The following is a 54,362-nucleotide window of genomic DNA, read 5'->3' as shown; positions in this document are numbered from 1 at the left end:
GAGGGCCTTCGAATATGGCTATCTGTTCAAGATGGTGGGGCAAGGCTACCGGCAGAAATACACCACCGCCGGCAATGATTCGCGCGGCATCGACGTCGCCGTGATGATGCGCAACGAGACCGCGCAGGGCCAGCCAATCGAATTCGTGCGCATGACTAGCTACGCCTATGTCACGTTCGAGCAATTCGGCCTGCACACGGCGGAATTGGCAGCGCTTGGTCACCAGGCCAATGAACGCATCTTCCGACGCGACTGCCTGGAAATCGATCTGACGGTCGCTGGCGCGCCGTTGACGCTGTATCTCGTGCATTTCAAGTCGATGGGCTCGCCCCGTAACGGCCTCGACGGCCGCGAGGCGACAATGCCGCTGCGCATCGCCGAGGCGCAAGCGGTGCGCCGGATCATCGAGGAGCGCTTCAGCAAGGATAATGCCGCCGACAAGCGCTGGGCAATCTGCGGCGACATGAACGACTACCGGCAGCGCGTGAAGATCACTGGCGATGTTTTCGACGGCCATCGCTTCGAGGTGATCGACGAGACCCGGTCCTGCATCGACGTGCTCACTGCCGGCGGTTTTTGCGAGAACGCGGTCGAGCGGCGGCCGGAAATGGACCGCTGGACTTTCTATCACACGCGCGGACCGGAAGAGCGGCATCTCTGCCAGCTCGACTACATCCTTTTATCGAGGGCGCTAGCCAGGCAGAACGCCACCGCCGTTCCCGATATCATCCGTAGCGGACAGCCTTGGCGCACCATATTTCCGGCGGGCCAGGAGGTCGAGCGCTTCCCACGCGCCGGGTGGGACCGGCCGAAGGCATCCGACCATTGCCCAGTAGCAATTGCCCTCGATGTGGTGTGAGACAGGCGTGAGTTTCGATTTGCCGCGCAACGTCATCCTGCCGGTCGATGCCATCGACGTCAGGCTCGATTCCGGCCCGCATCCGTTCGAGCGCGATCATGCCGACGCGATCGCGGCGAACTGGCGGCGTGAGACCGCGGCCAAGCCGGCGCTTTTCGACGGCACCGTGGTGCTGCTTTCCGCTCTCAGCTATCGCGACACTCGCCTAGTCGGCCGTTGCCATGCGGTGCGTTATTCGACCTTCATGCTTTGGCGCAGCAATCGACAGGTGCCTGGCGCCGAACATGCCTACGCGCACGCCATGCTGGTCGCCGGCGACAACGCGTTGGTGGCGATCCGTATGGCACCGCATACGGTCAATGCCGGGCGCGTCTACTTCGCCGCCGGTTCGTTCGAGCCAACCGATTTCCGCAACGGCATTGTTGACGTCGACTTCAACATGATCCGCGAGGTACTGGAGGAAACCGGGCTCGATCTATCAGGTGCGACACGCGGCAGGCGCCATTACGCCCTGTCGACGGCAACCGGCACGGTGATCTTTCGCCGCTACCGCGAGACGGCCTCCGCCGACGACCTGGCACAGCGGATCAGTGCATTCGTCGCCGCCGAATCAGAGCCTGAAATCGAAAGCCCTGTAATCATCCGCAATGCCGCCGATCTGCCGGACGGGCTGATGCCGCATATGAGACCGCTGATCGAATGGCACTTTGCGAGCGAGCAAGGTTTCCAACTCTAACGTCGTAGCCTACCTTCAATAGCCTTGCGGTCGTTGCGGGCGGCAACAAAATACAACAGCACGCCGAGACCCAGGAGCGCCCCCATCGCTGTTCCCATCGTCTGCCCAATTACCTGCTGGAAGTCAGCGGTGACGCGATCGGGATTCTCCATCCCATAAAGGATCAAATTCCACCAAAGCCCTGCCAAGGCGGCTTCGACGATCACAATCGCCAGAGCCAGTCGCGCTTTCTTGCTCATCCATTGTTCCCCCCTTAGTCCCCAACAGCATTGTTATCATTGCAGAATGTGCTGCGACAAGGGCAGGTTGCATAAAAAATTGGCAGCGTCTGGAGGCGACACTTGCTGCAATGCCTATTCATGCCTCAGCGCGTCGATCGGGTTAAGCCGCGCGCCGCGCAGCGCCGGGAAGAAGCCGAACACCATGCCGATCAGCGCGGAAAAGCCGACAGCAAGCAGGATGACCGCCGGGCTTGGCGCAAACGGGATCGTCAGCGTCAGCGAGGCGAGGCCGGCAAGGGCCAGGCCGATCAGGATGCCGATGATGCCGCCAAGCAGCGACAGCACGGTTGCCTCGACCAGGAACTGGATGAGGATGTGCTTTTCGTGGGCGCCGATGGCGAGCCTGATGCCGATCTCGCGCGTGCGCTCGGTTACCGACACCAGCATGATGTTCATAATGCCGATGCCGCCGACGAGCAGGCTGACGCCGGCGACGGCACCGAGCATGCCAGTCATGGTGGTGGTCGCGCTGGCCATGGCATCGGCGATCTGGGTCATGTCGCGGATCGAGAAATCATCGTCGCGGTCGGGCGTGATGCGGCGTGTGTCGCGCAAGATGTCCTCGACGCGCTGCTGCAGCACCGTGGTTGGCGTACGGTCGTCGGCGGCGACATAGATCGAATCGATGTCGCGATTGCCGGCAATGCGACGCTGATAGGCGGCGAGCGGCATCAGCACGACATTGTCCTGGTCCTGGCCGAAACCGGTATAGCCCTTCGGTTCGAGCAAGCCGATGATCTTGCAGGAAGTGCGGTTGACGCGGATGATCTCGCCTTCAGGGTCGCCGGCGCCGAAGAACTGCTGGCGCACCGTCTCGCCGATGAGGCAGACGCCGGTCCCCGAGCGGGTTTCCGAATCGCTGAACGGACGGCCCGAAACCAGCTTCCAGTCGCGGGCATCAAGATAGGCGCTTTCGGTGCCGGTGACGCCCGAGGTCAGGCTTTCGGTGCCGAAAATGACGCGCACCTGCTTTTGCGACGCCGGTGAGATGGCGCGCGCACCGTTCAGATGCGCGACAAGCGCTGCAAGATCTTTGTCGCCCAGCGGTCGGACGACCTGATCGAGCCCTCCAGGTCCGCCAGGCCCGGCCGGACGGCCGGAACGGATGACGAGCAGATTGCTGCCGAGCTTGGAAATGTCGGATTTGACCTTTTCGGTGGTGCCCGAGCCGATGGTCAGCATGGCGATGACGGCGGCGACGCCGATGACGATGCCGAGCAGCGTCAGGAACGAGCGCAGCACGTTGCGGCGGATGGAGCGGAGCGAGAGGCGAACGGTTTCCCAGATCATGGCTAGGCCATCTCGAGATTGGCTGTGTCGGAGGCGACATGGCCGTCGAGGAAACGGATCGTGCGCTGCGCATAGCCGGCAACATCGGCTTCGTGCGTGACCATGGCGATAGTCAGCCCGAGCTCGCTGTTCAGCTGCGTCAGGAGTTCCATGATCTCGTGCGTGCGTGCGGTGTCGAGATTGCCGGTCGGCTCGTCGGCAACGAGCAGCGTCGGCCTGGTGACGATGGCGCGGGCGATCGCCACGCGCTGCTGCTGGCCGCCGGAGAGCTCCGCCGGCGTATGATGCTCGCGGCCGACAAGGCCGACCTCGGCAAGCGCCTGCATGGCAAGGCCGCGACGCTCGCGGGCACCAACACCGCGGTAGATCAGCGGCAGTTCGACATTCTCCGCCGCCGTGGTGCGCGGCAAGAGGTTGTAGCCTTGGAAGACGAAGCCGACATAGAGGTTGCGCAGTACGGCGCGGCGATTGCGATCGAGACGGCCGGCGTCGATGCCTTCGAAGCTGTAGGTCCCAGCGGTCGGCGTGTCGAGGCAGCCAATGATGTTCATGGCCGTCGATTTGCCCGAACCGGACGGGCCCATAATGGCGATGAATTCGCCGCGCCTGATGGCGAGGTCGACGCCGGCCAGCGCATGCACCCGGGCTTCGCCCTGGCCATAGCTTTTCCAGACCTTGTCGAAGCCTATGAGGGTGGTCGCGCCCGATGCCACGATCAGCTCCGCTGCTGCGAGGCGGTAATGACTTGCGCGCCTTCCTCCAGGCCGGAGACGATCTCGGTCAGTTCTCCGTCTGTCGAGCCGACCCTGACGTTGACCGGATGCGGCCGCCCATTCTCCAGCACGTAGAGCGTGCGCGAGCCGTCGGTGGGCTTCGCCGCCGCCTGGTGCTGGCGGTTGCCGCCGGGGCGTCCCATGCGGCCGGTGAACAGGTCGGTGAGGCTCCAGCCGCGCTCCGCCGTCTGCGCCGGCCGGTAGCGGAAGGCGATCGATGGCACGGTGAGCACGTTCTTGGCCTGCTTGGTGACGACCGAGACGGTGGCTGTCATGCCGGGCCGCAACAGAAGCTCGCTATTGTCGACGTCGAGCCTTGCATCATAGGTAACGACACCGTCGGTGGTGACCGAGGCATAGGAAATGTCGCGGATTTCGGCGTCGAACGGCCGTTCCGGGAAGGCGTCGACGGTGAAGCGCGCATGTTGGCCGGGCCTGACGGCGCCGATATCGGCCTCGTCGACCGCCGCCTTCAACTCCATGTTCTTCAGATCGGCGGCGATGACGAACAGCACCGGCGCCTGCAGCGACGAGGCGACCGTCTGGCCGGGATCGACCGAGCGCGTCAGTATGATGCCGTCGATCGGAGCGAAGATGGTGCTCTTGGCAAGATCCGTCTGCTGCGCCTTGAGATCGGCACTGGCCGTGGCGAGGTTGGCTTTGGCAATATCGAGCGCCGCCTTCGAGCGGTCGCGCGTGGCGGTTGCCGCTTCGAGCGACTGGTCCGTCGCCATGCCGCGCTTGGTCAGTTGTGCCGCGCGCACCAGCGCCTTTTCGTTTTCGGCCAGGGTCACGGTGGCGTCCTCGACGCTCGCCGCCGCCGCCTTGGCCGAGGCCTGGGCGCGCTCGATCTGCACCTCCAGCTTGGCGGTGTCGAGCGCGGCCAGCACATCGCCCTTCTTCACCAGCTGGTTCTCGTTGATCGAAACCGAGCGGACGACGCCGGAGAGTTCGCTGGAAATATCGACCTGGGTGAGAGGCTGCAGCGTGCCGGTAGCCGAAACCGCGACGGTAAGGTCGGCCATGGTAGCCAGTGTCGTGGTATACTCGATCTTGGCGGGCGAGCCCGCATACCACTGGTAGCCGACGACACTCGCGGCGACGGCAAGCAGTGCGAACACTGCGTAACGCCAACCGCGACGGCGTTTTGTCTTCAGGCCCTGGTGGTCAAGCCCGAGCGCCGTCTCGATGGCGGAAGCGGATTCCGTCTTTGGCAGATTGACAATCTGGTCCACGCCGGACCCCTATGTTCAGTGATATCCCATCAGTGCACAAATCAGGCCTTATGGTTCAAAATTCAAATTAAATTTCGCTCATGTTGGGAATGAGGCAGAGGACTTACTGAGATGCAGCCGCGGAATTACTTGCTTTACGACGTATTCACCACCAACCGGCTGGCCGGCAATCCGCTGGCCGTCGTGCTCGACTGTGACGGGCTGGACGTTGCGGCGATGCAGGCGGTGGCGCGCGAGTTCAACCTGTCCGAAACCGTCTTCGTGCTGCCGCCGGACAACCCGAAGCACCGGGCCCGCGTCCGTATCTTCACGCCCGACTATGAAATGCCGTTCGCCGGCCACCCAACCGTCGGCTCGGCGATAGCGCTCGCCGAAATTGCGGGAGAGGCCGCCGGCATCTTCGTGCTCGAGGAGAATATTGGCCCGGTGCGCTGCGCTGTCAGCAAGCACGACGGTTCGACCTTTGCCGAGTTCGACCTGGCGAAACTGCCGGCGCAGCTGGCATTGTCGGCCGATCCCGAGGCGATCGGCGCCGCACTTGGCCTTGGGCCGCACGAGATCGGCTTCGAGAACCACCGCGTTTCGTTCTGGTCGGCGGGCGTGCCCTACGTGACCATCCCCGTCGCCAATCTGGAGGCGGCCGCCCGGATCAGGCTGGACAACCAGGCGTGGTCGGAGCTCGCACCACGCAAGAGCGAATGGGCCTTCGCCAGCCCCTATGTCTATTGCCGCGAGACGGTGCATCACGACAGCGCCTTCCATGTCCGCATGATGGTGCCCGGCAATCCGTCCTACGAAGACCCGGCGACCGGCTCAGCGGCGGCCGCGTTCGCTGGCGCGATCATGCATTTCGACGGCCCGACGGACGGCGTTTCACAACTGTGGATCGAGCAGGGGCTGGAGATGGGCCGGCCTTCGCGCATTCGCCTCGAACTGAATGTCGAAGGCGGCAAACTGGCGGCCGCCCGCATCGGCGGCCATGCGGTGAAGGTGGCTGAAGGCAGGCTTTTTGTTTGACGGGCGCGGCACTTCGGCGATTTGTCGGGAAATGAATCCCACGGGGCTGGACATGGCGGATGTCGGCGGCTATATGCCCGCCAACGCCGGTTTTTCCGGCCGAGTGGGTGCGTAGCTCAGTTGGTAGAGCAGCTGACTCTTAATCAGCGGGTCCACAGTTCAATCCTGTGCGCACCCACCACTCCCAAAGCCAAGCAGCATAAGGCTTTGCGGAGATTTGGTGGTCCTCCCTTTCAAGGCCCGTTTTGCAACTAGTAATGGTTTAGTAAGGGCCGTCTCCTGCTTGACTTCAGATCGATTCGAGCGATAATTCGATCAATTCTCCGGCCACCTAAAGGCTGGGCGCATCCCGTGCACGGATGCACTGCTGGAATAATGCGCGAGCATGCATGCGGCTCGTCGCGAAAGCGCCCTCGTCCAGAGGGCGCACAGCACGGAGAACAATACCATGAGTGCAGAGATCGCCGACAACATCGTCGCCTTTCCTACCCCAGTTCGGAAGCCATCGAAGACCGAGCAGATCTACGACATGCTGCGGAGGGGGCCATGTGAAGTGGGAAATCTCGCTTACGTATTCGACTGCAGCCAGGCGGCTATCAGGGCGATTGTGCAGGACCTTAGAATGAAGGGTGTCTTTGTCCTAAGTGCCAGGGGCCGTGGAAAGCAATACTACCACATCACCGGCAGCGCCCGCACCTATTCCAAGTTCCTACGGGACCACGGACATCGCCGCTAGGCCGGCCAAAGCCCTCGCCTGTAGCGCGACAACAATGCGCGTCGCCCCAAGTGTGCGGGCGGCGCGCTGCGCCATGCTAGGCCGCGCCAGTTTTCTCGGCCTCAAGCTGGGCGTTTCCCAGTTCGGTGATGTCATGGAACGTCTTCAGGATACGGTATCCAAGCAGCAATCCGGCTATTCCCACCAGCAGGCCCATCACACTGAACCCGGCGCTGAAAAGCTGGATCAGAGTCCAGATGCCAACGAAGCCCAAAACGTACAAGGAGTATGCGTAGGGGATCAGACCGCTGAACCCCGCCATTGCCTTACCCCAACTCCGACCAGGGCCGCTTTCGATGGCGCGCATATAGGCGAGAATGCAAATTGCGGACAGAATTCCACCCACCACAAGAATGGTGCCGCTCGGCCATCCCGCAGGCGCGATACCCTCTTGAACGACGCGGTAGACGCCGTAGATGACGACAAGCAGGATTGGAAAGACAGACTTGCCTACCATTTCTGCGTGCTTAGCAGCATCGACAGTCTGCATTTCAGATTACTCCCCCATTATAGAAATGCGAGTACCAACCACGCGATAAAAACGAACGGCGCCGCGCCGACACCGACGCCGACTGCAAAGTCGGTGTAACGCCCCTCACTGAGAGCATATTGATACCCCCGTGACTTGCTTCTAAAGCCCCGAAAGAGGGAAATGGCCACGCCAACTATCAGGGCAATCAAAAAACTCATCAACCATGCTTAGGCTGTTTTCGGACCAATGAATAGCGCCGCTTTCGGTTATCAAACGTCAGATGACAACTACCAGTCGCTCTACTCACATAGGAATTTTATCCTAGTCTGCTTTTCGTCCAACAAGGACGTGCCAGACAGGAGAACATCCCATGCCCAAGAGCAAAGACGTAGCGACCGACAAGCCGCAGACCAAGAAATCCCGCGTGCAGGAAATGCTGACTGCCGGTGCCGTTAGCGTGGCAGAGATCGCCGAGCAGCTATCAATCAGCAAGCAGGCCGCCTACAGTTTGATTGGCGACTTGAAGCGCGGCGGCGTTGAAATTGCCGGTGCCGTGAAAGACGGCGCGATGCGCTACAGCGTTACTGCGCCAAAGCGCGCCAAGGCCAAAGCAGCCGCCTTTGGTAAAGGAGCGACCGTCAGCGCTGCCCCATCGGAGGGCAAGGAATGACGATTCAGCAACTCATTGAAACGCTGACCGCCATTCGCGACGTGAACGGCGGCGACATTGAAGTCCGCATGGGAAGTAAGTGGCGGTCGCATTCCGTGGCTGGGGCCCAGGTTGTCTTTCAGGAAGCAAACGCCTTCGAACCCTATGTGCTGATCATCGCCGAAGCCAACTGACTCGGGTAACGATGGGGCGCTGGGCGACAGCTCCGCGCCCCCGTTGCTGATGTCAGTCTCGCAGCCTGTTGATCCTCTGGGTGAACTTGCCCGCCGTTGGCGCGCTGCGCTTCTGCCGGTAGCCCACCCCATCATCGGATTCCAGAAAGCTAGCGACGACCCTCTCCACCGGGAACCCACCGTAGGCTGACGTAGCTATCACGACCGCGCCGCTGCCGTCGTCTGACGCCTGCACCACAAACTTGTTCCGTTGCTGGAGCAGTGCTGCCACACCTTCCTGTAGCCCCGGCTTGATACCTGCTTTGGCAATTTCAGCGGCGAGCGAGCGCTCTACCGTCTCCCTATCCCGCTTGGCTTTCGCATGCCCGGTGGAAAGGCGTTCGATCTCGGTTGAAAGGCGATCCCTTTCCCCCTCATACCATGCCTTCAGCTCGCGCCCTTCGTCGTTCAGGATGAAGCGGTCTGGGTACTTGGGATGGACGCGATAAGCTTCCTTGAAGTCGTCGGGCACGTCGTCCATCGAGTTGACCAACACTGGCATGCTGAACTTGCCATATTCGTCCACGTACGGCTTTGCCATGGTCGTTCTCCCTTATGCCGCGTCCCGGTAGAGAGCTTGCAGTTCCTCACGCGCCTTCATCGCGGCTTCAGCAAGCGTAATGGCTGGCGAGTTCGCGACGCGTTCGACGAAGCCAACGAATGCATCGCCCTGCGCCTCAGCCAGTGCCAGCGCCTTTTTCAGGCGACGTGACCGCTCATATTGGGCAGCGAAGAACTGGCTCCGGTAGCGATGCCTCACAACTCCCATGTAGCCGGGCGTCAGGCCCGAGAGATAGGGCGGCCAGCGCAGAACGGCACCCAGCACTGTCTTGTTCTGCGTCTTGAATGCGTCGTTGATAGCCGCCTTGCGCTGGGCCTCCGTCATCGTCTTGAATGCGGCGCGGAACTCAGCCTCAACGGATGCAGTGGCCGGCGACAACGCAGGAGCCGCTGTGTCCTTCTCGAACTGTTCCAGTCCGCCAGCGATTCTCGCCCGGGCGGCATCGAGTTTCGTTGCCACGGCGGCGGACGACGACAGCGCGTGGTTTCGAACTTGCAGAAGCCCGACTTCAGGCACCTGCGTTCTGTCGCGCATTGTCACGTCAGCGAACTTCACGATCCGTTGCGCCGCCTCGCGAGCCGCTTTGATCGAGTTGGCGAGGTCATCCAGATCGCCGTCCTCGACCTTTTCGCGGCTGACTGGATCGACAGCGTGAAACTGTTCGATCAGCCTTTCATCGACTGACACAGGTGCGTTGACTGCCATGGATTTTCTCCTTCAAAGCTTCCGATTTTCAATGACGAGCAGACCGATGCTCATCCGTGCGACAGACGCGTCGAGGCCTATGAAAGCGCCGGATTTCGTCGTCACTCGGCGTTCGGCCAAGAGCACGCGGGCAACACCGTTTTCCGTTCCGAGGTAGCCGCCTTTCAGCCCGTTGACTGTCACAGGGTCGCCAGGTTGAAACGACGGGCTGTCGGTGACGATCAAGCCGCTCACGTCCTTGAGCAGCCCAGTGAAGCGAACGCCATCACATGGGCGGATTAGCCGAGCGTCTGTGCCGCCGTGCGCGTTGCCGATTAGTTCGAGGACGACCCATTTCAGGCCGCTTTGCGTCACGACGACATCGCCAACAGCTACGGTCATCAGATTTCCTCCGCGCGCGCTATGCGGCCCTGCGCTTGCGAAAAATCGATGGACGGCAAGCCGGCGCGGTCACGCTGCATCAGCAGCGCGAATTGCCACCGCCACAAAATGAGGTGGTCTGAGCCGCCGCTGTCGCTATCATATTGCACCGCGACGAACAGGTCGTTGAAGCCCGACGCTTTGACCAGCATCTTGCCGTCATGCGTCTCCGCGAAGGGGTGAACTTCTGCCGTAGCGGGCACCGCGAAATGGAGCGTGTCCTGCCGAACGAGGCTCACCGAACCTTTCAGGTACGCAGCTGACGTGTAACCCACTTCAAAGTCGTTCCGCTGCCAGCCCTTTCGGATGTCGGATTGGGGGCGCAATGTGAACAGCAGGTTGGGCGTGCCATTCCAGTCGATAGCGCGAATCAGAAAAAAGTGACGGCCCTTGCCGAGAGCGCGTTCGTAGGCGCCTTCCTCGACCGCATAGCCGATGATCCACCGGTGCCCGCGCCGTGATTTGATGATGTCGCCGCTACGCATTTTTCTGCCTCACACCGGAATTGCGGTTGTGGTGGTGACCATCTGACGCCGGTTGCGCGCGATGACAGCCAGGCATCCAGCGACGGCATTCGCCACGTCGTCATGCCCATTCGGGTTGTGGTCGATTGTCTCGCGGCCCCCGCTGGTGACTTTTCGCTGCATGCCAACGAGCTGCGAAACCAGCTTCCCGTGGTCCAGAAGTTGGATTGATCGGGAGTTCAACATCGGCAGGAAGTTCAGGAACAGCTCGCTCTTGTTGAGCGGCGACTTGATGTATCGGATGCCATACCGGTCGAAGGCGTCCACCACCCACTGGGCCGCGTAGTTGTCGCCGTAGACAGAATCGCAGCCATACGACGCTAGCGTCTGCGCAAACTTCATGACGACTTGCTCAGGTCGGAATGGCGGTTTCACCTCATCCACCAGATCCAGAATGATCACGTCTTTCCCAAGCTGCCGGTCGTCCAGCCCGTCATGCCCGATGCTAAGCGTGAACGAGTCGGTGCCACTGCCGCCTGCCGGGTCACAGAAGGCTGTGTAGGGTTGCCGCAGAGCGTTGGGCAAAATGGCAGCGAGGCCCGCAGCTACGCACGCTTGCACGACAGCCAAGTCCACAAAGGCCGCCAAGTCCTCGCGGAACTGCCCCATGTACTCGGCCTGCGCGGCGGCGGCATCGCGCTCCATAGCTCGGTCGACGACGCGCTGTGACAGGCTCGGATTGAAGTCGCGGCTGGCTCCGCGGGCAACGAGGATCAGGGGATCGCCGTTGGGACCGAAGTCTCGTTCGACGGCTTGGAACACTTCACCAGACTTTGCGAACGGCGAGCTAATCGCGATCAGGGGTCCAGATGTCGTCGCAAGCGAAGGGCGAACCGCCTTCAAAATTTCTCTGTCGGTGTTCGCGGAATATTCGTCACTTTGGAAGAACGCCAACTCATCGAAGATCGCGCCGATGGAGGTGACGCCGCGCAGCCCGCGCCATGTCGCCGCTCGCACTTCCAGTTCAATGCCGGTCTTGAGGGCGATGATGTCGGCACTTACGTTCTCCACCTGCTGCTGGAACAGGGGATGGTCGGCGAAGCTCGACTTCGCATAGTCGAATGCGATGCCGGCCTGCTTCTGGGTGTGAGCGAGATAAAACAGTTTGCCCGTTTCGCCCGGGACAAGCACGTCCGACCAGTCACAGAGGGCGGCTAAGTATACGCTGAGGACGCTCATGGCGCGGGTCTTGCCGCCACGGCGTCCGACGATGCCCCAGAACTCCTCGACAGGGCACAGCGGCTCGTGTTCGCGTTGCGTCAAGGCGGTGAAGATGACGCGCTCATCCAGCGTCAACGGCTCGCCCATCAGGGCGATGAGCATGACCCGCCACGGAAGCCAACTGTCACCGGCCAGAATCGTCCCGAACAGGTGCTCGTCCTCAAGTGCATGGCGCATGGTGACGAGGGGCTTCACGATGCCCCCTGCTTTTTCGCGGCGAGGTAGCCCTTGATGGTCATGGGCGGCTTGGCTTTGCGTTTCAGCCCAAGGCGATCCAACAGGCGCCCTAGGTTGCCGGCCGTCCGATTGTAGAGATCAAGGGTGCGCTCCCCGACTGTCTCGTCCTCCGCGAAGCGCGTTTCAAGCTTCTCAAGCTCTATGGTCAGCACGGCGACACGGCGGATCAGGGACTTCTCGGCGGCTGACATAGCGTCCAGTCCGCCTCGATCATCCACATGCTCCGCAATCACTTCCTTCATGCGGCGCACGTAGAGGGAGCGCTCGTCCCTCGCGCCTAACAGGGTGGCGCTGCCATTCGCAATCCGGGAGCGTTGCGGGGATTTCTGCCCCTCGGCTGAAGGCTGATCGGCTAAGGCATCCATGGGCGAGTTTCCGGGGTTGATCGCCGAGTAAAAGCGGCGGATGCAGTTGCTAAAAGCCTTGCTAGATTTGAACTAAGGCGCACGTTACGCTGCGCAAACGCTGTAAAACAAGGATTTTATTTGTGTATCTTTATCGGCGACTGAATAACTAACACTTATTCTGTCGGCAATATTGCTAGTGGCGCGGGAAAAGCGCCGCACTTTCGGATTTCTTCGTCACCAATTTGCAGCCGCCTAGAGGGCGTTTCATAGCGGGGGCAGGCACTACTCGGGCAAGGGGCTGTTCCACGCTGTAGCGCCCGCCTAGGCGGCAAGCCGCCGGCATTCCAGGGAAACACGCCGCTGCGCTATCGCCGCTCCCCATAATGCGCACACGGAAGCAGTTTTTCAGAAACCAATTCCGTACACGCTGGATGTGCAATCCACCCTGGAAAGTAGCAGGTAGCACCCTGTTCCTCAGGATTGCTACCACAGTGCTACCTGAACAATCCTGCAATTACAGCGCGTTAGCTGTGAGGTAGCCCCGTAGCCCCGGTTTTCCGGCAAAAGCAAAAAAAAAAATTGCTTTACGTGCGCGCACTGCTACCCGCTACAGGGCTACAACCACTTGCCCTCAGAATTCGGTCTGGCCAAAATTGTTCGGAGGATCAGGCTCCTTGCTCGATGCTGGTTCCTTGATCTTCCATATGCGTTTGTTCACGCCCTTGACATGCAGCTGGCTGTCTTCGGCTCCACAATCCCTCAGCCACTTGAAGATTTTCGTGGGGTCGTGCCTGAACCCCTGTCGGTCAAGATGCTTGACTAAACCCTCCACTCGGAACCAGACCTCACCATCCCCTGTAATGAATGGCGACAGGCTCTCGGCGAGTTGTTCCTTCGTCGTTGTCCGAGCCTGCCCAAGCAGATAGGTATCAAGCAGGTTGCGGAAGCGCCCAAGATCGAGCATTTCATCCGCCACCTCGATGACTTGAGCGTTTCTACATAACTCATCAATGTACCGATCCCATCGCGGTCCTAGCTGCTTCGGCAGGAGTCGATTGATTGTCGCCAGCAGCTTGGTTCGGAATTTATTCTGATCGATCAATTCCTCGCTGCGCAGCATCATGCGTTTATCGGCAATCGTCGCAAACCAGTAGACCGGGTCGCCCTCGTACTTCACAAGGCTTGAAATCTCAGGGCCAATGTTGCCCTCGCCGCCGCCAACGCCATGCTCGCAGGTTAGACAGACGCGACGATTGCAGTGCGCAGCGATGGGCGGTTTGCGGCAGCGATATCCATAATCCTTTTTGCCCACGCTTTTTTGAATGACGTTAATTTCCGCAAGCGTGAGCGGGGGATCGCACGTCGCAACGTTGTACTCCTGCAGCTTGTCCTGCCAGTCATCCGGGAAGCGCATTTTGAGATAGACCGCAACATTGTACATCCCGTCGTTCCGCGTGCCGTCGGGGAAGCCGCCGTTGTTCGCTAAGTGCCGGAGACAGGGGGGCCGTCAGAGAACATGTCATTGTCATCACTGGCGACATTTACGGCGGTAAGGTCGTCTTCCGTCACCGACATCTCTTCGGCGTGTTGGATGAATTGCTGAAGGTCGAGCATCTCCCCGTTCTTGATGCCGTAGCGGTTCGTTTTCTCGGCAAAGAAATACGGCATATTCAGCCAATTGCCGATGTCCTTCTCCAGATCGTACCGCATCGTCTGTTTGGGAAAGATCTCACACCCGCCATAGCCTAGCAACGCTGCCCATGCCGACAGAGGGTCGACAACCACGGTGGCCTCAACAGGGTCCCTCAGAAACAGGAAGCAATGAGCGCCGCCTGACTTGGAACGGCAGATGACAAGGGGCAACGCTAGACGCTTGCACTTAGCTTCAAGTGCTGCGTGATCGATTCCGATCACATCGATGTCGATGCAGCCCCACAGCACCGTGTTGTCAGACCGTAGGGGGATGATCCCGAGTCCTGCCCCGCTGCCCTCGACATGGGTTTGCCAAAGCTGAAGCGTAGGCGGCGAGGGGTAGGTGACAGCCTTGCCCTCGTTCTTGCCCTTCTCGTTGGCGCGCTTAATGTCATAGCGACCGTGGGCGCGCTCAAAGCCCTGAAAGAGGTTTGAGAGCCCAAGAATGGTGTCGTCACTGTATTGGCCCATAAGCCGCAACTCCTTGTTTTATCAAGTCTTTGCGGGTATTGTGGAGTTGGCCCAAGGGATTGACCGCAACCCCCGGCTCCAGTGCACATGCTCTTCTCCTGAACGCCGATCCTGAATTCCCCGTCAGGGTCGGCGTTTTCATGCCACCTCACTAGTGTGGCTGCGGAGATGCTGCGCGGCCCAAGCGTCAAGGTCGCAGCGCCGATATTTTACGGCCTGCGGGTACTTCAGATATGCCGGGCCATAACCCTTGTGCCGGCCGATTTCGAGAAATTGGGTGGAGAAGCCGAGATACTTGGCGGCTTGCTGGGTGTTCATGTATTCGCGATCAGATTCGCTCATGGTCGGGTTCTCACTCGTATGAGACGACCGCGCCTGCCTACGGTCTTCAAGTGAACCCGGCTCCCCATCCCGTAGGGGCATCACGGCAGCATGGGCGATGGTCCCAAGTGCCAAGCGAAGTTGGGCTGTTCCCTGCGAGAGGAACTATCTGCCAGACGTCTTTTCGCCATACCCTGACAGACAATTTACAGCACAAGCATAGCGCCGTTTTTATGCTCGTAAAGCGTTTTTACAGTGGGCGCTGCGGATAGGAGAACTTCCAGATCGCGGTGCGCAGTGCGTTGGTCACCAACTGCTGGCTGCGCTTCAAATCATCAAAGTCTGGGTGGTTGTATCCACTATGAGCGTCGCCAGATTTTGCGAGGGCGTGATTGACCAGCAGGCGTCCATGGGTGGCCGGTATGGAGACCTTGTTCTCGGCAATAGACACGAACGTATGGCGCAAGGTGTGCGGGGTCCATGGGCAGGGGAACAACGCCACCTCGTTCTCGTTCAATTTGGGCTCGGTCACATGCCCAATCTTGCCGGTTCTGGTTCGCGCCGGAAAGACGAACTCACAGTCCTTCCCGAACAGCGCTAACGTGCTTTCACACGACCGACGCACGCGCAGGAGGTCCACCAAGAAGTCGGACAATGGCAGAGTGAACGGATCGGTCTTCGTGCGCGGAAAATGCACCGTCCCAGCATCGAGATCGACCTGGCTCCAGCGTAGCGAGGCCGACTCCTCCCGCCGTGTCCCAGTAAACAGGAACCAAATGTACAGGTCACGCCGAATTGGGTTCTTGATGCTGTGGACGCCGGCCCACCACTCAGGCAACTGTGCATAGGGGATGACCGCCGTACGAGGCGGTTCTGGATAGAAATCTACGTTGACCGTTGGGGTCGCATCGAGGGCTGGATACTCCCGGCCAATTCGACGCCAAATGGCGCTGAGCGCCCGCATGGTTTGATTTGCGGCATGCTTGCCATTCCTGTCCCCAATCAGATGATGGCGAGCATTAGCGGCGGTGCGTGTGATCTCGGCCATGGGTCGGTCTAACCAATCCGAGCAATAGCGTTGAAGGTTGGCCCTGTATCCAGCGCCGGTTCTTGGCGACCGCTCCTTGGCGACTAGGTACCTCTCGTATTTTTCAAGCGCGTCGCGAAGCGTCATGTTGTTTGCGGCGGCCGCCTTTCGCCGCCCGGTGGGGTCAACTCCGCCCCGCATCTGCCCCATAAGTTGCTCGGCCTTCTTGCGCGCCTGATCCAGTGTAATGTCGCCATACCGGCCGATCGCCACACGCCGGCTTTTCCCGTTCACGTCGCGCTGCACGACAAACGTCTTGTTTTTGGCCCCGACGACGACGCCAAAGCCCCGCAGATCAGTGCACCAGTAGTGCTCCTGAGCTTTCTCTGGAGGGGGTAGCGCCTCGACTGCCCCCTTGGTCGTGAGCTTCGCTTTTGGCATGGAACTCTCCTTACTAAGGTTTCTAGTAAGGGTCCTGTGTAAAACAGTTTAGCCGGAACGTAAAACTATTTCAGGGAGAAATCCTTAATTTGCAAGGGTTCCAAGGCCTTATTAAAACGCTATGGGGTGCGTCTAAAAGCTATACGAACAAACTCTTAATCAGCGGGTCCACAGTTCAATCCTGTGCGCACCCACCAAAAATCTCCAGGATTTGGTGGAAGGACCTTAACGAGCTGGGAACGCGAGACGGCGTTTTGCAGGTTTGCACGTATCAGCCAGCTGCGGTCGGCTCGCCCGACTATTGGATGGTGGGCCTCAGATAGGTCAGGATTGCTCGCGTTATGGCTATCACGCCGTCGACGGCATCGAAGTTTGTTTTGCTCTTGCCTGCGATCCATTCGAGTTCAGGATGCCTGGGCAGTCGAAGTGCATTGAATAGCGCCTCGCCCGAGAGACCGCCCAGTCCAAAGGATGTAGGTTCATCGTCTGCGTAGTAAGGAAAGTGAAAATCCAGCCGGATAGGCCCACCATATCCAAGCTTAAAGGCCATTATGACTGTAACATCGTGACCAAATCTGTCCTCAAAAATTCCGCAGAACCTAAGGTCCTTGGCATCATAGCTATGCCATTGCGTCGATAATCCCAAAGAATCCCAAGCCCTGGGGGTATGCGCTTTCAGTTCTTTGCGATTGGGGAATTTTGCCTCTTCAGGATCGAAGGGAAGGGGTGGATCGATGTAGTCTGTCTCGGTTCGCCAATCTTCCGCGGCGCTGCGAAGATCTTCAAAAATCTGAACGATGCTCGGGTCTGTCTGCTCGCCAGAAAAGATTGAGATTCGCCATTGAGAAATCATCTCGCATAGCTCTTCGACCGTATGGCCCGATCGCTCTGCCCAATCCTCGGTGGCGAGTATCCACGGCGAATTGTATTTCAGCCCGGCAAAAGCGCCGCTCTTGCTGTCGAAATCTCTGATGATCCGAGCAAGAATATCGCGAAGCCCCTGTTTGGGGTCTCCGAAGATCTGTGAGTGTTTGTTCATCAAAGCGATCCGCGCTTGGCTCCACCTTACTTCTCCGAGACCCCAGCCTCTTCAAAGCTTGCCATGCGCGTATGGCATTCTAGGGCTGAACGAACAATGTTGACTGCGAGGCAGGCGCCGGAGCCTTCGCCGAGCCGCATGCCGAGGTCGAGCAAGGGCGGCAGGCCGAGTGCCTCCAGCAGCCGGCGATGGCCGGATTCAGCAGAGACGTGAGCGGCCAGTGTGTGAGCGAGGCCGGCAGAGTGCAATCTCGCCAAGGGTGCGGCGGCGGCGGTGCAGACGAAGCCGTCGAGCAGCACCGGGACGCCTAGGTGGCGCGCAGCCAGCGTCGCACCAAGGATCGCCGCGAGCTCGCGGCCGCCGAGGGCTGCCGCTACTTTCAGGGGGTCGGCTAGCGCCGGGGCGTGGCGCTTCAGGCCGGCCTCAATGGCGACGATCTTGCGCACGAGGCCGGCGTCGTCGACGCCGGTGCCACGCCCTGTCCATCGCTCCGCGCCGCCGCCGAACAGCGCGGTCGAGATGGCCGCCGCCGGCGTGGTGTTGCCGATGCCCATTTCGCCGAAGCAGACGAGGTCGAGTTCCTTGCTGATCGCGTCGTAGCCCGCGGAGACGGCGGCGAGGAAGGCCTCGTCGTCCATCGCCGGCTCTTGCGTGAAGTCGCCGGTCGGGCGGTCGAGGTCGAGCGGGATGACGTCGAGTTCGGCGCCGGCAATGCGGGCAAGCTGGTTGATGGCAGCACCCCCACCGGCGAAATTCGCCACCATCTGCACGGTGACCTCCGACGGGAAGGCCGACACGCCTTGCGCGGTGACGCCGTGGTTGCCGGCAAAGACGAAAACCTTGACGCGGTCGAGCTTTGGCATGTCGCGGCCCTGCCAGCGCGCCAGCCAGGCGGCTACTGTCTCCAGCCGGCCGAGGCTGCCTTGCGGCTTGGTCAGCGTGTCCTGGCGCCGGGCGACGGCATTTGCGGCGGCATCGCTGCCAGTGGGCAGGTCGAGGCAGGCGGCGCGCAGTTCATCGAGCGATTTGAAAGGCATGGGGGCAAAATCTCCGAAACAGAGTCAGGAAAGGGAAACGGAAGCGACGAGCAGGATTGCGATCTCGCCCAGCTGCTGAAGGGCGCCGACGGTGTCGCCGGTCTGGCCGCCGACCTGGTTCAGGCAAAGCGCGCGGAAGGCGGCGAATAACAGACCGAGCAGGATGATCGCGAAAACGGCAGCGCCGAACCCAAGCGCCAGCAGCGCGATCGCACCGAGTACGGTACCGATACCGGCGGTTTCGGCCGTGACTGCGCCTGCATCAATCGAGAGGCCGTCGCTGCGGGCCGGTGGCAGCAGGTGCATGAAGGCGGGGGGCAGGCCGCGCGACGCGGCATGCGCGGCAATGAGGGCCCAGAAGACATGAGCCGGGCCGGCGAATCCAGAGAGCACGCTCCAGCGGATCAGCAGCGAGACAGCAAGTGCACAAGCGCCGTAGGCACCGATGCGGCTGTCGCGCATGATCTCCAGCTTTTTGTCGCGTGTCTTGCCGCCGCCAAATCCGTCGGCGACATCCGAAAGCCCGTCCTCATGCAGGCAGCCGGTAGCGAGCAAGATCGCGGCAAGGGCCAACGCTGCAGCAGGGCCAGCGGCGAGGCCGAGCCTCGTGCCGCCGGCGTAGACCAGCGCACCGACCAGAGCGACGGCGAGACCGGCAACGGGTGCAGCCCAGATCGCAGCGGCAAGGCTGCGGCCACGGAAGTCGGCTCTCGGCAGCGGCAGCCGGGTAAAGAAGACGAGGCAAAGCGCGATATCATCGAGAATTTGCTTTTGCGAGGCCTTCATCCGCCCCTCGCAATGGCATGGAAGAACGTGCCGCTGACATTGCCGCGCCGGTAGCCCGAGGCGCCGAGCGGATTTCCTTGACCGTCGGCGAGGTCGGCCAGCGGCTCGTCATTGCCGGTCGCAATCATCTGCGCGTAGTGGAATTCATGGCCGCGGATCAGCGTGCCTTGGCTGCCGAGCGGACAGCCGGACCGCAGCCGCGCCTCGCGGTAGCCGAGATTCATCTTGCGCTTGGCGAAGCTGGTCGAATGGCCGAGGAGGCCAAGCATCCGATGCGTCTCGCCCGACGCGTCCTCGAGCGCTTCGCCCAACACCATGAAGCCGCCGCACTCGCCGTGCACCGACCGCGTGGCGGCGAACCGCGCCGTGCCGGCCCTGAAATTCGCCGCGGCCGCGAGGCGGCCGGCATGAAGCTCGGGATAGCCGCCGGGCAGCCAGCAGACATCGCAATCGTCGCCTGGCGCCTCATCGGTGAGCGGCGAGAAGGGAACGATCTCGGCGCCGGCCTTGCGCCAATGCGTGGCAACGTGCGGATAGAGGAAGGTGAAGGCGGCGTCCTCTGCCAGTGCGATGCGCTGGCCGGGCGGCGGCAGCGCGTCGTCGAAATTGCCTGGCGCGGGCGTGAATGGCGCCGCCAGCGCCATAATGGCGTCAAGGTCGAGCGAGCGCTCGACCATGTCGGCCAGCCGGTCGAGATGCGCCATCAGATTCTCATATTCGCCGGCCTGGACGAGGCCGAGATGGCGCTCGGGCAGGTTGAGCGAGGGATCGCGCAGGATGGCGCCGACGACAGGCAGGCCAAGTGCCTCGATGGCATCGCCGCATAGCCGGCGGTGGCGCTCGCTGCCCAGCCGGTTGAGCACGACCCCGGCCATGCGCACATCGGGGTCATAAGTAGCAAAGCCCTTGGCGACGGCCGCCGCTGTGGTCGATTGACCGGAGACGTCGAGCACCAGCAGCACCGGCAGGCCGTAGAGTCGGGCAAGGTCGGCGGCCGAGCCGGAACGGCCTATAGCAGCCGGAATCCCGTCGAACAGGCCCATGGCGCTTTCGAGAAAGATAAAATCGGCGTCCTCGCTCGCTTCGCCGGCCAGTGCGTTGAGCAGGGCGGGCGGCATTGCCCAGCTGTCGAGATTGATGCCGGACAAGCCGGTGGCGGCGGTGTGGAAGCCGGGATCGATATAGTCCGGGCCGGATTTGGCGCCGCGCACTTTCAGGCCGCGCCGGGCAAGTGCGCGCAAAATGCCGATGGTGACGCTGGTCTTGCCCGAGCCCGAGCGCGGCGCGCCGATGATGATGGCGCGGGTCATGGCTCACCCGCCAGTGCCGCGCGTATCCCGACGATCCCGCCGACGACGATCAGCGCCGGCGAGGTCAAGCCGGCTGCGGCCGTTTCCTCGGCAATCGTCGCGAGCGTGGCGACGACGATACGCTCCTGCGGCGTCGTCGCGGCAACGATGACCGCGGCGGGCATCGAAGATGGCAGGCCGCCCTCGAGCAGCGAAGCGGCGATCAGCGGCAGGTTGGCCATACCCATATAGATGACCACCGGCTGGCCGGTGCGGGCGATTGCCGCCCAGTCGAGATCATCATCGGTGCCGGCGGCATGGCCGGTCGCCAGGATCAGCGCCTTGTTGATGCCGCGCATGGTGCCGGGAATGCCGGTCGCGGCCAGCGCGCTGAGGCCGGACGTCAGGCCAGGCAGGATGCGGAACGGGATAGTTTCCCCGGCCAGCGCCAGCGCCTCTTCGCCGCCACGCCCGAAAATATAGGGGTCGCCGCCCTTGAGCCTGACGACGCGCCGGCCCGAGCGCGCCAGCCGGACCAGCAGAGCGGTGATGTCGTCCTGCTTCATCGACGGCTTGCCGCCGCGTTTGCCGGCATAGAACAGTTCCGCGCCCTCGGCGACGGCGACGACTTCTGGCGAGACCAGCGCGTCATAAACCAGCGCGTCGCACTGTCCGAGGGCGGCCAGCACTTCCAGCGTCAGGCAGCCGGGATCGCCAGGGCCGGCACCGGCCAGCCAGACATGCCCGGGCTCCAGCTGGCGCGGCTTGAAGTTGAGCCGGGTGAGCGCCTGCTCGACCGTAGTGTTTCTATTGCTGCCGCTCACAATCCGTCCCGTCCGCGAAAGCGCCGCTGGTAGTGCGCGTCATACAGTGAACTTTCGCCAAAGCCCTCGGCCGCCAGCGAGCGGCCGACGAAGATGATTGCCGTGCGTTCCATCGGATCGGCGGCCAATTGCGCCTCGATGGTGGCCAGCGTGCCGGTCAGCACGCGCTCGTCCGGCCAGGAGGCTCGGAAGACGACCGCGACCGGGCAGTCGGCGCCGTAATGCGGCGTCAGCTCGGCGACGACGCGGTCGATAGCGTGGATGGCAAGGTGGATGGCCAGCGTGGCGCCGGTGCGGCCGAAGCCGGCCAGCGTTTCGCCGGGCGGCATTTTCGAGGCGCGGCCGGAGATGCGGGTCAGCACCAGGCTTTGCGCGACTTCTGGAATGGTCAGCTCGCGGCGCAGCGCTGCCGCCGCAGCGGCGAAGGACGGCACGCCCGGCGTCAGCGTATAAGGAATGCCGTGCTTTTCCAGCCGGCGGATCTGCTCGGCAACGGCGCTCCACACCGAAAGATCGCCGGAATGCAGGCGGGCAACATCATTGCCGGCCGCGTGGGCGGCCAGATATTCGGCCTCGATCTCGTCGAGCGACATCGGCGCGGTGTCGATCAACCTCGTTCCGGGCGCGCAGTGCTGTAACAGCTCCGGTGCGACGATCGATCCGGCATAGAGGCAGACGGGACAACTGCCGAGCAGTCGGCTGCCGCGCAAGGTGATGAGGTCGGCAGCACCGGGGCCGGCACCGATGAAGTGAACGGTCATGCCGCATCTCCGCTGATGGCGATGGCGCAAGTGACGGCACCGAGCACGGTGCGCGGCCCGAGCAGTTTTGCGCCTTTGCCGGCGGCGGCAAGCGCCGACGCTTCGGAAACCGACGGCGTGCCGGCATGCTCCTGCGATAGGTCGGAACGGCTGGTCGTAGATGCGGCTTTGAGTTCATCCTGCTCGACGACGATCACCGGAAGGCGGAGTTCGCGTCCGGCGGCGAAGATTGCCGCTTCATCCTGCTTGAGAGACGTGGTCGCGAGGGCTGAAAGCGCGGGCAGGGCAAGCCCGTGCGCTTCCAGAGCGGTTTCTACCGCGGCAAGCACGTCGCGCGCGCTGACGCCTTTGCGGCTGCCGATGCCCGCGACCATCATGGCTTCACCCAACTCCATTGAATGACCGGCATAGCCGGCCGCCACGCCCGCATCGAACCGACCGGCGAAGCACGGGATACAGCGATGCGGGTGAGCTGGCCGCCGAGCGCGGCGTGACGGGAAAGCAGCAGCGCCTCCATCTCCAGGGTCACCGCATTGGCGACGAGGCGGCCGCCGGCAGGCAAGGCATCGATGGCTCCTTCCAGCACGCCGGCATCGCTGCCGCCGCCGCCGATAAAGATCGCCGCGGGCGTCTCCAGCCCGGCAAGCGCTTGCGGTGCCGAACCTTCGACGACGGTGAGACCGGGAACGCCGCAGGCCGCGGCGTTGCGTCGGATGCGGGTGGCGCGGGCCGGATCGGCCTCAACGGCGATCGCACGCATGGAAGGATGGGCCAGCATCCATTCGATGCCGATGGAGCTCGATCCGGCGCCGATGTCCCACAGCAGTTCGCCGCGTCTTGGCGCGAGAGCGGACAGGGTGACGGCGCGCACTTCGCGCTTGGTGATCTGGCCGTCATGCTCGAACAAATGATCGGCAAGTCCCGGTGTCAGCGGCAGGATGCGTGCTTGCGAAGTCGATTCAACTTCGATTGCGAGCACGTTGAGCGGGTTGATCTTTTCGAGGTCGAAAGTGCCGGCGCTCGCCGAGCGCAGCCTTTCGTTCGGCCCACCCAGCGCCTCCAGCACCGTCAACCGCGAAACGCCGAAGCCAAGTTCGGTCATGAGACGGGCAATCGCTCCCGGTGCATCGCTGTCCGAGGTCAGCGCGAGAATGCGGGTGCAAGGATGCAGCAACGGCCGGATCAGGTCGAGCGAGCGGCCATGCAGCGAAATGGTCTCGACGTCCTGCAGCGCCCAGCCCAGGCGTGAGGCGGCCAGCGAAAAGGCCGAGGGCGCGGGGATCACCCGCATACCCTCTGCCGCGACCTTGCGGGCGAGGGTGACGCCGACACCGTGGTAGAGGGGATCGCCGGAGGCCAGCACGCAGACGCGTCTGCCGGAGAGCGCCAGCACGTCGCGCATCTCGGCATCGAAAGGGGTCGGCCAGGCGCGCGCTTCACCTTTGGCGAGCGACGCGACGAGGGCAAGGTGGCGCTTGCCGCCGAAGACGAATTCGGCCTCCGCGATCAACTGCTTGGCCTCGTCGCCGAGACCCGCTACACCGTCCTCGCCGATGCCGATGATCGTGAGCCACTTTGAGGTGAGCTTAGCGCCGCGCGGAGCTTCAGCAGGCATAATGACCCACCGCATACTGATCCTCGGCGGAACCACCGAAGCCCGGCAAATGGCCGGAAAGCTGGCCGCGCGCGCGGATATTTCGGTCATGCTGTCGCTGGCCGGCCGCACCGAAAACCCGGCCGCGCAGGGGGTGCCGGTGCGGGTCGGCGGCTTCGGCGGTGCCGGCGGGCTGGCGGCGTATCTCCGCCAGAACAAGATCGACCTGCTGATCGACGCCACGCATCCCTATGCGGCGCGAATCTCCGCCAATGCGGCGGAAGCAGCGCGCATGACCGGCGTGCCTGTCGTTGCGCTCAGGCGTCCCGGATGGGAGGCGGTCGAAGGTGATCGCTGGATGTTGGTCGACACCGTTGCCAGCGCGGTGACGGCTTTGGGATCGGTGCCGCGCCGCGTGTTCCTGGCGCTCGGGCGACAGGAGGTCGCTGCCTTCAAGGCCGCTCCCCAGCATCATTATCTCATCCGCAGTGTCGACCCGGTCGAGCCCAGGCTCGCTGTGCCCCGCGCGACCTATCTCTTGGCGCGCGGGCCGTTTCGGGAAGTCGACGAACATGCACTGCTTCTGCAACATCACATCGAAGTCGTTGTTTCCAAAAACAGCGGCGGCGAGGCGACCTACGGCAAGATCGCGGCGGCGCGAGCGCTGGGAATCGAGGTGGTGATGATCCGCAGGCCGGCGCTGCCGGACGTCACGTCGGCTGAGACCGTCGAATCTCTTGCCGCGATGGTCGATCATTTTCTGGTCGGTCATGTTCTTGGGCCCGCTGCCGAACGCGGCGTGTAGACCAGCGCGGCCTTGTCACCCCGCTTGATGATTCTGGTTTCCGGCGAGCCGATGATGATGCAGGTCGACATGTCGGCCTTCGCGGCATCGGCGTCGGCCAGCAGAAAAACCTCGATGCGCTCGTCGGGACGGCCGGCGGCACGGCCGAAGATCACCGGCGTGGTGCCGGGCAGGATCGCAGCAAGGCATTCGAAGGCGCGGCCTAGCTGCCATGGGCGCGCCTTGCTGATCGGGTTGTAGAGCGCGATTACGAAGCCGGCGCCGGCTGCCGCCAGCAGGCGTAGCTCGATCAGGTCCCACGGCTTCAGATTGTCGGACAGGGAGATGGCGCAGAAATCATGGCCGAGCGGCGCGCCGATGCGGGCGGCGACGGCGAGCATGGCGGTGATACCGGGCACGATGGCGATGTCGACCGCGCGCCATTCGGGTGGGCCCGCCTCTATCGCCTCGCAGACGGCCGCGGCCATGGCGAAGACGCCGGGATCGCCGCCCGACACGACGGCGACATCGTAGCCTTCCACAGCCTTCAGCAGCGCGTCCCTGGAGCGCGCGAGTTCCTCGCGATTGTCGGAAGCGACGCGAATCTGGTCGGGGCGCAGATCGAGCCGGTCGAGATAGGGTTTATAGCCGTAGAAGAATTTTGCCTCGGCAACGGCGCGGCTTGCCTCCGGCGTCACCTGGTCGGCGTTGCCGGGCCCGAGGCCGATGACAGTGAGGCGGCCGCTCATGCTTCGGCTTTCAATGCGCTTGGCCGGCCCGACCAGCCGGCCACCAGCACGATGGCGAAATAAGGCGCCTGGTCGTCCTTTTTATCGGCCAGCCGCATCGAGGCGCCGCCCGGCATGGTGCCGCGCTCGACATAGATGGCCCGCGCCAGCTTGTCGGTGGCCTCCAGCGCGCGCCTGATCTTGGGCAGGTTGCGGCCGACCTTCATGATCACCGCAGCGTCGGTATCGGCGAGGCGACGCGTCAGCTCGAATTCGCTCATGGTGCCCGGCAGCACCGTCAGCACGTCGTCGCCCTGGACGATCGGCAGGCCGGTCGCCGACCAGCAGCCGGACATGGCGGTGACGCCGGGAATGACTTCGCTCGGAAAGCGGTGCGCCAGCCGGACATGAAGATGCATGTAGGAGCCGTAGAAAAGCGGATCGCCCTCCGAGAGCACCGCGACCATCCTGCCGGCGCTGAGGTGCGCGGCGACCTTTTCGGCCGACTGCTCGTAGAAATCCGTTATCTGCGACCGGTAATCGCTGTGGTCCTTGTCGATTTCGGTCGTCACCGGATAGAGCAGCGGCAGTTCGATCAGATCAGGGCGAAAATGCGCGCCGACAATGGCGCGCGCGTTGCTGTTGTTGCCGCGCTTGGCGAAATGCGCGACGACATCGGCCGCGGCCAGCGCGCGCACTGCCTTCAGCGTCAAGAGTTCCGGGTCGCCGGGTCCGGTGCCGACGCCGACAAGTCTGCCTTTTGCAATCGCATTCATAGGCCCGGCCTCGCCAATGCATTGAGTGCGGCGGCGGTCATGGCGCTGCCGCCCAGCCGGCCGCGCACGATGGCGTAAGGCACGCCATAGGAATTTTCGGCCAGCGCATCCTTCGATTCGGCGGCGCCGACAAACCCGACCGGCATGCCGATGATCGCCGCCGGCTTCGGCGCGCCGTCGCGCAGCTTTTCCAGCAGATAGAAAAGGGCTGTCGGCGCATTGCCGATGGCGACGACCGAACCGGCCATGCGCTCGCCCCACAGGTCGATCGCCGCGGCCGAGCGGGTGTTGCCGATCTTTCTCGCGATGTCGGCTGTCCGTGGATCGCGCAGCGTACAGATCACCTCATTGCCGGCCGGAAGCCGGGCGCGCGTGACGCCATGCGAGACCATCTGCGCGTCGCAGAAGATCGGCGCGCCGGCCCCCAACGCCGTGCGCGCGGCGGCGACGAAATCGCTCGAGAAAACGAAGTGTCGCGCAGCGTCGACCTGGCCGCAGGCGTGGATCATGCGGATAGCGATTTCGGCCTCGGCTTCGGAAAAGCGCGACAGGTCGGCCTCGGCGCGGATAATGGCGAAGGAGCGCTCGTAGATCGCCGTGCCGTCATGGATGTAGTCGTAGGCGTTCTGGGCGGGCATGCTCATTCCTGTCGATAGATTTCGGTGATGCCGGCCGCGCCGAGCCTCGCCAGGCAGGCGGCAGCGGTTTCGCCGGGATGTCGTGCGCTGCGGATCGCCGCTGCAACGCGGCCGATGCCGTGCGCGGCGTCGTAGCCCGGCCTGTATCCGGCGGGCAATGCCTTTGCCGTCCCGTCCACGACAAGTCCGGCTCCGTTTTCGCCGCCGACCAGGGTCAGCGGCGCCGGACCGGGATGGGCGCAACCCTTAGCGCAGCCTGAGATGTGCAGCGTTAAGGAGGAATCGAGGATGTCGCGGTTTTCTGTAGCGATGATCTCGGCGATGTCGCGGGTGGCGATCCGGCCGGAGGCGCAGGCGGGTGCGCCGGGGCAGGCGGCGATCCTGGTGCGCGCGTCGGCTGCGTCGGTGACAAAGCCGAGGGCTGCGGCGGTCTTCTGGAGGGAAAGACATGCGGCTGGGGAGAGGCCAAGCAAAAGCAGCGCGCGACCCGGCGCCAGGCGGATTTCGGTGGTGCCGAGGGTGAGGGCGTGTTGGGTGAGATCGATAAGTTTTTGCGCTGGTATGCTGCCGAACGGCAGGCCGATGCCGAGGGAGGTACTGCCGGCTGCCAGATCGAAAACTCCGATGGGCCGGCGATCCTTCGCGCCCCCCTCTGTCCTGCCGGACATCTCCCCCTCCAGGGGGGAGATTGCGCCTTCGTCTCCGATTTCGCCAATCGCCGAAGGTGCTGGGGGGAAGCCGCCGGCGAAGCTGCCGATCTCCCCCCTTGTGGGGGAGATGTCCGGCAGGACAGAGGGGGGCGCGAAGGATCGCCAACTTGCGAGAGATCTCAGCTGCCTCGCCGTCAAATCCCGTGCATGAGCATCGCGGCCCTTTTCGGCAACCATCCTGAGAATGGCGACGGCGATGTCACAAGCCGCATCTTCCTCGGATATCGCCAGCGGCGTAGCACCCTGCACGTCTCCGGCGAGCGATACCCACCACTTAATTCCGTCGGCGGCCCGCACCGCGACCAGCCTGACATCGGCCGTAACCGCATCCATTGTCAGCTGCCCGCCGCCGTCAACAATCACCGAAACCTTCGGGCCAAGGCGTTGCGTAACACCGGCGTCCTCAATTGCCGCCCGAATCAGCTCCGCCATCGGGCGCGGGTCGGCTATCTCCTCCTGGTCGAGCCCGGCCAGCGGGCCGGTCTCGACCGGCACGCCGGTGCGCACAGCGATGCCGAGCGCATCGACCTCCATCGCCAGCAGCCGCGCGCTTGCCGGCGTCAGGCCGCGGATCTGCAGGCTGCCGCGGGCGGTCACTTCCATGATGCCGTTGCCATGGCGCAAGGCGGATTCGCAGAGTCCGATCAACGACTTCGGCAACAGTCCTCCAGCGACCGGATTGAGCCGCACCAGCAGCCCGTCGCCGGTTTGCATCGGCGCCGACAAAGCGGGGCAGGCGCCACGGCGCGAGAAAGCGTTCATGCCGCCACTCCCAGCGCTTGCGCTTCGGCAATCAGTGCGGCGAGATCGTCATCGATCGAATTGCGCAGCGGATGCCAGAGCCCGCGCCGCCGTGCCGACAGCAAACGCTCGGCGATCACCTTCGCCGCCGCCGGGTTCTCGCGCAGGATGAAGGCGCGCACCACGGGGTCGCCAAGATAGGCGTCGTGCACCGCCTCGATCAGCGTGCCCGATATGGCATGGGTAGTCTCGGCAAAGCCGACCAGCCGGTCGACCGTCTCGGCGAATTCCGAGGCGCCGCGCGGCCCGTGCCGCAGCTGGCCGGCGATGAAGCGCGGGTTGACCGCGCGGGCGCGAACTACCCGGGATACGGCCTCACTGATCGAGCGCGGCTTGGGCTTTTGCGGGTCCGTGGTGTCGAGCACGATCACGTCGGCGTTCTTGCCGAGCGCGGCAAGCGCTGCCGAAAAGCCGCCGATGAAGGCGACGTCGGCCGAGCCTTCGAGGATGTCGCGGCCGGGGTCGTCGCCGGTATGAACCAGAAGGTCGGCCTCGGCGAGGCGATCCTCGAACGCGCCGGGCGCCGAAATGCCTTTGCCCTCGGAGCCGCCGTAGACGTGCGAGGTGGCGGCGAGATAGGTGCGGCCGATCTCTTCGCGCGGGGCCCAGTCGCCGCTCGACAACAAGTCCTCGACGCCCGCGCCGTAAGTGCCCGGCGAGGTGCCGAAAATGCGCGGGCTGATCTTGCCGTCGATGCGGGTCCTAGCGGCGAGCGGGTTTTCCGAATCGTCCTCGTCGCGGGTCGCCACCGCGTTGGCCGCGGCGTCGATCAGCGCGATCTGGGTCGGGAACATGTCGCGGAACAGGCCCGATATGCGCCAGGTGACATCAATGCGCGGACGGCCGAGTGTTGCCGGCGGCAGCACATCTATGCCGGTGATGCGGCCGGTGGCGGAATCCCATTGCGGCCGGCAGCCCATCAGCGCCAGGCCTTGCGCGATCTCCTCACCGCCGGTGCGCAGCGAGGCCGAGCCCCACAGGTCGATGACCAGCGAGCGCGGCCAGTCGCCATGCGATTGCATGTAGCTGCGGACGACTTCCTCCGCTGCCACCTTGCCCAGATCATAGGCGGTCGGCGTCGGCATGGTGCGCGGGTCGGCGGTAAACAAATTGCGGCCGGTGGGCAGCACATCGCGCCGGCCACGCGCCGGCGCACCGGCCGGACCGGCAGCGACGTGGCGGCCGTCGAGGGCGGCAAGCAGCGCGGTTTTTTCAGCTGCCGCGCTTTGCCGCCGCAACGGATCAGCCTCGCCTTCCGGCGAGCGGCCGTAAATGTGCAGGCCATCCTTGATGGCGAAATCCTTGAGATCGCAGAGCCAGGCGTCGATGCGGCGCAGCGCTTCGTCGGGGACGTCGGTTTGGGCAACCCCGGCTTCCGAGGCGAGGCCGGTCTTTTCCGCCGTCTCGACGATCAGCTTCGCCAGGCGGTCGCGCCGGCGGCGGTCGAGCCCGTCGGCCTGGGCATATTCGTCAACCAGTCGTTCAAGCCTGTGCTGGTTTTCGTCCAGCCCGGCGCCGGTCAGCGGCGGCGGCAGATGGCCGAGCGTGACGGCGGCAATGCGCCGCTTGGCCTGCGCTGCCTCTCCCGGGTTGGAGACGATGAAGGGATAGATGACGGGCAGGGGACCGGTGACTATCTCGGGAAAGCAGTTTTCGCTGAGCGCCACGGTCTTGCCGGGCAGCCACTCCAGCGTGCCATGGGCGCCGACATGGACAATTGCATGGATGCCGAGCGACTTGCGCAGCCAGAGCCCAAAGGCGACCAGCGCATGGCGCGGCGGCAGCGTCGGGTCGTGATAGTCGGCGCGGCGGTCGGCTGAGCGCCCGCGGTCAGGTGCGAGTGCCACGGTGACGTTGCCGAAGATGGCTGCGCGGAAGGCGAATTGTTTTTCGCTGACCAGCAGCGAAGGTTGGCGTTCTGTCGCGCCCCCCTCTGTCCTGCCGGACATCTCCCCCTCAAGGGGGGAGATTGCGCTGTTGTCTCTACTTTCGCCAATTACCGAGGGCCTTAAGGGAGAGCCGGTGGCGGAACTGCTAATCTCCCCCCTTGAGGGGGAGATGTCCGGCAGGACAGAGGGGGGTGCCTCGCACAAACCTGTCTCATCTTCTGGATTTCCCCACGCGGCTTCCACCGCAGCGATGGCCGACGGCGGCAATTCCGTCGAGAAGGTCAAATACTCCTTCAATGCCAGCCCATGGCCGCCCTTTTCCAGCGTCTCCAGCAACTCGCGCGGCGTTTGCGGAATCCTTTCAACGGCGTAGCCCTGTTCGCTCAGGTCGTGCAGCATTGCCAGCACGCTGGACGGCACGTCGAGACCAACCGCGTAGCCGGTGCGACCGGGGGCGCTCGGATAGTCGGGGATCAGGATGGCGAGCTTGCGCTCCGCACGCGGCGTCCGCTGCAGGCGCACGAAGGCCTCGACACGGTTCGCCACTTGCGCCACGCGGTCGGGCTCAGGCCGGTTGGCGAAGGCGCGGAAGGCCAACGCCGGGTCGGTTTCGCTTTCGCCCTTGAATGAAATGGCGCCGGCCAGGATGCGGCCGTCGAGCTCGGGCAGGACGACATGCATGGCAAGGTCGGCGGGCGCCAGGCCGCGCTGATTGGTTTGCCAGATGTCGCGGCGGGTGGTCGCGACGATGACCTGGAACACCGGCACGCCGGCGCGGTCGAACAGGGTGTCGACGCCGGGCTCGGCACCCGAGGCGAAAGCCGTGGCGGTGATGATGGCGGCAGGCTTCAGGGTTGCGAGCGCGGTTTCGACAAAGGCGAGCGACGCCGGGTCCTTGAGGCTGGAGACGAACATAGGCACGGGAGCCATGCCGCGGTGGCGCAGGGCTTCGAAAAGCGCGTCGATGGGCGCGACATCGGCCGCGAGCAGCATCGAACGGTAGAAGAGAATTGGCACGACGTCCCCCTCCCCCTCGAGGGGACCCGCAGGGCCGGGTGGGGTCGTCACGGCAGTGCTCGACGTTTTGTGCTGGCGCGCTTCGGAGTGGACCCCACCCCCGGCCTGCGGCCGGACCCTCCCCTCGAGGGGGAGGGGGACACCGCGTTCTACGACCCCCAGTCCCGGCTCGTAAAATCCCGCCTTTGGCACGCTAACAGGTTCGGCTACCGCCGCACCCGATCCAGCGAGACTTGCCAGCCTCTGCACCAGCGCCGTCATATTTGCCGGCCCGCCCTCGCGGAAATAGCCAAGCAGGCCGTCCAACTCCTCGCGCGGCAGTGTCGAGCCTTCGATCAGCCGCAAATCCTCGTCGTGGCTCTCGCCCGGCAGCAGCGCCAGCTTGATATCGCGATTTCGCGCGATAACGGCGAGCTGGTCGCAGCCATAGCGCCACCAGTCATAGCCGCCGAGGATGCGGACCAGAATGACCTTGGCGTGGCGGGCGACGCTGTCGATCCACAGGTCGACGGACATCGGATGGCGCAGGTCGCGCAAGGCGGCGAGCCGCATCGACGGCAGGCGGTGCGCATCTGCCTTCCACGCCACCGCCAGCCCGGCCAGGTCGCTGTCGGTGAAGGACAGCGCCACGACATCCGCAGGCGTTTGCCTGAGATCGACAGGCTCGGCGAGATCGTCGAGCGAGGCGGATGTGGTGGTGAGGATGTGCATCGCGGCTCGTACCTGGGGTCAGCCGGCGAGGATACGCTCGATGGCCGGGCGGTTCAGCCCTTTCAGGCCGATGACGACGAGGCGCGAGCGGCGGTCGTCTTCAGCGGTCCAGGCGCGGTCGTAATAGTGGTTGACGCGCGGACCGACGGCCTGCAGCAGGAGCCGCATCGGCTTGCCGCCGACTTCGACGAAACCCTTGACGCGCAACACGTTTTCTTCCTCCGCCGCCGTGGCGACCCGTTGTGCGAGCTCGTCCGGGTTGGACACGGACGCGATGTCGATGACGAACGAGTCAAAATCGTCATGTTCGTGGTCGAGCTCGTCGTCGTGGTGGGTCTTGCGGTTCTCGATGTCGTCCTCGACGGCGAGGCCGAGGCCGAGCAGCACCGACGGGTCGACCTTGCCTTGCGAAGTCGGTACGATCTTCACCGCCCGCGCAACGTGCTTGCCGATGACGGCATTGGCACGGGCCGAGCCGGCTGCGTCCATCAGGTCGCTCTTCGACAGGATGATCAGGTCGGCGCAGGCGAGCTGGTCCTCGAACACTTCCTCGACCGGATCGTCATGGTCGAGCGTCTCGTCCTGCGCGCGCTGGGCCTGCAGGGCGTCCATGTCGTTGGCTACGCGGCCATCAGCCAGCGCCGGTCCGTCGACCACGGCAATGACGCCGTCCACCGTCACGCGGCTTTTCACCGACGGCCACTGGAAGGCCTGGACCAGCGGCTTGGGCAAAGCGAGGCCGGATGTCTCGATCAGGATGTGGTCGACCCTCGGCGTCAGCGACAGGATCTGGTCCAGCGCCGGGACGAAATCATCGGCGACGGTGCAGCAGATGCAACCATTGGCCAGCTCGACGATGTTTTCCTCGGGGCAGGTGTCGATGGCGCAGCCCTTCAGGATCTCGCCGTCGATGCCGATGTCGCCGAACTCGTTGACGATGATGGCCAGGCGCTTGCCTTTGGCGTTTTCGAGCAAATGGCGGATCAACGTCGTCTTGCCGGCGCCGAGAAAGCCGGTGACCACGGTGCAGGGAACGCGCGAAAGGGAGGCAGCGGTCATGTCGGGTCCTTCAAAAGGTCAAGGGGAGGGATGCGGGCAACCAGGCCGCGCTTCAGGCAATCGGGACGGCCGCGCCATGGAATGAGCCCATCCGTCGAGGTGGCGAACAGCTTTGCCCCGGTGACGAGATCGGCGCCGCTGGTCGTGGTCAGATCACCGAAGACGTAACTCCAGCAGCCGTCGCGCAGCATGGCCGCGCTGAGCCGGCGCTTGCAATTGCCGAGGCATTCGACGGTGCGGATTTTGATGTTTTCGCTGGAAGCTGCGCGGCGCGTGTCCTCTGCGAGCAGTTCGCCAGCGCGCGGATGAGCGTCCGAACCGGTCTCGTCACGGCAGGACGAGCAGACGATGACGGTAACGCCGGCCGGGGAATCACCATGGCCGGACAATAAATCCGCTGTCTCAGCCGGAAAACTGCTGTCGCGTTCCAAATCAGGCTCCTTGCCCGGAAAACCCGCCAGGCGATCGGATTCTTAGGTCCTAGACGGCAGGTCTCCTGGCTCGCGGGTCATCGCCTGGGTGCCGCCTTCCCGGGAATATCCCAGTGGTTTTCGGCCTTGGCTCGTCGCTTACAGTTGCGGGGACAGCCGCGGATTTGAAATCGAGATTTCGCACCGCATTCCCTCTTGGCCCCTGCCGTTGCGGGCAGGGGACCGTCTGGAACGGATTTAGGCTTGTGGAGGCAGTTGTGTCAACGCACGTCTATGGCGCGGCGATATCCGCGAGCGGCCGGCCCAAATCGCCGGCAGCGGTCACCTCGATGCGTTCCAGGCCGAGCCAGCCCTGCATCTGCTTCAATTCCTTGAAGAGTTCGGCAGCGGTTTGTGGCGGGGCGCCGGGCTCCGCATAGGCGGCATGGACGCGCAATACGCCGGCCGGACGGTCGGCCCTGAGGTCAACGCGCCCGACGATGCTGTCGCCGAGCAGGAATGGCAGCACATAATAGCCATACCGCCGCTTTTCGGCCGGCGTGTAGATCTCGATGCGGTAGTGGAAGTCGAACAACCGCTCGGTGCGCGATCGTTCGAAGACGACAGGATCGAACGGCGCGAGCAAGGCGCGCGCCTCGATCCTGCGCGGCAAACGGGCGTCCTTGTGGAGATAGGCTGTTTTGTTCCAGCCGTCGACGCTCACCGGCAACAGCTCGCCGGCCTCGACCAGCTCCTCGATGCGGCCCTTGATGTCGGCGGGCGAGAGGCGGAAATAGTCGCGCAGGTCGCCTGCCGTGGCGATGCCGTGGGCACGGGCCGAGATGCGCAGCAATTCGCGGTGAGCGTCTTCGGGGGAGGGCGTTGGCAGACTCAGTATTGTTGGCGGCAGCACGCGCTCCGGCAGATCGTAGAACCGTTCGAAGCCGCGGCGATGCGCCGTGGTGATGCGGCCGGCCCAGAACAGCCATTCGAAGGCGTGCTTGGCATGGCTCCAGCCCCACCAGCCACCCGAACCCTTCTGCCCTTCGAAAGCCGACGCCGCGATCGGGCCTCGTTCGGCGACCTCGCGATAGATGTCTTCGATATAGGCGGCGTGCTCGCGGCCCCATTTGGCCAGTCCGCTGTACATTTCGTCGCCGCACTCGGCCCGCTGCATGCGCCAGCGCATCAGCGGATAGGTCTCGACCGGCAAGAAGGAGGCTTCGTGCGCCCAATATTCGAAGACCATGCGCTTGCGCGTTACGGCGGCGTCGTCGAGCAGCGCCAGCTTGTAGGGGCCAAGCCGCGAATAGAGCGGCATATAGTGGGCGCGCACCACGGCGCTGACGGAATCGATCTGCAGCAGGCCGGTACGGGCAAGCACGCGGGCCAGATGCCGGCGGTCAGGCGTGCCGGTGGGGCGCGGGTCATTGAATCCCTGTGCCGCGAGCGCAATGCGGCGGGCCATGGCGAGCGAGATTTTTTCCTTCATGAAGGCGGCATCCGGACGATTTTAGACAGAGAAAATGACCTGCGATTCCGTGCCATGCTAACAGGGTTTTGGCGGCATCCATGTCAGGAGAGAAAAGTGGAGTAAAAAGTGAAGGAAATCAAACAGGAGCGGATCGGACCAGTTTTCCCGGATATGCCGTCCAGCACCGCGATTTGAACAAGGTTTGACTTGCTTCGCCGAAAGCGCTGCGCTAACCCTCGCCGCGTTGCAGCATAGAGCCCCCTTAAAACGGTTCAGTGGTTAAACTGTCACGCTTCCGCAAGTGGGTCCGGTGCTGTAATCAGAGTGGATTGGCCGCCAACGGAAACTGCAGCATGAACGCACTTTTAGGTTCGTACCTGCCCATCGTCCTGTTCATCGGCGTGGCGCTGATCGTCGGGCTGGCGCTGCTCGCCGCACCGTTCCTGGTGGCCTACCGCAACCCCGATCCGGAAAAGCTTTCCGCCTATGAGTGCGGCTTCAACTCGTTCGACGACGCCCGCATGAAGTTCGATATCCGCTTCTACCTGGTGTCGATCCTGTTCATCATCTTCGACCTGGAGGTGGCCTTCCTGTTTCCTTGGGCGGTGTCGTTCAGCCAGATCGGCATGCTCGGTTTCTGGTCGATGATGGTGTTTTTGGCGGTGCTGACCATCGGCTTTGCCTATGAATGGAAAAAAGGAGCGCTGGAATGGGATTGAACGACAGTTCCGGTACGCTCGTCGCGCCGAAGCCCAAGGGCCTCATCGATCCCAACACCGGCAGGCCTGTCGGGTCCGACGATCCATTCTTCCTGGAGATCAACAACGAGCTCGCCGACAAGGGCTTTCTCGTCACCTCGACCGAGGCGCTGATCACCTGGGCGCGCAGCGGCTCGCTGATGTTCATGACGTTTGGCCTCGCCTGCTGCGCCGTCGAGATGATCCACACCTCGATGCCGCGCTATGACAGCGAGCGCTTCGGCGTGGCGCCGCGCGCGTCTCCGCGCCAGTCCGACATCATGATCGTCGCCGGCACGCTGACCAACAAGATGGCGCCGGCGCTGCGCAAGGTCTACGACCAGATGCCGGAGCCGCGCTACGTCATCTCGATGGGCTCCTGCGCCAATGGCGGCGGCTATTACCATTATTCCTATTCGGTGGTGCGCGGCTGCGACCGCATCGTGCCGGTCGACATCTACGTGCCCGGCTGTCCGCCGAGCGCCGAAGCGCTGCTCTACGGCATCCTTCTGCTGCAGAAGAAGATCCGCCGCACCGGCACGATCGAACGGTGAGCGGCATGACCCAGGCGTTGAATGACCTCTCGACCTATCTCGGCGAGAAGCTGATCGGCCGGATCGGCGCGGCGATGCTCGCCTATGGCGAACTCACTATCTCGGTCGAGCCGCGCGACCTGATTGAGGTGGTGACCTTCCTGCGCGACGACCCGAAATGCCAGTTCATTTCGATCATTGACGTTTGCGGCGCCGATTATCCGTCGCGGGCAAAGCGCTTCGATGTGGTCTATCATCTGCTGTCGCCGAGGCAGAATATCCGCGTCCGCATAAAGGTCCAGGCCGACGAAGAGACGCTGGTGCCGTCGATCACCGGGATTTATCCCGGCGCCGACTGGTTCGAGCGCGAGACCTACGATCTTTACGGCGTGCTGTTTTCAGGCCATCCGGATCTGCGGCGGATTTTGACCGATTACGGCTTTGAAGGCCATCCGCTGCGCAAGGACTTTCCGCTGACCGGCTTCGTCGAGGTGCGTTACGACGACGAAGCCAAGCGCGTCATCTACGAGCCGGTGGAGCTCAAGCAGGAATTCCGCAATTTCGATTTTCTGTCTCCGTGGGAAGGTACGGATTACGTGCTTCCGGGGGATGAAAAGGCAAAGCAGTGAATGGTGAATTGTGAATAGTGAATGGAAAAGCGGGATGGAACGTCCGGGAAAATCAACGACTATCGAGATCTGAACGTATGGAAGGATTCGATGGTATTGGCTGCGGACATCTATCTCGCGACGAAAGCATTCCCGCGAGAGGAAATGTTCGGCATGACATCCCAGATGCGGCGCGCGGCATCGTCGATACCGGCAAATATCGCCGAGGGTTTCGGCCGCGGTCAGCGCAAGCCCTTCGTTCAGTTCCTTCGTATTGCGCAAGGTTCGTTGAAGGAACTGGAAACCCATACGCTTCTTTCGATGAGCGTGGGATTGTTGGACGAGAAGAGTGCAGGGCTGTTGTCGGTCAGGTTCGAGAAGTTAGGGAAGATGATGCGTTCGTTCATTCGATCGCTGGAGGTCGATTCAGGCCAATGACTATTCACCATTCACCATTCACCATTCACGTGGCGCGCGAGCAACACGCTCATGGCTGAAACCTCCGTTCGCAACTTCAACATCAATTTTGGCCCGCAACATCCAGCGGCGCACGGCGTTTTGCGCCTGGTGCTGGAGCTTGACGGCGAAGTCGTCGATCGCGTCGATCCGCATATCGGGCTGTTGCATCGCGGCACGGAAAAGCTGATCGAGGCCAAGACTTATCTGCAGGCCGTGCCCTATCTCGACCGGCTCGATTATTGCGCGCCGATGAACCAGGAGCACGCCTTTGCGCTCGCCGCCGAGCGGTTGCTCGGCATCGAGGTGCCGAAGCGGGGCCAGTTGATCCGAGTTCTCTATTCGGAAATCGGCCGCATCATGTCGCATATCCTCAACGTGACGACGCAGGCGATGGATGTCGGCGCGCTGACGCCGCCGCTGTGGGGCTTCGTCGAGCGCGAAAAGCTGATGGTGTTCTATGAGCGCGCCTCGGGTTCGCGCATGCACGCGGCCTATTTCCGCCCCGGCGGCGTCCACCAGGACCTGCCGCAGAAGCTGATCGAAGACATCGGCAAGTGGATCGACCCGTTCCTGAAATCGGTCGACGACCTCGACTCGCTCTTGACCGGCAACCGTATCTTCAAGCAGCGCAATGTAGACATTGCCACCGTCTCCCTGGCGGACGCCTGGGCCTGGGGTTTTTCAGGCGTCATGGTGCGCGGCTCGGGTGCGCCATGGGATCTGCGCAAATCGCAGCCCTACGAATGTTATGCCGAGCTGGATTTCGACATTCCGATCGGCAAGAACGGCGACTGTTTCGACCGCTATCTCGTGCGCATGGAAGAGATGCGGCAATCGGCGAAGATCATGCGCCAGTGCATCGACCTTCTGCTCGGCAAGGAAGGCAGCGGGCCGGTGTCTAACCTCGACGGCAAGGTGGTGCCGCCGAAGCGTGCGGCGATGAAGCGCTCGATGGAAGCGCTGATCCATCACTTCAAGCTTTACACGGAGGGCTACCGCGTGCCGGCCGGCGAGGTTTATGCCGCCGTCGAGGCGCCGAAGGGCGAATTCGGCGTCTATCTCGTCTCCGACGGCACCAACAAGCCCTACCGCTGCAAGCTGCGCGCGCCAGGCTTTGCCCATCTGCAGGCGATGGACTTTTTGTGCCGCGGCCACATGTTGGCCGACGTCACCGCGGTGCTGGGTTCACTCGACATCGTGTTTGGTGAGGTCGATCGGTGAATCGCACTCTGAGCCTCACGTTAATCTTCATTGCTGTCGCAATGCACCCTGCATATGCAATCGAGTGCGGGGCGTCTATCGATGCTTCCGATCTTGTGAAGCAGCACTTCAAACTGAGCTACGTCACGCTTGGCATGCAAGAAAGTGCGACAGCGGCATCCGCCGATGTCGATGCTTTCTATTTCAAGAGAGATACATGCGAGTGTAGCGTCGCAGCGCCGGATGGCGCGAGTTTCTCTAAGGCGGAAGTATCGGCAGCCGCTTCCGGCAAAACAGGGCTCGCGCGGCTTGTTGCTCGCTTGGCTGGTAAATCCGGCGTTTGCCCGCCTGTCATGACAAATTCGCCGACTTTCCAATGTTTCGACGGTACGGCGAAACTTTGTAAGGAGGCGGCAGCAAGATGACGAACCTATACGTCTTTGGTGAGGTCGATCGCTAAATGTCAGTCCGCCGTCTCGCAGAAGCCAGCCTCCAGCCAGCCTCGTTCGCCTTCAACAGGGCGAATGCGGCAGCGGCGAAGCAGTGGATCAAGAAATATCCGAAGGGGCGCGAGCAGTCCGCGATCATCCCCTTGCTGATGCTGGCGCAGGAGCAGGAGGGCTGGGTGACCAAGGCGGCGATCGAGACGATCTCCGACATGCTCGGAATGCCCTATATCCGTGGGCTGGAAGTCGCTACCTTCTATACCCAGTACCAGCTCAATCCGGTCGGCACCCGCGCGCATATCCAGGTCTGCGGCACCACGCCCTGCATGCTGCGCGGCTCGGAAGCGCTGATGGATGTCTGCCGCTCGAAGATCCATCACGACCAGTTCCACACCAATGACAAGGGCACGCTGTCGTGGGAGGAGGTCGAATGCCTCGGCGCCTGCGTCAACGCACCGATGGTGATGATATTCAAGGACACCTATGAGGATTTGACGCCGGAGCGGCTTGCCGAGATCATCGACCTCTATGACGCCGGCAAAGGTGCTTCGGTGACGCCAGGACCGCAAAACGGCCGCATCACCTCTGAGCCGGCCAGTGGCCTGACGACCCTCAAGAGCGAAAAGGCGATCCTCAAGGCGACCCGCGACCGGGAAACCAGGGCGGCGACCAAGGCCGCCAAGGATGCAGAGCCGGCAGCTGCCGCCGCAGCATCAGTTCCGCCAGCTGCTCCTGCCGCGCCGGCGCCGGTTGCGCCCTCGAATGCCAGCAAGCCGAAGACCGACGCGGTCGAGACCAACCCGGCGCTGAAATCGCCGTCGGCGACGAAAGTCGCGCCCGCGGCGGAAAGGGCGGCGAGCGTCGCAGCGCCTCTGCATTCGGCCGCCAATGCCAACAAGGCCGAACCGCAGGTCGAGGACGTCTCGAAACAGCGCAAGGGCCCCAAGAACAAGGCCGAGCCGGCGTCTGCTTTCAAAGCGCCGGAGGCCAAGGTCAAACCGGCGAAGGCTGCCGCCAAGGCGGCCAAGCCGTCGCCCGGAAACAAGAGCCGGCCGACCGGCAAGAAGCCGGTCTGAGGAACGAGCAATGCTTCAGGACAGAGACCGCATCTTCAACAACATCTACGGCCGCTTCGACAAGTCGCTGGCCGGCGCCATGGCGCGCGGCGCCTGGGACAACACGCCCGGCATCGTTGCCAAGGGGCGCGAGTGGATCGTCAACGAGATGAAGGCATCGGGCCTGCGCGGCCGCGGCGGCGCCGGTTTCCCGACCGGGCTCAAATGGTCGTTCATGCCCAAGCAAAGCGACGGCCGGCCGAGCTATCTCGTCGTCAATGCCGACGAATCCGAGCCCGGCACCTGCAAGGACCGCGACATACTGCGCCATGACCCGCATACGCTGGTCGAAGGCTGCCTGCTTGCCGGCTTCGCCATGGGCGCGGTCGCCGCCTACATCTATGTGCGCGGCGAGTTTATCCGCGAGCGCGAGGCGCTGCAGCGCGCCATCGACGAGGCCTATGCGGCCAAGCTGATCGGTAAGAACAACACCTCCGGCTACGATTTCGACATCTACATGCACCATGGCGCCGGCGCCTATATCTGCGGCGAGGAAACGGCGCTGCTCGAAAGCCTCGAGGGCAAGAAGGGCCAGCCGCGGCTGAAGCCGCCATTTCCGGCAAATGTCGGCCTCTATGGCTGCCCGACGACAGTCAACAATGTCGAGTCCATCGCTGTCGCGCCGACCATCCTGCGCCGCGGTGCCGCCTGGTTCTCGTCCTTCGGCCGGCCCAACAATGTCGGCACTAAGCTGTTCTGCATCTCCGGCCACGTCAACAATCCGTGCACCGTCGAAGAGGCGATGTCGATCCCGTTCCGCGAACTGATCGAGACGCATTGCGGCGGCATTCGCGGCGGCTGGGACAATCTGCTGGCGGTCATTCCGGGCGGCGCCTCGGTGCCGCTGGTGCCGGCCGAGCAGATCATTGACGCGCCGATGGATTTCGACGCGCTGCGCGACCTGAAATCGGGCCTCGGCACGGCGGCTGTCATCGTCATGGACAAATCGACCGATATCGTGAAAGCGATCGCGCGGCTGTCCTATTTCTACAAGCACGAGAGCTGCGGCCAGTGCACGCCCTGCCGTGAGGGCACCGGCTGGATGTGGCGGGTGATGGAACGGCTGGTGCGCGGCGAGGCGCAGAAGCGTGAGATCGACATGCTGCTCGACGTGACGAAGCAGGTCGAGGGCCATACGATCTGCGCGCTGGGCGATGCGGCGGCGTGGCCGATCCAGGGCCTGATGCGGCATTTCCGCGGCGAGGTGGAGCGGCGCATCGACGAGTTTTCGCGCAACGCACACCGCGCCGAACCGGTGCTGGCGGCGGCGGAATAGAAGAATTCAAAAAATTGCGGGCGAATGCCCGAAACGAGGAAACGAGCGCGGGGCAGACGGAAACGACCAGGAGATCACCTATGTCGCTGTTTTCGACACCCGACGATTTTACGCCCGATATGGACCCGTTGTTGAAGATGAACCAGGATCTGACCAGGATGATGCCGAAGGAGATGGCCAATGCCGTCAATCTCCTGGCGCATCCTGTCGCGGGCGCGGCGGCGATGACGGCACTCGGCATCGGGCTTGCCAACCACGCCTTTGGTATCTGGATGGGCGTGCTTTCAGGCGCGGCCGAGACCTCGCAGCGGCTTTGGCAGCCGGTCGCCGAGGATTTCGAGGCGCGAACGGAACGCTTTTCCGCGACCGGCAAAAGCTCCTCCACCAAGGCGCGCGCGGCGACCAAAACCCTGATTGCCGAGGCGCAGTCCTTCGCCAACGATGTGACTGACATTGCGACGAGCACCGCTGCACGGAGCTTGGCGAATGCCAGCACCGTTGCAGCGGATGCGTCGGCCGGGCTGATGCCGGAGGATTTCAAGCAGCCCAAGCCGATGGATCGGCCAGCCGAGCCGGCCGACCTCAAGGCGATATCGGGCATCGGGCCGAAACTGGAAAAGGTGCTGAACGGCCTTGGCATCTGGACATACACCCAGATCGCCGCGTGGACGCCGCAAGAGATCGCCTGGGTCGAAGATTACCTGTCGTTGAAGGGCCGCATCGGCCGTGACGGCTGGATCGGTCAGGCGGCCGCGTTGGCCGGGGCCAAAAAGTGAATTCAATATCGTGCGCGGTCTCGGCTGCGCCCGGAAGGAAAGATTGCGGAACGTCCGCAGGGGTTTGAGGCGAAATGGCAAAGCTCAAGGTCGACGGGAAAGAGATCACTGTACCCGACCATTACACGCTGCTGCAGGCGGCCGAGGACGCCGGCGCGGAAGTGCCGCGCTTCTGCTTCCATGAGCGGCTGTCGATCGCCGGCAATTGCCGCATGTGCCTGATCGAAGTAAAGGGCGGCCCGCCCAAGCCGCAGGCGTCCTGCGCCATGGGCGTGCGCGACCTGCGCCCCGGTCCGAATGGCGAGCCGCCGGAAATCTTCACCAACACGCCGATGGTCAAGAAGGCGCGCGAAGGCGTGATGGAATTCCTGCTGATCAACCATCCGCTGGACTGCCCGATCTGCGACCAGGGCGGCGAGTGCGACCTGCAGGACCAGGCGATGGCGTTCGGAGTCGATTCCTCGCGCTACCATGAGAACAAGCGGGCGGTCGAAGACAAGTATATCGGGCCGCTCGTCAAGACGATCATGAACCGCTGCATCCATTGCACGCGCTGCGTCCGCTTCACCACCGAGATTGCGGGCATATCCGAGCTCGGCCTGATCGGCCGCGGCGAGGATGCCGAGATCACCACCTATCTCGAAAGCGCGATGACTTCGGAACTGCAGGGCAATGTCATCGACCTTTGCCCGGTCGGTGCGCTGACCTCCAAACCCTACGCCTTCCAGGCACGGCCGTGGGAGCTGACCAAGACCGAATCCATCGACGTGATGGACGCCGTCGGCTCGGCGATCCGCGTCGATAGCCGGGGCCGCGAAGTGATGCGCATCCTGCCGCGTACCAACGAGGCGGTGAACGAGGAATGGATTTCCGACAAGACCCGCTTCATCTGGGACGGCTTGCGCACGCAGCGCCTCGACCGCCCCTATGTGCGCAAGGACGGCAGACTGGCCCCGGCAAGCTGGGCCGAGGCTTTTGCCGCTATCAAGGAAGAGGTGTCGAATGCGGCACCCGAAAAGATCGGTGCCATTGCCGGCGATCTCGCAGCCGTCGAGGAGATCTACGCGCTGAAGCTTCTGATGGCTTCGCTCGGCTCGAAGAACACCGACTGCCGCCAGGACGGCGCCGCACTCGATCCGTCGCTCGGCCGGGCGAGCTATGTGTTCAACCCGACCATCGAAGGCATCGAACAGGCCGATGCGGTGCTGATCATCGGCGCCAATCCGCGCTTCGAGGCATCCTTGCTCAACGCCCGCATCCGCAAGCGCTGGCGGGCCGGCAATCTGCCGGTCGGCGTCATCGGCGATGTCGGCGATACGCGCTATGATTACGAGCAGCTCGGCGCCGGGCCGGAATCGCTGAAGGATCTGGCCGACGGTAACGGCAAGTTTTTCCAGCTGCTGAAGAAGGCGACGCATCCGCTGATCATCGTCGGACAGGGTGCGCTGGCGCGTCCGGACGGGGCGGCCGTGCTCGGCCAGACGGCGAAGCTCGCCGTCGCCGTCAACGCCGCCAGGGCCGACTGGAACGGCTTTGCCGTGCTGCACACCGCCGCGGCACGCGTCGGCGGCCTCGATGTCGGGTTTGTGCCGGGCGAGGGCGGCGGGAACGTCGCCGGCATGCTGGGCGAGACCGATGTGCTGTTCCTGCTCGGCGCCGACGAAATCGACATGGCAAAGACCGGCGGCGCTTTCGTCGTCTATATCGGCACGCATGGCGACAAGGGCGCGCATCGCGCCAACGTCATCCTGCCGGGTGCCGCCTATACCGAGAAGTCGGGCACCTTCGTCAACACCGAGGGCCGCGTGCAGCAGACCAACCGGGCCGGCTTTGCGCCCGGCGAGGCGCGCGAGGACTGGGCGATCCTTCGGGCACTGTCGGATGTGCTCGGCAAGAAGCTGCCGTTCGATTCGCTGCCGCAGCTACGCGCAAAGCTCTATGCCGAATACCCGCATCTTGCCCGCATCGACCATGTCGCGGCCGGCGACCCGGCCGACATCGCCAGGGTTGCCAAGCTCGGCGGGCGGCTGAACAAGGGCACCTTCACCTCGCCGGTCAAGGATTTCTACCTGACCAACCCGATCGCGCGGGCTTCCGCGGTGATGGCCGAGTGCTCGGCTTTGGCGAAGAACGGCTTCAGGCAGGCGGCGGAGTAGATATGGACACCTTCTTCTCCTTCTACGTGCTGCCGGCGCTGCTGATCCTTTTGAAGTCGGTCGTGCTGATCGTCGTTCTGTTGATCTTCGTCGCCTATGTGCTTTACGCCGACCGCAAGATCTGGGCGGCGGTGCAATTGCGCCGCGGACCGAACGTCGTCGGCCCGTGGGGCACGCTGCAGGCGTTCGCCGATCTGCTGAAATTCGTCTTCAAGGAGCCGGTCATCCCGTCCGGCGCCAACAAGGGCGTTTTCCTGCTGGCGCCCTTGGTGTCGGCGGTGCTGGCGATCTCTGCCTGGGCGGTCATACCGGTCAATGAAGGCTGGGCGATCGCCAACGTCAATGTCGGCATCCTCTATGTCTTCGCCATCTCCTCGCTCGAGGTCTATGGCGTCATCATGGGCGGCTGGGCGTCCAATTCGAAATACCCCTTCCTCGGCGCGCTGCGCTCGGCGGCGCAGATGGTGTCCTACGAAGTCTCCATCGGTTTCGTCATCGTGACCGTGCTGCTTTGCGTCGGCTCGCTCAACCTGTCCGACATCGTCTTGTCGCAGCAGGACGGGCTGGGCACGCGGCTCGGCCTGCCCAACACCTTCCTCGACTGGCATTGGCTGTCGCTGTTCCCGATGTTCATCGTCTTCTTCATCTCGGCGTTGGCCGAGACCAACCGGCCGCCCTTCGACCTTGTGGAAGCCGAATCGGAACTCGTCGCCGGCCATATGGTCGAATATTCCTCGACGCCGTTCCTGTTGTTCTTCCTCGGCGAATATGTCGCCGTCGTCCTGATGTGCGCGCTGGCCACCATCCTGTTCCTTGGCGGCTGGCTGCCGCCCTTCAACTTCGCGCCGTTCACCTGGGTGCCGGGGCTGATCTGGTTCGTACTCAAGGTCTGCCTGGTGTTCTTCATGTTCTCCATGGTGAAGGCGTTCGTGCCGCGCTACCGCTACGACCAGCTGATGCGGCTCGGCTGGAAGGTCTTCCTGCCGATCTCGCTGTTCATGGTGGTCGCCACCGCCGCCTTCCTCAAGATCACGGGGTTTGCGTGATGGGCAGTCTGATCGTTGGTTTTCTAGGCGCAGCTGTCGGCGTGCTTGTTGCGCTCTTTGGCAACGTCGTTGTGCTGCCCTACGTTTTGCGGCAACAGGACCAAAGGTTGGCAGCAAACTACCGAGTGCCGGTGTTTGGCTGGGACAAGCAGATATTGGCGTCGATGACGAGACTTGCATACCGTTTCCTGATGCCTGTCTTTTTCGGATTTATCGGCGCAATCGCTGCAACACAGATCTTTGGGGGTGCTGAATGAGTACGCTATCCCAGGCCGCCAAGTCACTGCTTTTGCAGGACTTCGTCAGCGCTTTCTTCCTGTCGATGCGCCAATTCTTCGCGCCGAAGGAGACCATCAACTATCCGCATGAAAAGGGGCCGGTCAGCCCGCGCTTCCGTGGCGAACATGCGCTGCGCCGCTACCCGAACGGCGAGGAACGCTGCATCGCCTGCAAACTATGCGAGGCGATCTGCCCGGCGCAGGCCATCACCATCGAAGCCGGCCCACGTCGCAATGACGGCACGCGGCGCACCGTGCGCTACGACATTGATATGGTGAAATGCATTTACTGCGGCTTCTGCCAGGAAGCCTGCCCGGTCGACGCCATTGTCGAGGGCCCGAATTTCGAATTCGCGACGGAGACGCGCGAGGAGCTTTATTACGACAAGGACAGGCTCCTGGCCAATGGCGACCGCTGGGAGCGTGAACTGGCGCGCAACATCTCGCTGGATGCGCCTTACCGCTGATATTTGACGCATGGACGGGGCGAGGGCCCTCGTTTAAGGAACACGCAACTTGCCGACCGGAGGCGGTGGCAAAAAACAGGACGAACGTCCTGTTCTGACAGGAAACCCGGGGGAACCCATGCTGAGTGGACTAGAGGCGGCCTTTTTCTACCTCTTCGCCTTTGTCGCGGTGGCATCGGCGTTCATGGTCATATCGGCGCGCAATCCCGTGCATTCGGTGCTGTTCCTGATCCTGACCTTCTTCAACGCCGCCGGCCTGTTCATGCTGACCGGCGCCGAGTTCCTGGCGATGATCCTGCTCGTCGTCTATGTCGGCGCGGTGCTGGTGCTGTTCCTGTTCGTCGTCATGATGCTCGACGTCGACTTCGCCGAAATGAAGGAAGGCGCCCTGCAATATGCACCGATCGGCGCGCTGGTCGGGCTGATCCTGGCGGCGGAGCTGATCGTGGTGCTCGGCGGCTATACATTCGTGCCGAAACTGGCGGCGACGGTCGCCAAGCCCATTCCGGACCTGGCCGCGCGCTCGAACACGGCAGCGCTCGGCGACATCCTCTATACGGATTACCTCTATTACTTCCAGGTGGCGGGGCTGGTGCTGCTGGTCGCCATGATCGGCGCCATCGTGCTGACGCTGCGCCACAAGCCGGGCGTCAAGCGGCAGTCGATCGCCGCCCAGGTCGGCCGCACGGCGGCAACCGGAGTGGAAATCCGCAAGGTCAAGACGGGCGAAGGAGTCTGAGATGGTCGTCGGCATCGCGCACTACCTGACCGTATCGGCGATCCTGTTCACGCTCGGCGTATTCGGCATCTTCCTGAACCGCAGGAACGTCATCGTCATCCTGATGTCGATCGAGCTTATCCTGCTTGCGGTCAACATCAATTTCGTCGCCTTTTCGGCGGCGCTCGGCGACCTGGTCGGCCAGGTGTTCGCACTGTTCGTGCTGACGGTCGCGGCGGCCGAAGCGGCGATCGGCCTTGCCATTCTCGTCGTCTTCTTCCGCAACCGCGGCTCGATCGCGGTCGAAGACGTGAACATGATGAAGGGTTGACGGAACCACCATGTATCAGGCCATCGTCTTCCTTCCGCTGCTCGGCTTCTTGATCGTCGGCCTGTTCGGCACTTCGCTCGGCGCCAAGGCTTCAGAATACATCACCTCCGGCTTCCTGGTGATCGCGGCTATGCTGTCGTGGGTCGCCTTCTTCTCGGTCGGCTTCGGCGGCGGAGAGGTGTTCACCGTGCCGGTGATGCGCTGGATCCAGTCGGGCGGGCTGGAGGCGTCCTGGGCGCTCAGGATCGACACGCTGACGGTGGTGATGCTGGTCGTCGTCAACACGGTGTCGTCGCTGGTCCATATCTACTCGATCGGCTACATGCATCATGATCCGGACCGGCCGCGCTTCTTCGCCTATCTGTCGCTGTTTACCTTCGCTATGCTGATGCTGGTGACGGCCGACAACCTCGTGCAGATGTTCTTCGGCTGGGAAGGCGTCGGCCTTGCCTCCTATCTGCTGATCGGCTTCTGGTACAAGAAGCCTTCGGCCAATGCGGCTGCAATCAAGGCCTTCGTCGTCAACCGCGTCGGCGATTTCGGCTTTGCGCTCGGCATCTTCGGCGTGTTCGTGCTGTTCGGCTCGGTCAATCTCGGCACCATCTTCGCCAATGCGGCGACGTTCATTCCCTCGGAAAGCGCGCCGCAAGGTGCGGCCGTGCTGACCTTCCTCGGCTATGCGCTCGACAAGCAGGCTGCGATGACGGTTGTCTGCCTGCTCCTGTTCATGGGTGCCATGGGCAAGTCGGCGCAGGTGCCGCTTCACACCTGGCTGCCGGATGCCATGGAAGGCCCTACGCCGGTCTCGGCACTGATCCATGCCGCGACCATGGTGACGGCCGGCGTGTTCATGCTGGCGCGGTTGTCGCCGCTGTTCGAGCTGTCGCATTCGGCACTGACGGTGGTTACCTTCATCGGCGCCTTCACCGCCTTCTTCGCGGCGACCGTCGGTCTCGTCCAGAACGACATCAAGCGCGTCATCGCCTATTCGACCTGTTCGCAGCTCGGCTACATGTTCGTGGCGCTCGGCGTCGGCGCCTATGGCGCAGCGATTTTCCATCTGTTCACCCACGCCTTCTTCAAGGCGCTGCTGTTCCTCGGCTCGGGCTCGGTCATCCACGCCGTCTCCGACGAGCAGGACATGCGCAAAATGGGCGGCCTGAGGACGCTGATCCCGACGACTTACTGGATGATGGTGATCGGCACGCTGGCGCTGACCGGTGTCGGCATTCCGGTAACGATCATCGGTACGGCCGGCTTCTTTTCCAAGGACGCCATCATCGAAGCGGCCTTCGCGGGCCACAATGCGGTCGCCGCGTTTGCCTTCATATTGCTGGTCATTGCTGCCTGCTTCACCTCCTTCTACTCCTGGCGGCTGATCTTCATGACCTTCCACGGCGAGCCGCGGGCCAGCCACGAGGTCATGCACCATGTCCATGAATCGCCGCCGGTCATGCTGGTGCCGCTGTTCATCCTGGCGGCGGGCGCGCTGTTCGCCGGCGTGATCTTCCACGGCGCCTTCATCGGCGAGGGCTATGCCGAATTCTGGAAGGCGTCGCTGTTCACGCTGCCGGACAACCACATCCTGCACGAAATCCACGAAGTGCCGTTGTGGGTCGAGCTGTCACCGTTCATCGCCATGCTGATCGGCTTTGCGATTGCCTGGCAGTTCTATATTCGCGCGCCGGAAATGCCTCGGAGCGTCGCCGCCAACCATCGCCTGCTCTATGCCTTCCTGCTCAACAAATGGTATTTCGACGAGCTCTACGACTTCCTGTTCGTGCGGCCGGCAAAGCGCCTCGGCAGCTTCCTGTGGAAGACCGGCGACGGCACCGTCATCGATGGGCTCGGGCCGGACGGCATTTCGGCGCGCGTCGTCGACGTCACCAACCGGGTCGTCAAGCTGCAGACCGGCTATCTCTACCACTATGCCTTCGCCATGCTGATCGGCGTTGCCGCACTCGTCACCTGGATGATGCTCTGATGACCGCCTGGCCGATCCTATCGCTGGTCACCTTCCTGCCGCTGGTTGGTGTGCTGCTCATCCTTTTCGTGCGTGACGACAGCGAGAACGCGCGCCGCAACATCCGCGCCATCGCGTTGTTCACGACCGCGTTCACCTTCGTGGTTTCGCTGTTCATCTGGACCGGCTTCGACAATTCGCAGCCCGGCTTCCAGTTCGTCGAGAAGTTTGCCTGGCTGGATTCCGGCATCTCCTACCATATGGGCGTAGACGGCATCTCCATGCTGTTCGTCATCCTGACCACCTTCCTGATGCCGCTCTGCATCCTCGCCTCGTGGGAATCGATCGAGAAGCGCGTCAAGGCCTATATGATCGCCTTCCTGCTGCTCGAGACGCTGATGATCGGCGTGTTCTGCGCGCTCGACATCGTCTTGTTCTATGTCTTCTTCGAAGCCGGCCTGATCCCGATGTTCATCATCATCGGCGTGTGGGGCGGCAAGCGGCGCGTCTATGCCTCCTTCAAGTTCTTCCTCTATACGCTGGCCGGCTCGGTGCTGATGCTGCTCGCCATCATGGCGATGTTCTTCCAGTCCGGCACCACCGATATCCCGACGCTTCTGACGCATAACTTCCCGGCCAATATGCAGACCTGGCTATGGCTTGCCTTCTTCGCGTCCTTCGCGGTGAAGATGCCGATGTGGCCGGTGCATACCTGGCTGCCGGACGCGCATGTCGAGGCGCCGACGGCCGGCTCGGTAATCCTGGCCGCCATCCTGCTCAAGATGGGTGGGTACGGCTTCCTGCGCTTTTCGCTGCCGATGTTTCCGATCGCATCCGAAATGTTCGCGCCGCTGATCTTCACGCTCTCCGTTGTCGCCATCATCTACACCTCGCTGGTGGCGCTGATGCAGGAGGACATGAAGAAGCTGATCGCCTATTCGTCGGTCGCTCACATGGGCTTCGTTACCATGGGCATCTTCGCGATGAACCAGGAAGGCGTCCAGGGTTCGATCTTCCAGATGCTGTCGCACGGCCTGGTCTCCGGCGCGCTGTTCCTCTGCGTCGGCGTCGTCTACGACCGCATGCACACGCGTGACATCGACGCCTATGGCGGGTTGGTCAACAACATGCCGAAATATGCAACCGTGTTCATGATCTTCACCATGGCCAATGTCGGCCTGCCCGGCACCAGCGGCTTCGTCGGCGAGTTCCTGACCATGCTCGGCGTGTTCCGGGTCAACACCTGGGTGGCGTTCTTCGCCGCCACCGGCGTCGTCCTTTCGGCGGCCTATGCGCTCTGGCTCTACCGCAAGGTGATCTTCGGCGCGCTGACCAAGGAAAGCCTGAAAGGCCTGCTCGACCTGTCGACGCGCGAGAAGGTGATCATCTATCCGCTGGTCGCGCTGGTCATCTTCTTCGGCGTCTATCCGGCGCCGATCTTCGACGCGACCGCCGAATCGGTCAAGGCGCTCGTTACCAATGTCACCGCATCCATCGGCGCCGCGCAGACCGCGGCGGCGAACTGACTGGGGGTTTTGCGAACCATGACGCCGGACCTTCTCTCAAGCCTGTCGCTCTCGACGCCAGAGCTGATCCTCGCCCTCGGCGCCTTGGCGCTGTTGATGCTCGGCGCCTATTCTCGCGCCAACACCACTGTCACGGTGAGCGGCCTTGCTGTTGCCGTGCTGGTGATCGCCGGCGCCTGGCTGATCTTTTCGCCGGGGCAGGGCAATGCCTATGGCGAAGCCTTCATCCAGGACCCATTCGCCCGCTTCATGAAGGTGCTGGCGCTGATCGGCTCGGCGGTGACGCTGGTCATGTCGGTCCGCTTTGCCCAGGCGGAGCGTTTCGACAAGTTCGAATATCCGGTGCTGATCCTGCTCTGCACGCTCGGCATGATGCTGATGATCTCGGCCAACGGCATGATCGGGCTCTATCTCGGCCTCGAGCTGCAATCGCTGGCGATCTACGTGCTGGCGGCGATCAACCGCGATAATCTGCGCTCGACCGAGGCCGGGCTGAAGTACTTCGTCCTTGGCGCGCTGTCGTCGGGCATGCTGCTTTACGGCATCTCGCTGGTCTACGGCTACACCGGCAACACCGGCTTCCAGGAGATCGCCGCGGCGCTGAGCGGCGGCGAGCGCCAGCTCGGCCTCGTCTTCGGCCTGGTTTTTGTGCTGGCCGGCCTTGCCTTCAAGATCTCGGCGGTGCCGTTCCATATGTGGACGCCCGACGTCTATGAGGGCGCGCCGACGCCGGTGACGGCTTTTCTGGCGGCGGCACCGAAGATGGCGGCGATGGCGCTGATGGTGCGCGTCACCATGGGCGCCTTCAAGCCGATCGCCGCCGACTGGCAGCAGATCATCGTCTTCATCTCGATCGCCTCGATGGCGCTTGGTGCCTTTGCGGCCATCGGCCAGACCAACATCAAACGGCTGATGGCCTATTCCTCCATCGGTCATATGGGTTATGCGCTGGTCGGCCTTGCCGCGAACAGCCAAGACGGCGTGCGCGGCGTCGCCATCTACATGCTGATCTATCTGGTGATGACGCTCGGCACCTTTGCCTTCATCCTCGCCATGCGGCGCAAGGAGGGCAATGTCGAGCAGATCAGCGATCTCGCCGGCCTGTCGGCGACCAATCCGATCATGGCGACGATCCTCACCATCCTGATGTTCTCGCTGGCCGGCATCCCGCCGCTCGCCGGCTTCTGGGGGAAATGGTACGTGTTCCTCGCCGCCATCAATGCCAACCTCTACGCGCTGGCGATCATCGGCGTGCTGGCCTCTGTGGTGGGCGCCTATTATTATCTGCGCATCATCAAGATCATGTGGTTCGACGAACCGGTCGGCGGCTTCGTGCCGATGGCGACCGAACTGCGCGTCGTGCTCGGCGTCTGCGGCGCTTTCGTGCTGTTCTACGTGCTGATCGGCGGCCCGATCGGAACCTACGCAGCAGCCGCGGCCAAGACCTTCTTCTGACGGAATGACGTTCAGGCTGGCTCCAACCGCGGCTTCGGACGGGTTCCGGCTCGAGGCGCACGACACGGTCGGCTCCACCAATGCGCTGGCGCTGGAGCACGCGCGGGCCGGCGATCCGGGCAAACTCTGGGTCGTCTCAAAAAAGCAGGAAGCCGGGCGTGGCCGCCGCGGCCGCGCCTGGGCGACGCCCGAAGGCAATCTGGCAGCGACGCTGCTGGTGATCACCGATGCCGAGCTTCGTCTCGCTGCTACGCTCGGCTTCGTTGCCGGACTGGCGCTTGCCGACGCACTCGACGCCGTCGTGCCGAAAGGCAAGATCGCGATCGGCCTCGATGGTGCCAGCCAAGGCAAGAACCGTTTCGAATTGAAATGGCCGAACGATGTGCTTGCCTCGGGCGCCAAGCTCGCCGGCATCCTGCTGGAATCGGCGATGCTGGATGGCGACCGTTCCGCGGTGGCTGTCGGTATCGGCGTCAACGTGGTGGCTTATCCCAAGGATTTGCCTTATCCAGCGACGTCGCTCAGCGCGTTGGGGTCTGCTTGCGATGCCGAGACGCTGTTTCTGGCGCTGTCGGATGCCTGGAGCGAGAATGCGCGGCTGTGGAACGAAGGGCGTGGGCTTGCCGCCGTCAGGCGGCGGTGGCTGGCGCGTGCGGCGGGGCTTGGCGGCCAGGTTGCTGTCAGAATTGACGGTAATGTGGTGCGCGGCACCTTCGAGACCATTGACGAGGACTGCCGTTTCGTGATCCGCGACGATGAAGGTTCGGTTCTGACGATCGCCGCCGGCGACGTGCATTTCGGCGCGGTTGCCTCGGCCGGCGTTTGACCGGCCAATACGTTTGACTGGCCAGCATTTGACCAGCTTGGATTTGACCGGCCGACAATTTTGACCGGCCCGCAATTTTGACCGGCCCGCAATTTTGACCGGCAAGGAAGGAAAGACCATGGCGACAGCGGAAAACGCCGAACTTGTCTTCGTGCCGCTCGGCGGTGTCGGCGAGATCGGCATGAACTTCGCCCTCTACGGCTATGGGCCGGCCAATGCGCGCGAATGGATCGTCGTCGACGTCGGCGTCACTTTTCCCGATGCAACCCTGCCCGGCGTCGACCTGGTTCTGCCCGACACACGTTTCATCGAGGAGAGTGTCGCCAATCTGCGCGGCATCGTCATCACCCATGCGCATGAGGACCATTACGGCGCGCTCCACGACATCTGGCCGAAGCTCAAGGCGCCGGTGTGGATGACGCCGTTCAGCGCCGGCCTGCTGGAAGCCAAGCGGCAGGGTGAGCAAGGGGCGCCGAAGATCCCGGTGACGATCTACCGGGCCGGCGAGAAATTCACCGTCGGCCCGTTCGAGATCGAGGCCATCCCTGTTGCGCACTCCATTCCCGAGCCGATGTCGCTGGCGATCACGACGCCGGCCGGCGTCGTCATCCATACCGGCGACTGGAAGATCGATCCGGCGCCGACGGTCGGGCCGATGACCGACGAGGCGCGCTTCCGAGCCTATGGCGACAAGGGCGTGCTGGCGCTGGTCTGCGATTCCACCAATGCGATGCGGGAAGGGGAATCGCCGTCCGAAGTGGCGGTGGGCGAGGGCCTCAAGAGCGTCATCCAGAACGCCAAGGGCCGGGTCGCCGTCACCAGCTTCTCCTCCAATGTCGGGCGTATCGTCTCCATCGCCAAGGCGGCGCGGGATGCCGGCCGCCAGTGCCTGGTGATTGGCCGCTCGATGAAGCGCGTCATCGATGTGGCTGATGAACTCGGCTATATGGACGGCTTGCCGGAATTCATCGCCGAGGAGGATTACGGCTTCATCCCGCGCGAAAACCTCGTCATCATCTGCACCGGCAGCCAGGGCGAGCCGCTTGCCGCACTTGCCAAGCTGTCGCGCGACGAGATGAAGTCGGTGGCGCTGACGGCCGGCGACACGGTGGTGTTTTCCTCGCGCACCATTCCCGGCAACGAGAAGGCGATCCTCGAAATCAAGAACCGCCTGATCGATCTCGGCATCAAGATCATCGAGGACGGCGATGCGCTGGTGCATGTCTCCGGCCATCCACGCCGCAGCGAATTGCGCAAGATGTATGAATGGGTACGGCCGCAGATCGGCGTTCCCGTGCATGGCGAAGCGGCGCATCTGGTGGCGCAGGGCTCGCTGATGTCGACGTCCGGCATCGGCCAGGTCGCGCAGGTGCGCGACGGCGACATGCTCAGGCTGTATCCGGGTGCCGCCGCCATCATCGACCAGGTGCCGTTCGGCCGCATCTACAAGGACGGAAGGCTGATCGGCACCGACCAGGCGATGGGCATTCGCGATCGCCGCAAGCTGTCCTTTGCCGGCCATGTCGCCGTCAATGTCGTGCTCGACGACAAATACGAGCTTGCCGGCGATCCCGATCTGGTCGCCATCGGCGTCGCCGAGGCCGACGGCAGCGGTGAGAGCCTGGAAGACCTGATGATCGATGCGGCAATCGGCGCCGTGGACTCCATCCCCCGCCAGCGCCGAAAAGACCTCGACCTGGTCCAGGAGGCGGTGCCGCGCCCCCGGGGGGCGCGCCGCCCACCACCCCGGGCGAGAAAACACCACTGTGAGGGGTGGTTGACCAAAAATAGGGGTTTGTGGTGAATGGGTGGCGGTTTATAAAAAAAAAAG

Annotated in this window: 57 protein-coding genes, 1 tRNA gene, 1 pseudogene and 1 riboswitch (1 of these 60 running past the window's edge); of the genes and pseudogenes, 28 read left to right on the top strand and 31 right to left on the bottom strand. The window is 63.1% G+C overall.

Annotated features, from left to right (window positions below; genetic code table 11):
• Together NKH41_RS09690 and NKH41_RS09685 are read left to right on the top strand one after the other, a co-directional pair.
• Window positions 1–859, top strand: the 3' portion of a protein-coding gene (locus NKH41_RS09690; RefSeq protein ID WP_352767840.1) for an endonuclease/exonuclease/phosphatase family protein. Its footprint begins 254 nt before the window's first position; only the last 859 of its 1,113 coding nucleotides appear in the window; the start codon falls outside the window, past its left edge; it ends in the stop codon at window positions 857–859.
• A gap of 7 nt (window positions 860–866) precedes the next feature.
• Entirely contained in the window at window positions 867–1,595 is a 729-nt protein-coding gene (locus NKH41_RS09685; protein WP_352767842.1) for a hypothetical protein, read from the top strand.
• Here the strand turns inward: NKH41_RS09685 and NKH41_RS09680 are convergent.
• The 4 genes from NKH41_RS09680 to NKH41_RS09665 form a co-directional block, all read right to left on the bottom strand.
• Window positions 1,592–1,834: a hypothetical protein gene (locus tag NKH41_RS09680; protein ID WP_023720771.1), complete on the bottom strand. Its 243-nt coding sequence runs from the start codon at window positions 1,832–1,834 to the stop codon at window positions 1,592–1,594. The genes NKH41_RS09685 and NKH41_RS09680 overlap by 4 nt on opposite strands.
• Before the next feature lie 114 nt (window positions 1,835–1,948).
• Entirely contained in the window at window positions 1,949–3,166 is a 1,218-nt protein-coding gene (locus tag NKH41_RS09675) for an ABC transporter permease (protein WP_352767844.1), read from the bottom strand.
• 2 nt (window positions 3,167–3,168) lie between these two features.
• Window positions 3,169–3,879, bottom strand: coding sequence for an ABC transporter ATP-binding protein (locus NKH41_RS09670; protein WP_352767846.1), 711 nt, complete (start codon window positions 3,877–3,879; stop codon window positions 3,169–3,171).
• A 2-nt stretch (window positions 3,880–3,881) separates the two neighbouring features.
• Entirely contained in the window at window positions 3,882–5,174 is a 1,293-nt protein-coding gene (locus NKH41_RS09665; RefSeq protein ID WP_352767848.1) for an efflux RND transporter periplasmic adaptor subunit, read from the bottom strand.
• 111 nt (window positions 5,175–5,285) lie between these two features.
• On the opposite strand from NKH41_RS09665, the gene NKH41_RS09660 reads away from it, so the two are divergent.
• The 3 genes from NKH41_RS09660 (at window position 5,286) to NKH41_RS09650 (ending at window position 6,927) form a co-directional block, all read left to right on the top strand.
• Window positions 5,286–6,191: a PhzF family phenazine biosynthesis protein gene (locus tag NKH41_RS09660; RefSeq protein WP_352470212.1), complete on the top strand. Its 906-nt coding sequence runs from the start codon at window positions 5,286–5,288 to the stop codon at window positions 6,189–6,191.
• A gap of 105 nt (window positions 6,192–6,296) precedes the next feature.
• Window positions 6,297–6,372, top strand: a tRNA-Lys gene (locus tag NKH41_RS09655).
• Window positions 6,373–6,639: 267 nt separating this feature from the next.
• A complete protein-coding gene (locus NKH41_RS09650) occupies window positions 6,640–6,927 on the top strand; it encodes a hypothetical protein (RefSeq protein ID WP_352932536.1) in 288 nt (95 codons plus the stop codon).
• Between the two features lie 76 nt (window positions 6,928–7,003).
• Here the strand turns inward: NKH41_RS09650 and NKH41_RS09645 are convergent, their stop codons facing one another.
• Window positions 7,004–7,456 (bottom strand): hypothetical protein, encoded by a 453-nt coding sequence (locus tag NKH41_RS09645; RefSeq protein WP_352932533.1) that lies wholly within the window; start codon window positions 7,454–7,456, stop codon window positions 7,004–7,006.
• A 352-nt stretch (window positions 7,457–7,808) separates the two neighbouring features.
• Between NKH41_RS09645 and NKH41_RS09640 the strand changes: the two genes are divergently transcribed.
• Entirely contained in the window at window positions 7,809–8,108 is a 300-nt protein-coding gene (locus NKH41_RS09640; RefSeq protein WP_352932530.1) for an HTH domain-containing protein, read from the top strand.
• Window positions 8,105–8,281, top strand: a complete 177-nt coding sequence (locus NKH41_RS09635) for a hypothetical protein (RefSeq protein ID WP_352932527.1) — start codon at window positions 8,105–8,107, stop codon at window positions 8,279–8,281. The genes NKH41_RS09640 and NKH41_RS09635 overlap by 4 nt, the downstream gene beginning before the upstream one ends.
• Window positions 8,282–8,333: 52 nt before the next feature.
• Here NKH41_RS09635 and NKH41_RS09630 read toward each other — a convergent pair whose 3' ends face one another.
• The 18 genes from NKH41_RS09630 to cbiE form a co-directional block, all read right to left on the bottom strand.
• Window positions 8,334–8,861: a hypothetical protein gene (locus NKH41_RS09630; RefSeq protein ID WP_352932524.1), complete on the bottom strand. Its 528-nt coding sequence runs from the start codon at window positions 8,859–8,861 to the stop codon at window positions 8,334–8,336.
• A 12-nt stretch (window positions 8,862–8,873) separates the two neighbouring features.
• On the bottom strand, window positions 8,874–9,587 hold the full coding sequence (locus NKH41_RS09625; RefSeq protein WP_352932521.1) for a hypothetical protein: 714 nt from the start codon (window positions 9,585–9,587) through the stop codon (window positions 8,874–8,876).
• 12 nt (window positions 9,588–9,599) lie between these two features.
• Entirely contained in the window at window positions 9,600–9,968 is a 369-nt protein-coding gene (locus tag NKH41_RS09620; protein ID WP_352932518.1) for a hypothetical protein, read from the bottom strand.
• Window positions 9,968–10,492 carry a hypothetical protein gene (locus tag NKH41_RS09615; RefSeq protein ID WP_352932517.1) on the bottom strand — a complete coding sequence of 175 codons (525 nt, stop codon included), beginning with the start codon at window positions 10,490–10,492 and terminating at the stop codon, window positions 9,968–9,970. Before NKH41_RS09615 ends, NKH41_RS09620 begins: the two co-directional genes overlap by 1 nt.
• Before the next feature lie 9 nt (window positions 10,493–10,501).
• Window positions 10,502–11,947 (bottom strand): terminase large subunit domain-containing protein, encoded by a 1,446-nt coding sequence (locus NKH41_RS09610; RefSeq protein WP_352932514.1) that lies wholly within the window; start codon window positions 11,945–11,947, stop codon window positions 10,502–10,504.
• Entirely contained in the window at window positions 11,944–12,354 is a 411-nt protein-coding gene (locus NKH41_RS09605) for a hypothetical protein (RefSeq protein WP_352932512.1), read from the bottom strand. The genes NKH41_RS09610 and NKH41_RS09605 overlap by 4 nt, the downstream gene beginning before the upstream one ends.
• 613 nt (window positions 12,355–12,967) lie before the next feature.
• Window positions 12,968–13,777, bottom strand: coding sequence for a hypothetical protein (locus NKH41_RS09600; protein WP_352932509.1), 810 nt, complete (start codon window positions 13,775–13,777; stop codon window positions 12,968–12,970).
• A 41-nt stretch (window positions 13,778–13,818) separates the two neighbouring features.
• Complete coding sequence (locus NKH41_RS09595; protein ID WP_352932507.1) at window positions 13,819–14,499, bottom strand: TOTE conflict system archaeo-eukaryotic primase domain-containing protein; 681 nt, start codon at window positions 14,497–14,499, stop codon at window positions 13,819–13,821.
• Between the two features lie 138 nt (window positions 14,500–14,637).
• Window positions 14,638–14,841 (bottom strand): helix-turn-helix transcriptional regulator, encoded by a 204-nt coding sequence (locus NKH41_RS09590; RefSeq protein WP_352505681.1) that lies wholly within the window; start codon window positions 14,839–14,841, stop codon window positions 14,638–14,640.
• Window positions 14,842–15,070: 229 nt separating this feature from the next.
• Entirely contained in the window at window positions 15,071–16,288 is a 1,218-nt protein-coding gene (locus tag NKH41_RS09585; RefSeq protein ID WP_352932504.1) for a tyrosine-type recombinase/integrase, read from the bottom strand.
• A gap of 298 nt (window positions 16,289–16,586) precedes the next feature.
• Window positions 16,587–17,327 carry a hypothetical protein gene (locus tag NKH41_RS09580; RefSeq protein ID WP_352767850.1) on the bottom strand — a complete coding sequence of 247 codons (741 nt, stop codon included), beginning with the start codon at window positions 17,325–17,327 and terminating at the stop codon, window positions 16,587–16,589.
• 26 nt (window positions 17,328–17,353) lie between these two features.
• Window positions 17,354–18,364, bottom strand: coding sequence for a nicotinate-nucleotide--dimethylbenzimidazole phosphoribosyltransferase (cobT, locus tag NKH41_RS09575; RefSeq protein WP_352767852.1), 1,011 nt, complete (start codon window positions 18,362–18,364; stop codon window positions 17,354–17,356).
• A gap of 24 nt (window positions 18,365–18,388) precedes the next feature.
• Complete coding sequence (gene cobS / locus NKH41_RS09570) at window positions 18,389–19,150, bottom strand: adenosylcobinamide-GDP ribazoletransferase (protein ID WP_352767854.1); 762 nt, start codon at window positions 19,148–19,150, stop codon at window positions 18,389–18,391.
• The gene (locus NKH41_RS09565) at window positions 19,147–20,460 is read right to left on the bottom strand and encodes a cobyrinic acid a,c-diamide synthase CobB (protein ID WP_352767856.1); all 1,314 of its coding nucleotides are present in this window, start codon (window positions 20,458–20,460) and stop codon (window positions 19,147–19,149) included. The genes cobS and NKH41_RS09565 overlap by 4 nt, the downstream gene beginning before the upstream one ends.
• Window positions 20,457–21,263 (bottom strand): uroporphyrinogen-III C-methyltransferase, encoded by an 807-nt coding sequence (gene cobA / locus NKH41_RS09560; RefSeq protein ID WP_352767858.1) that lies wholly within the window; start codon window positions 21,261–21,263, stop codon window positions 20,457–20,459. Before cobA ends, NKH41_RS09565 begins: the two co-directional genes overlap by 4 nt.
• Complete coding sequence (gene cobM, locus NKH41_RS09555) at window positions 21,260–22,024, bottom strand: precorrin-4 C(11)-methyltransferase (RefSeq protein WP_352470218.1); 765 nt, start codon at window positions 22,022–22,024, stop codon at window positions 21,260–21,262. The genes cobA and cobM overlap by 4 nt, the downstream gene beginning before the upstream one ends.
• Window positions 22,021–22,401, bottom strand: coding sequence for a cobalamin biosynthesis protein (locus NKH41_RS09550; protein ID WP_352767859.1), 381 nt, complete (start codon window positions 22,399–22,401; stop codon window positions 22,021–22,023). The genes cobM and NKH41_RS09550 overlap by 4 nt, the downstream gene beginning before the upstream one ends.
• Window positions 22,398–23,639: a precorrin-6y C5,15-methyltransferase (decarboxylating) subunit CbiE gene (gene cbiE / locus NKH41_RS09545; RefSeq protein ID WP_352767860.1), complete on the bottom strand. Its 1,242-nt coding sequence runs from the start codon at window positions 23,637–23,639 to the stop codon at window positions 22,398–22,400. The genes NKH41_RS09550 and cbiE overlap by 4 nt, the downstream gene beginning before the upstream one ends.
• Window position 23,640: 1 nt before the next feature.
• On the opposite strand from cbiE, the gene NKH41_RS09540 reads away from it, so the two are divergent.
• Window positions 23,641–24,423 (top strand): cobalt-precorrin-6A reductase, encoded by a 783-nt coding sequence (locus NKH41_RS09540; protein ID WP_352767862.1) that lies wholly within the window; start codon window positions 23,641–23,643, stop codon window positions 24,421–24,423.
• Here the strand turns inward: NKH41_RS09540 and NKH41_RS09535 are convergent.
• The 8 genes from NKH41_RS09535 to NKH41_RS09500 all read right to left on the bottom strand — a co-directional run bounded on the left by NKH41_RS09535 (window position 24,387) and on the right by NKH41_RS09500 (window position 34,633).
• A complete protein-coding gene (locus tag NKH41_RS09535; RefSeq protein WP_352470222.1) occupies window positions 24,387–25,151 on the bottom strand; it encodes a precorrin-3B C(17)-methyltransferase in 765 nt (254 codons plus the stop codon). The genes NKH41_RS09540 and NKH41_RS09535 overlap by 37 nt on opposite strands.
• Window positions 25,148–25,906, bottom strand: coding sequence for a precorrin-2 C(20)-methyltransferase (locus tag NKH41_RS09530; protein WP_352470223.1), 759 nt, complete (start codon window positions 25,904–25,906; stop codon window positions 25,148–25,150). The genes NKH41_RS09535 and NKH41_RS09530 overlap by 4 nt, the downstream gene beginning before the upstream one ends.
• Window positions 25,903–26,550 carry a precorrin-8X methylmutase gene (locus NKH41_RS09525; RefSeq protein WP_502895661.1) on the bottom strand — a complete coding sequence of 216 codons (648 nt, stop codon included), beginning with the start codon at window positions 26,548–26,550 and terminating at the stop codon, window positions 25,903–25,905. The genes NKH41_RS09530 and NKH41_RS09525 overlap by 4 nt, the downstream gene beginning before the upstream one ends.
• A complete protein-coding gene (gene cobG / locus NKH41_RS09520; protein WP_352767866.1) occupies window positions 26,547–28,016 on the bottom strand; it encodes a precorrin-3B synthase in 1,470 nt (489 codons plus the stop codon). Before cobG ends, NKH41_RS09525 begins: the two co-directional genes overlap by 4 nt.
• On the bottom strand, window positions 28,013–31,672 hold the full coding sequence (locus NKH41_RS09515) for a cobaltochelatase subunit CobN (RefSeq protein WP_352932497.1): 3,660 nt from the start codon (window positions 31,670–31,672) through the stop codon (window positions 28,013–28,015). The genes cobG and NKH41_RS09515 overlap by 4 nt, the downstream gene beginning before the upstream one ends.
• Window positions 31,673–31,690: 18 nt before the next feature.
• Complete coding sequence (gene cobW, locus NKH41_RS09510) at window positions 31,691–32,731, bottom strand: cobalamin biosynthesis protein CobW (RefSeq protein ID WP_352617406.1); 1,041 nt, start codon at window positions 32,729–32,731, stop codon at window positions 31,691–31,693.
• Complete coding sequence (locus NKH41_RS09505; RefSeq protein WP_352767868.1) at window positions 32,728–33,162, bottom strand: DUF1636 family protein; 435 nt, start codon at window positions 33,160–33,162, stop codon at window positions 32,728–32,730. The genes cobW and NKH41_RS09505 overlap by 4 nt, the downstream gene beginning before the upstream one ends.
• A gap of 38 nt (window positions 33,163–33,200) precedes the next feature.
• A riboswitch (cobalamin riboswitch) is annotated at window positions 33,201–33,404 on the bottom strand.
• 29 nt (window positions 33,405–33,433) lie between these two features.
• The gene (locus tag NKH41_RS09500; RefSeq protein WP_352470229.1) at window positions 33,434–34,633 is read right to left on the bottom strand and encodes a winged helix-turn-helix domain-containing protein; all 1,200 of its coding nucleotides are present in this window, start codon (window positions 34,631–34,633) and stop codon (window positions 33,434–33,436) included.
• A gap of 335 nt (window positions 34,634–34,968) precedes the next feature.
• Here NKH41_RS09500 and NKH41_RS09495 point away from each other — a divergent pair, with 335 nt between their 5' ends.
• The 20 genes and pseudogenes from NKH41_RS09495 to NKH41_RS09400 all read left to right on the top strand — a co-directional run.
• Window positions 34,969–35,334 carry an NADH-quinone oxidoreductase subunit A gene (locus NKH41_RS09495; RefSeq protein WP_023676631.1) on the top strand — a complete coding sequence of 122 codons (366 nt, stop codon included), beginning with the start codon at window positions 34,969–34,971 and terminating at the stop codon, window positions 35,332–35,334.
• A complete protein-coding gene (locus NKH41_RS09490) occupies window positions 35,325–35,906 on the top strand; it encodes a NuoB/complex I 20 kDa subunit family protein (protein WP_023670824.1) in 582 nt (193 codons plus the stop codon). The genes NKH41_RS09495 and NKH41_RS09490 overlap by 10 nt, the downstream gene beginning before the upstream one ends.
• Before the next feature lie 5 nt (window positions 35,907–35,911).
• Window positions 35,912–36,514 (top strand): NADH-quinone oxidoreductase subunit C, encoded by a 603-nt coding sequence (locus NKH41_RS09485; RefSeq protein ID WP_352767869.1) that lies wholly within the window; start codon window positions 35,912–35,914, stop codon window positions 36,512–36,514.
• Window positions 36,515–36,535: 21 nt separating this feature from the next.
• The gene (locus NKH41_RS09480) at window positions 36,536–36,931 is read left to right on the top strand and encodes a four helix bundle protein (protein ID WP_352705038.1); all 396 of its coding nucleotides are present in this window, start codon (window positions 36,536–36,538) and stop codon (window positions 36,929–36,931) included.
• Between the two features lie 51 nt (window positions 36,932–36,982).
• Window positions 36,983–38,173: an NADH-quinone oxidoreductase subunit D gene (locus tag NKH41_RS09475; protein WP_352767871.1), complete on the top strand. Its 1,191-nt coding sequence runs from the start codon at window positions 36,983–36,985 to the stop codon at window positions 38,171–38,173.
• A complete protein-coding gene (locus NKH41_RS09470) occupies window positions 38,170–38,577 on the top strand; it encodes a hypothetical protein (protein ID WP_352767873.1) in 408 nt (135 codons plus the stop codon). Before NKH41_RS09475 ends, NKH41_RS09470 begins: the two co-directional genes overlap by 4 nt.
• Window positions 38,578–38,612: 35 nt before the next feature.
• Entirely contained in the window at window positions 38,613–39,674 is a 1,062-nt protein-coding gene (nuoE, locus tag NKH41_RS09465; protein ID WP_352767875.1) for an NADH-quinone oxidoreductase subunit NuoE, read from the top strand.
• A gap of 10 nt (window positions 39,675–39,684) precedes the next feature.
• Window positions 39,685–40,989, top strand: coding sequence for an NADH-quinone oxidoreductase subunit NuoF (gene nuoF / locus NKH41_RS09460; RefSeq protein WP_023676626.1), 1,305 nt, complete (start codon window positions 39,685–39,687; stop codon window positions 40,987–40,989).
• Between the two features lie 80 nt (window positions 40,990–41,069).
• Window positions 41,070–41,765: a helix-hairpin-helix domain-containing protein gene (locus tag NKH41_RS09455; RefSeq protein WP_352767876.1), complete on the top strand. Its 696-nt coding sequence runs from the start codon at window positions 41,070–41,072 to the stop codon at window positions 41,763–41,765.
• Window positions 41,766–41,839: 74 nt separating this feature from the next.
• Entirely contained in the window at window positions 41,840–43,921 is a 2,082-nt protein-coding gene (gene nuoG, locus NKH41_RS09450; protein WP_352767879.1) for an NADH-quinone oxidoreductase subunit NuoG, read from the top strand.
• Between the two features lie 2 nt (window positions 43,922–43,923).
• Window positions 43,924–44,967, top strand: coding sequence for an NADH-quinone oxidoreductase subunit NuoH (nuoH, locus tag NKH41_RS09445; RefSeq protein WP_292663045.1), 1,044 nt, complete (start codon window positions 43,924–43,926; stop codon window positions 44,965–44,967).
• On the top strand, window positions 44,967–45,224 hold the full coding sequence (locus NKH41_RS09440; protein WP_352745070.1) for a hypothetical protein: 258 nt from the start codon (window positions 44,967–44,969) through the stop codon (window positions 45,222–45,224). Before nuoH ends, NKH41_RS09440 begins: the two co-directional genes overlap by 1 nt.
• Entirely contained in the window at window positions 45,221–45,712 is a 492-nt protein-coding gene (gene nuoI, locus NKH41_RS09435) for an NADH-quinone oxidoreductase subunit NuoI (protein WP_352745068.1), read from the top strand. The genes NKH41_RS09440 and nuoI overlap by 4 nt, the downstream gene beginning before the upstream one ends.
• Window positions 45,713–45,830: 118 nt before the next feature.
• Window positions 45,831–46,451, top strand: a complete 621-nt coding sequence (locus NKH41_RS09430) for an NADH-quinone oxidoreductase subunit J (protein ID WP_352539621.1) — start codon at window positions 45,831–45,833, stop codon at window positions 46,449–46,451.
• A 1-nt stretch (window position 46,452) separates the two neighbouring features.
• On the top strand, window positions 46,453–46,761 hold the full coding sequence (nuoK, locus tag NKH41_RS09425) for an NADH-quinone oxidoreductase subunit NuoK (RefSeq protein WP_023676620.1): 309 nt from the start codon (window positions 46,453–46,455) through the stop codon (window positions 46,759–46,761).
• A gap of 10 nt (window positions 46,762–46,771) precedes the next feature.
• Complete coding sequence (nuoL, locus tag NKH41_RS09420) at window positions 46,772–48,745, top strand: NADH-quinone oxidoreductase subunit L (RefSeq protein WP_352767881.1); 1,974 nt, start codon at window positions 46,772–46,774, stop codon at window positions 48,743–48,745.
• Window positions 48,745–50,250: an NADH-quinone oxidoreductase subunit M gene (locus tag NKH41_RS09415; protein ID WP_352681670.1), complete on the top strand. Its 1,506-nt coding sequence runs from the start codon at window positions 48,745–48,747 to the stop codon at window positions 50,248–50,250. The genes nuoL and NKH41_RS09415 overlap by 1 nt, the downstream gene beginning before the upstream one ends.
• 18 nt (window positions 50,251–50,268) lie before the next feature.
• Window positions 50,269–51,705 carry an NADH-quinone oxidoreductase subunit NuoN gene (nuoN, locus tag NKH41_RS09410; RefSeq protein WP_352767884.1) on the top strand — a complete coding sequence of 479 codons (1,437 nt, stop codon included), beginning with the start codon at window positions 50,269–50,271 and terminating at the stop codon, window positions 51,703–51,705.
• Between the two features lie 4 nt (window positions 51,706–51,709).
• On the top strand, window positions 51,710–52,531 hold the full coding sequence (locus NKH41_RS09405; protein ID WP_352767887.1) for a biotin--[acetyl-CoA-carboxylase] ligase: 822 nt from the start codon (window positions 51,710–51,712) through the stop codon (window positions 52,529–52,531).
• Between the two features lie 118 nt (window positions 52,532–52,649).
• Window positions 52,650–54,251, top strand: a pseudogene (locus NKH41_RS09400) (ribonuclease J); the annotation flags it as partial.
• Between the last annotated feature and the right edge of the window lie 111 nt (window positions 54,252–54,362).

This window comes from Mesorhizobium sp. M1169 (genome assembly GCF_040318345.1).
Taxonomy (GTDB): Bacteria; Pseudomonadota; Alphaproteobacteria; order Rhizobiales; family Rhizobiaceae; genus Mesorhizobium.
Note: the sequence above shows the minus strand (reverse complement) of the source record. Positions and strands in the feature narration are given on the sequence as shown.

Excerpts from the sequence above, each read along its gene's own strand:
- nuoN (WP_352767884.1), top strand. The coding sequence starts at position 50,269 with ATGACGCCGGACCTTCTCTCAAGCCTGTCGCTCTCGACGCCAGAGCTG.
- NKH41_RS09645 (WP_352932533.1), bottom strand. The coding sequence starts at position 7,456 with ATGCAGACTGTCGATGCTGCTAAGCACGCAGAAATGGTAGGCAAGTCT.
- NKH41_RS09675 (WP_352767844.1), bottom strand. The coding sequence starts at position 3,166 with ATGATCTGGGAAACCGTTCGCCTCTCGCTCCGCTCCATCCGCCGCAAC.
- NKH41_RS09540 (WP_352767862.1), top strand. The coding sequence starts at position 23,641 with ATGACCCACCGCATACTGATCCTCGGCGGAACCACCGAAGCCCGGCAA.
- NKH41_RS09430 (WP_352539621.1), top strand. The coding sequence starts at position 45,831 with ATGCTGAGTGGACTAGAGGCGGCCTTTTTCTACCTCTTCGCCTTTGTC.
- NKH41_RS09500 (WP_352470229.1), bottom strand. The coding sequence starts at position 34,633 with ATGAAGGAAAAAATCTCGCTCGCCATGGCCCGCCGCATTGCGCTCGCG.
- NKH41_RS09490 (WP_023670824.1), top strand. The coding sequence starts at position 35,325 with ATGGGATTGAACGACAGTTCCGGTACGCTCGTCGCGCCGAAGCCCAAG.
- NKH41_RS09565 (WP_352767856.1), bottom strand. The coding sequence starts at position 20,460 with ATGACCCGCGCCATCATCATCGGCGCGCCGCGCTCGGGCTCGGGCAAG.
- nuoF (WP_023676626.1), top strand. The coding sequence starts at position 39,685 with ATGCTTCAGGACAGAGACCGCATCTTCAACAACATCTACGGCCGCTTC.
- nuoK (WP_023676620.1), top strand. The coding sequence starts at position 46,453 with ATGGTCGTCGGCATCGCGCACTACCTGACCGTATCGGCGATCCTGTTC.
- NKH41_RS09580 (WP_352767850.1), bottom strand. The coding sequence starts at position 17,327 with ATGAACAAACACTCACAGATCTTCGGAGACCCCAAACAGGGGCTTCGC.
- NKH41_RS09660 (WP_352470212.1), top strand. The coding sequence starts at position 5,286 with ATGCAGCCGCGGAATTACTTGCTTTACGACGTATTCACCACCAACCGG.
- NKH41_RS09635 (WP_352932527.1), top strand. The coding sequence starts at position 8,105 with ATGACGATTCAGCAACTCATTGAAACGCTGACCGCCATTCGCGACGTG.
- NKH41_RS09535 (WP_352470222.1), bottom strand. The coding sequence starts at position 25,151 with ATGAGCGGCCGCCTCACTGTCATCGGCCTCGGGCCCGGCAACGCCGAC.
- NKH41_RS09620 (WP_352932518.1), bottom strand. The coding sequence starts at position 9,968 with ATGACCGTAGCTGTTGGCGATGTCGTCGTGACGCAAAGCGGCCTGAAA.
- nuoG (WP_352767879.1), top strand. The coding sequence starts at position 41,840 with ATGGCAAAGCTCAAGGTCGACGGGAAAGAGATCACTGTACCCGACCAT.
- NKH41_RS09475 (WP_352767871.1), top strand. The coding sequence starts at position 36,983 with ATGGCTGAAACCTCCGTTCGCAACTTCAACATCAATTTTGGCCCGCAA.
- NKH41_RS09550 (WP_352767859.1), bottom strand. The coding sequence starts at position 22,401 with ATGATGGTCGCGGGCATCGGCAGCCGCAAAGGCGTCAGCGCGCGCGAC.
- nuoI (WP_352745068.1), top strand. The coding sequence starts at position 45,221 with ATGAGTACGCTATCCCAGGCCGCCAAGTCACTGCTTTTGCAGGACTTC.
- NKH41_RS09485 (WP_352767869.1), top strand. The coding sequence starts at position 35,912 with ATGACCCAGGCGTTGAATGACCTCTCGACCTATCTCGGCGAGAAGCTG.
- nuoL (WP_352767881.1), top strand. The coding sequence starts at position 46,772 with ATGTATCAGGCCATCGTCTTCCTTCCGCTGCTCGGCTTCTTGATCGTC.
- cobW (WP_352617406.1), bottom strand. The coding sequence starts at position 32,731 with ATGACCGCTGCCTCCCTTTCGCGCGTTCCCTGCACCGTGGTCACCGGC.
- NKH41_RS09415 (WP_352681670.1), top strand. The coding sequence starts at position 48,745 with ATGACCGCCTGGCCGATCCTATCGCTGGTCACCTTCCTGCCGCTGGTT.
- cobM (WP_352470218.1), bottom strand. The coding sequence starts at position 22,024 with ATGACCGTTCACTTCATCGGTGCCGGCCCCGGTGCTGCCGACCTCATC.
- NKH41_RS09525 (WP_502895661.1), bottom strand. The coding sequence starts at position 26,550 with ATGAGCATGCCCGCCCAGAACGCCTACGACTACATCCATGACGGCACG.
- nuoH (WP_292663045.1), top strand. The coding sequence starts at position 43,924 with ATGGACACCTTCTTCTCCTTCTACGTGCTGCCGGCGCTGCTGATCCTT.
- NKH41_RS09590 (WP_352505681.1), bottom strand. The coding sequence starts at position 14,841 with ATGAGCGAATCTGATCGCGAATACATGAACACCCAGCAAGCCGCCAAG.
- NKH41_RS09480 (WP_352705038.1), top strand. The coding sequence starts at position 36,536 with ATGGAAAAGCGGGATGGAACGTCCGGGAAAATCAACGACTATCGAGAT.
- nuoE (WP_352767875.1), top strand. The coding sequence starts at position 38,613 with ATGTCAGTCCGCCGTCTCGCAGAAGCCAGCCTCCAGCCAGCCTCGTTC.
- NKH41_RS09595 (WP_352932507.1), bottom strand. The coding sequence starts at position 14,499 with ATGGGCCAATACAGTGACGACACCATTCTTGGGCTCTCAAACCTCTTT.
- NKH41_RS09455 (WP_352767876.1), top strand. The coding sequence starts at position 41,070 with ATGTCGCTGTTTTCGACACCCGACGATTTTACGCCCGATATGGACCCG.
- NKH41_RS09600 (WP_352932509.1), bottom strand. The coding sequence starts at position 13,777 with ATGTACAATGTTGCGGTCTATCTCAAAATGCGCTTCCCGGATGACTGG.
- NKH41_RS09440 (WP_352745070.1), top strand. The coding sequence starts at position 44,967 with ATGGGCAGTCTGATCGTTGGTTTTCTAGGCGCAGCTGTCGGCGTGCTT.
- NKH41_RS09405 (WP_352767887.1), top strand. The coding sequence starts at position 51,710 with ATGACGTTCAGGCTGGCTCCAACCGCGGCTTCGGACGGGTTCCGGCTC.
- NKH41_RS09515 (WP_352932497.1), bottom strand. The coding sequence starts at position 31,672 with ATGCACATCCTCACCACCACATCCGCCTCGCTCGACGATCTCGCCGAG.
- cobT (WP_352767852.1), bottom strand. The coding sequence starts at position 18,364 with ATGCCTTTCAAATCGCTCGATGAACTGCGCGCCGCCTGCCTCGACCTG.
- cbiE (WP_352767860.1), bottom strand. The coding sequence starts at position 23,639 with ATGCCTGCTGAAGCTCCGCGCGGCGCTAAGCTCACCTCAAAGTGGCTC.
- NKH41_RS09630 (WP_352932524.1), bottom strand. The coding sequence starts at position 8,861 with ATGGCAAAGCCGTACGTGGACGAATATGGCAAGTTCAGCATGCCAGTG.
- NKH41_RS09625 (WP_352932521.1), bottom strand. The coding sequence starts at position 9,587 with ATGGCAGTCAACGCACCTGTGTCAGTCGATGAAAGGCTGATCGAACAG.
- NKH41_RS09495 (WP_023676631.1), top strand. The coding sequence starts at position 34,969 with ATGAACGCACTTTTAGGTTCGTACCTGCCCATCGTCCTGTTCATCGGC.
- cobS (WP_352767854.1), bottom strand. The coding sequence starts at position 19,150 with ATGAAGGCCTCGCAAAAGCAAATTCTCGATGATATCGCGCTTTGCCTC.
- NKH41_RS09615 (WP_352932517.1), bottom strand. The coding sequence starts at position 10,492 with ATGCGTAGCGGCGACATCATCAAATCACGGCGCGGGCACCGGTGGATC.
- NKH41_RS09640 (WP_352932530.1), top strand. The coding sequence starts at position 7,809 with ATGCCCAAGAGCAAAGACGTAGCGACCGACAAGCCGCAGACCAAGAAA.
- NKH41_RS09605 (WP_352932512.1), bottom strand. The coding sequence starts at position 12,354 with ATGGATGCCTTAGCCGATCAGCCTTCAGCCGAGGGGCAGAAATCCCCG.
- NKH41_RS09530 (WP_352470223.1), bottom strand. The coding sequence starts at position 25,906 with ATGAATGCGATTGCAAAAGGCAGACTTGTCGGCGTCGGCACCGGACCC.
- NKH41_RS09650 (WP_352932536.1), top strand. The coding sequence starts at position 6,640 with ATGAGTGCAGAGATCGCCGACAACATCGTCGCCTTTCCTACCCCAGTT.
- NKH41_RS09585 (WP_352932504.1), bottom strand. The coding sequence starts at position 16,288 with ATGCCAAAAGCGAAGCTCACGACCAAGGGGGCAGTCGAGGCGCTACCC.
- NKH41_RS09680 (WP_023720771.1), bottom strand. The coding sequence starts at position 1,834 with ATGAGCAAGAAAGCGCGACTGGCTCTGGCGATTGTGATCGTCGAAGCC.
- cobG (WP_352767866.1), bottom strand. The coding sequence starts at position 28,016 with ATGAACGCTTTCTCGCGCCGTGGCGCCTGCCCCGCTTTGTCGGCGCCG.